50 protein-coding genes are annotated in these 42,249 nt (G+C 62.5%); 38 read left to right on the forward strand and 12 right to left on the reverse strand.

Annotated elements, in window-relative coordinates:
• The 29 genes from ACFOJE_RS05935 to rplQ form a co-directional block, all read left to right on the forward strand.
• Positions 1-235 (forward strand): EF-Tu C-terminal domain-related protein (locus tag ACFOJE_RS05935; protein WP_377813355.1); only part of this gene is annotated, 235 nt, incomplete at its 5' end.
• A 151-nt stretch (positions 236-386) separates the two neighbouring features.
• Positions 387-698 (forward strand): 30S ribosomal protein S10, encoded by a 312-nt coding sequence (rpsJ, locus tag ACFOJE_RS05940; RefSeq protein WP_003243886.1) that lies wholly within the window; start codon positions 387-389, stop codon positions 696-698.
• Positions 699-783: 85 nt separating this feature from the next.
• Positions 784-1,419, forward strand: coding sequence for a 50S ribosomal protein L3 (rplC, locus tag ACFOJE_RS05945; protein WP_377813366.1), 636 nt, complete (start codon positions 784-786; stop codon positions 1,417-1,419).
• Positions 1,420-1,434: 15 nt separating this feature from the next.
• Positions 1,435-2,037, forward strand: coding sequence for a 50S ribosomal protein L4 (gene rplD, locus ACFOJE_RS05950; protein ID WP_377813367.1), 603 nt, complete (start codon positions 1,435-1,437; stop codon positions 2,035-2,037).
• Entirely contained in the window at positions 2,034-2,333 is a 300-nt protein-coding gene (gene rplW / locus ACFOJE_RS05955) for a 50S ribosomal protein L23 (protein WP_377813369.1), read from the forward strand. Before rplD ends, rplW begins: the two co-directional genes overlap by 4 nt.
• Positions 2,334-2,344: 11 nt before the next feature.
• Positions 2,345-3,166 carry a 50S ribosomal protein L2 gene (rplB, locus tag ACFOJE_RS05960; protein WP_377813370.1) on the forward strand — a complete coding sequence of 274 codons (822 nt, stop codon included), beginning with the start codon at positions 2,345-2,347 and terminating at the stop codon, positions 3,164-3,166.
• A gap of 16 nt (positions 3,167-3,182) precedes the next feature.
• A complete protein-coding gene (gene rpsS, locus ACFOJE_RS05965; protein ID WP_377813371.1) occupies positions 3,183-3,458 on the forward strand; it encodes a 30S ribosomal protein S19 in 276 nt (91 codons plus the stop codon).
• Positions 3,459-3,471: 13 nt separating this feature from the next.
• Positions 3,472-3,804: a 50S ribosomal protein L22 gene (gene rplV, locus ACFOJE_RS05970; protein ID WP_003304070.1), complete on the forward strand. Its 333-nt coding sequence runs from the start codon at positions 3,472-3,474 to the stop codon at positions 3,802-3,804.
• Positions 3,805-3,817: 13 nt separating this feature from the next.
• Complete coding sequence (gene rpsC / locus ACFOJE_RS05975) at positions 3,818-4,504, forward strand: 30S ribosomal protein S3 (RefSeq protein ID WP_377813372.1); 687 nt, start codon at positions 3,818-3,820, stop codon at positions 4,502-4,504.
• 12 nt (positions 4,505-4,516) lie between these two features.
• A complete protein-coding gene (rplP, locus tag ACFOJE_RS05980) occupies positions 4,517-4,930 on the forward strand; it encodes a 50S ribosomal protein L16 (protein WP_377813374.1) in 414 nt (137 codons plus the stop codon).
• Complete coding sequence (rpmC, locus tag ACFOJE_RS05985; RefSeq protein ID WP_377813375.1) at positions 4,930-5,121, forward strand: 50S ribosomal protein L29; 192 nt, start codon at positions 4,930-4,932, stop codon at positions 5,119-5,121. Before rplP ends, rpmC begins: the two co-directional genes overlap by 1 nt.
• A 2-nt stretch (positions 5,122-5,123) precedes the next feature.
• The gene (rpsQ, locus tag ACFOJE_RS05990) at positions 5,124-5,390 is read left to right on the forward strand and encodes a 30S ribosomal protein S17 (protein WP_377813376.1); all 267 of its coding nucleotides are present in this window, start codon (positions 5,124-5,126) and stop codon (positions 5,388-5,390) included.
• A gap of 23 nt (positions 5,391-5,413) precedes the next feature.
• Positions 5,414-5,782, forward strand: coding sequence for a 50S ribosomal protein L14 (rplN, locus tag ACFOJE_RS05995; protein ID WP_003448734.1), 369 nt, complete (start codon positions 5,414-5,416; stop codon positions 5,780-5,782).
• A 12-nt stretch (positions 5,783-5,794) separates the two neighbouring features.
• On the forward strand, positions 5,795-6,109 hold the full coding sequence (rplX, locus tag ACFOJE_RS06000) for a 50S ribosomal protein L24 (RefSeq protein ID WP_377813377.1): 315 nt from the start codon (positions 5,795-5,797) through the stop codon (positions 6,107-6,109).
• 19 nt (positions 6,110-6,128) lie between these two features.
• Positions 6,129-6,668 carry a 50S ribosomal protein L5 gene (gene rplE / locus ACFOJE_RS06005; RefSeq protein ID WP_377813378.1) on the forward strand — a complete coding sequence of 180 codons (540 nt, stop codon included), beginning with the start codon at positions 6,129-6,131 and terminating at the stop codon, positions 6,666-6,668.
• 12 nt (positions 6,669-6,680) lie between these two features.
• Positions 6,681-6,986, forward strand: coding sequence for a 30S ribosomal protein S14 (gene rpsN, locus ACFOJE_RS06010; protein WP_377813379.1), 306 nt, complete (start codon positions 6,681-6,683; stop codon positions 6,984-6,986).
• 188 nt (positions 6,987-7,174) lie between these two features.
• Positions 7,175-7,567 carry a 30S ribosomal protein S8 gene (gene rpsH, locus ACFOJE_RS06015; protein ID WP_377813380.1) on the forward strand — a complete coding sequence of 131 codons (393 nt, stop codon included), beginning with the start codon at positions 7,175-7,177 and terminating at the stop codon, positions 7,565-7,567.
• A 13-nt stretch (positions 7,568-7,580) separates the two neighbouring features.
• Positions 7,581-8,114: a 50S ribosomal protein L6 gene (gene rplF / locus ACFOJE_RS06020; protein WP_377813381.1), complete on the forward strand. Its 534-nt coding sequence runs from the start codon at positions 7,581-7,583 to the stop codon at positions 8,112-8,114.
• Between the two features lie 10 nt (positions 8,115-8,124).
• Entirely contained in the window at positions 8,125-8,475 is a 351-nt protein-coding gene (rplR, locus tag ACFOJE_RS06025; RefSeq protein WP_377813382.1) for a 50S ribosomal protein L18, read from the forward strand.
• A gap of 3 nt (positions 8,476-8,478) precedes the next feature.
• Entirely contained in the window at positions 8,479-8,979 is a 501-nt protein-coding gene (gene rpsE / locus ACFOJE_RS06030) for a 30S ribosomal protein S5 (protein WP_377813383.1), read from the forward strand.
• Between the two features lie 2 nt (positions 8,980-8,981).
• Positions 8,982-9,158, forward strand: a complete 177-nt coding sequence (rpmD, locus tag ACFOJE_RS06035; RefSeq protein ID WP_377813384.1) for a 50S ribosomal protein L30 — start codon at positions 8,982-8,984, stop codon at positions 9,156-9,158.
• A 3-nt stretch (positions 9,159-9,161) separates the two neighbouring features.
• The gene (gene rplO / locus ACFOJE_RS06040) at positions 9,162-9,596 is read left to right on the forward strand and encodes a 50S ribosomal protein L15 (RefSeq protein ID WP_377813386.1); all 435 of its coding nucleotides are present in this window, start codon (positions 9,162-9,164) and stop codon (positions 9,594-9,596) included.
• The gene (gene secY / locus ACFOJE_RS06045) at positions 9,597-10,925 is read left to right on the forward strand and encodes a preprotein translocase subunit SecY (RefSeq protein WP_377813387.1); all 1,329 of its coding nucleotides are present in this window, start codon (positions 9,597-9,599) and stop codon (positions 10,923-10,925) included.
• Positions 10,926-10,955: 30 nt separating this feature from the next.
• Positions 10,956-11,072 (forward strand): 50S ribosomal protein L36, encoded by a 117-nt coding sequence (gene rpmJ / locus ACFOJE_RS06050; protein ID WP_003093693.1) that lies wholly within the window; start codon positions 10,956-10,958, stop codon positions 11,070-11,072.
• Positions 11,073-11,205: 133 nt separating this feature from the next.
• Positions 11,206-11,562, forward strand: a complete 357-nt coding sequence (rpsM, locus tag ACFOJE_RS06055; protein ID WP_377813388.1) for a 30S ribosomal protein S13 — start codon at positions 11,206-11,208, stop codon at positions 11,560-11,562.
• Between the two features lie 30 nt (positions 11,563-11,592).
• The gene (gene rpsK / locus ACFOJE_RS06060; protein WP_003093689.1) at positions 11,593-11,982 is read left to right on the forward strand and encodes a 30S ribosomal protein S11; all 390 of its coding nucleotides are present in this window, start codon (positions 11,593-11,595) and stop codon (positions 11,980-11,982) included.
• 16 nt (positions 11,983-11,998) lie between these two features.
• On the forward strand, positions 11,999-12,619 hold the full coding sequence (gene rpsD / locus ACFOJE_RS06065; protein WP_377813389.1) for a 30S ribosomal protein S4: 621 nt from the start codon (positions 11,999-12,001) through the stop codon (positions 12,617-12,619).
• A gap of 22 nt (positions 12,620-12,641) precedes the next feature.
• Positions 12,642-13,643 (forward strand): DNA-directed RNA polymerase subunit alpha, encoded by a 1,002-nt coding sequence (locus ACFOJE_RS06070; RefSeq protein ID WP_377813390.1) that lies wholly within the window; start codon positions 12,642-12,644, stop codon positions 13,641-13,643.
• Positions 13,644-13,687: 44 nt separating this feature from the next.
• A complete protein-coding gene (gene rplQ / locus ACFOJE_RS06075; RefSeq protein ID WP_377813391.1) occupies positions 13,688-14,077 on the forward strand; it encodes a 50S ribosomal protein L17 in 390 nt (129 codons plus the stop codon).
• 219 nt (positions 14,078-14,296) lie between these two features.
• On the opposite strand, the gene uvrA is transcribed toward rplQ, so the two are convergent.
• Entirely contained in the window at positions 14,297-17,134 is a 2,838-nt protein-coding gene (gene uvrA / locus ACFOJE_RS06080; RefSeq protein ID WP_377813392.1) for an excinuclease ABC subunit UvrA, read from the reverse strand.
• Positions 17,135-17,306: 172 nt separating this feature from the next.
• Between uvrA and ACFOJE_RS06085 the strand changes: the two genes are divergently transcribed.
• The 4 genes from ACFOJE_RS06085 (at position 17,307) to ACFOJE_RS06100 (ending at position 21,491) form a co-directional block, all read left to right on the forward strand.
• Positions 17,307-18,689, forward strand: a complete 1,383-nt coding sequence (locus ACFOJE_RS06085; RefSeq protein ID WP_377813393.1) for an MFS transporter — start codon at positions 17,307-17,309, stop codon at positions 18,687-18,689.
• A gap of 16 nt (positions 18,690-18,705) precedes the next feature.
• A complete protein-coding gene (locus ACFOJE_RS06090) occupies positions 18,706-19,203 on the forward strand; it encodes a single-stranded DNA-binding protein (RefSeq protein ID WP_377813394.1) in 498 nt (165 codons plus the stop codon).
• A 481-nt stretch (positions 19,204-19,684) separates the two neighbouring features.
• Complete coding sequence (locus ACFOJE_RS06095) at positions 19,685-20,569, forward strand: sugar nucleotide-binding protein (RefSeq protein WP_377813395.1); 885 nt, start codon at positions 19,685-19,687, stop codon at positions 20,567-20,569.
• On the forward strand, positions 20,562-21,491 hold the full coding sequence (locus tag ACFOJE_RS06100; RefSeq protein ID WP_377813396.1) for an NAD-dependent epimerase/dehydratase family protein: 930 nt from the start codon (positions 20,562-20,564) through the stop codon (positions 21,489-21,491). The genes ACFOJE_RS06095 and ACFOJE_RS06100 overlap by 8 nt, the downstream gene beginning before the upstream one ends.
• 58 nt (positions 21,492-21,549) lie before the next feature.
• Here the strand turns inward: ACFOJE_RS06100 and ACFOJE_RS06105 are convergent, their stop codons facing one another.
• The gene (locus ACFOJE_RS06105) at positions 21,550-22,218 is read right to left on the reverse strand and encodes an OmpW/AlkL family protein (protein ID WP_377813397.1); all 669 of its coding nucleotides are present in this window, start codon (positions 22,216-22,218) and stop codon (positions 21,550-21,552) included.
• Positions 22,219-23,023: 805 nt separating this feature from the next.
• Between ACFOJE_RS06105 and hemE the strand changes: the two genes are divergently transcribed.
• Positions 23,024-24,088 carry a uroporphyrinogen decarboxylase gene (gene hemE / locus ACFOJE_RS06110; RefSeq protein WP_377813398.1) on the forward strand — a complete coding sequence of 355 codons (1,065 nt, stop codon included), beginning with the start codon at positions 23,024-23,026 and terminating at the stop codon, positions 24,086-24,088.
• 65 nt (positions 24,089-24,153) lie between these two features.
• Here the strand turns inward: hemE and ACFOJE_RS06115 are convergent, their stop codons facing one another.
• A complete protein-coding gene (locus tag ACFOJE_RS06115) occupies positions 24,154-25,440 on the reverse strand; it encodes an MFS transporter (RefSeq protein WP_377813399.1) in 1,287 nt (428 codons plus the stop codon).
• Positions 25,441-25,626: 186 nt separating this feature from the next.
• Between ACFOJE_RS06115 and ACFOJE_RS06120 the strand changes: the two genes are divergently transcribed.
• Entirely contained in the window at positions 25,627-26,526 is a 900-nt protein-coding gene (locus tag ACFOJE_RS06120; RefSeq protein ID WP_377813400.1) for a LysR family transcriptional regulator, read from the forward strand.
• Positions 26,527-26,618: 92 nt separating this feature from the next.
• Positions 26,619-27,386, forward strand: coding sequence for a ParA family protein (locus ACFOJE_RS06125; RefSeq protein ID WP_377813401.1), 768 nt, complete (start codon positions 26,619-26,621; stop codon positions 27,384-27,386).
• 18 nt (positions 27,387-27,404) lie between these two features.
• Here ACFOJE_RS06125 and ACFOJE_RS06130 read toward each other — a convergent pair whose 3' ends face one another.
• The 4 genes from ACFOJE_RS06130 to ACFOJE_RS06145 all read right to left on the reverse strand — a co-directional run bounded on the left by ACFOJE_RS06130 (position 27,405) and on the right by ACFOJE_RS06145 (position 32,010).
• Complete coding sequence (locus ACFOJE_RS06130; RefSeq protein WP_377813402.1) at positions 27,405-28,217, reverse strand: universal stress protein; 813 nt, start codon at positions 28,215-28,217, stop codon at positions 27,405-27,407.
• A gap of 89 nt (positions 28,218-28,306) precedes the next feature.
• Complete coding sequence (trxC, locus tag ACFOJE_RS06135) at positions 28,307-28,741, reverse strand: thioredoxin TrxC (RefSeq protein WP_377813403.1); 435 nt, start codon at positions 28,739-28,741, stop codon at positions 28,307-28,309.
• Between the two features lie 112 nt (positions 28,742-28,853).
• Positions 28,854-30,131 carry a bifunctional O-acetylhomoserine aminocarboxypropyltransferase/cysteine synthase gene (locus ACFOJE_RS06140; RefSeq protein ID WP_377813404.1) on the reverse strand — a complete coding sequence of 426 codons (1,278 nt, stop codon included), beginning with the start codon at positions 30,129-30,131 and terminating at the stop codon, positions 28,854-28,856.
• Positions 30,132-30,219: 88 nt separating this feature from the next.
• Positions 30,220-32,010 (reverse strand): SLC13 family permease, encoded by a 1,791-nt coding sequence (locus ACFOJE_RS06145; protein ID WP_377813405.1) that lies wholly within the window; start codon positions 32,008-32,010, stop codon positions 30,220-30,222.
• A gap of 221 nt (positions 32,011-32,231) precedes the next feature.
• On the opposite strand from ACFOJE_RS06145, the gene ACFOJE_RS06150 reads away from it, so the two are divergent.
• Positions 32,232-32,558 carry a DnaJ family domain-containing protein gene (locus tag ACFOJE_RS06150; protein ID WP_377813407.1) on the forward strand — a complete coding sequence of 109 codons (327 nt, stop codon included), beginning with the start codon at positions 32,232-32,234 and terminating at the stop codon, positions 32,556-32,558.
• A gap of 56 nt (positions 32,559-32,614) precedes the next feature.
• On the opposite strand, the gene selO is transcribed toward ACFOJE_RS06150, so the two are convergent.
• From selO to ACFOJE_RS06165, 3 genes are all read right to left on the reverse strand, one after another.
• On the reverse strand, positions 32,615-34,078 hold the full coding sequence (gene selO, locus ACFOJE_RS06155) for a protein adenylyltransferase SelO (protein ID WP_377813408.1): 1,464 nt from the start codon (positions 34,076-34,078) through the stop codon (positions 32,615-32,617).
• A gap of 62 nt (positions 34,079-34,140) precedes the next feature.
• Entirely contained in the window at positions 34,141-37,503 is a 3,363-nt protein-coding gene (gene mscK, locus ACFOJE_RS06160) for a mechanosensitive channel MscK (protein ID WP_377813409.1), read from the reverse strand.
• A gap of 77 nt (positions 37,504-37,580) precedes the next feature.
• Positions 37,581-39,329, reverse strand: a complete 1,749-nt coding sequence (locus ACFOJE_RS06165; RefSeq protein ID WP_377813410.1) for a potassium/proton antiporter — start codon at positions 39,327-39,329, stop codon at positions 37,581-37,583.
• 250 nt (positions 39,330-39,579) lie between these two features.
• On the opposite strand from ACFOJE_RS06165, the gene ACFOJE_RS06170 reads away from it, so the two are divergent.
• Complete coding sequence (locus tag ACFOJE_RS06170; protein ID WP_377813411.1) at positions 39,580-40,416, forward strand: 23S rRNA (adenine(2030)-N(6))-methyltransferase RlmJ; 837 nt, start codon at positions 39,580-39,582, stop codon at positions 40,414-40,416.
• A 25-nt stretch (positions 40,417-40,441) separates the two neighbouring features.
• Here the strand turns inward: ACFOJE_RS06170 and msrA are convergent, their stop codons facing one another.
• Together msrA and ACFOJE_RS06180 are read right to left on the reverse strand one after the other, a co-directional pair.
• Positions 40,442-41,089, reverse strand: a complete 648-nt coding sequence (gene msrA, locus ACFOJE_RS06175; protein WP_377813412.1) for a peptide-methionine (S)-S-oxide reductase MsrA — start codon at positions 41,087-41,089, stop codon at positions 40,442-40,444.
• Between the two features lie 143 nt (positions 41,090-41,232).
• Positions 41,233-42,249: 2-oxo acid dehydrogenase subunit E2 (locus tag ACFOJE_RS06180; RefSeq protein WP_377813413.1), on the reverse strand; the 1,017-nt coding region annotated here is incomplete at its 5' end.

Consider the following 42,249-nt stretch of genomic DNA (forward strand, 5'->3'; position numbering starts at 1 on the left):
TGGGCGTCATACCCCGTTCTTCAAGGGCTACCGTCCGCAGTTCTACTTCCGTACCACCGACGTGACCGGCAACTGCGAGCTGCCGGAAGGCGTCGAAATGGTGATGCCGGGTGACAACATCAAGATGACCGTCACCCTGATCGCTCCGATCGCCATGGAAGACGGCCTGCGCTTCGCCATCCGCGAAGGCGGTCGCACCGTCGGTGCTGGTGTGGTTGCCAAAATTATCGAGTAATCGGTGAGTTGTAAGAAAAAGCCCCTTCGGGGGCTTTTTCTATTTATTGGTCATTTATTGACACCCTGGGGGGGCATCCGTACAATTGCGCCTCCTTTTATCGGGCGTATTTTCGCCTGGTAAGGACGGCAACTTCGAGTCTGAGGTCAAAATGCAAAACCAACAAATCCGTATTCGGTTGAAGGCTTTTGACCATCGCCTGATTGATCAATCTACCCAGGAAATCGTGGAAACCGCGAAACGTACTGGTGCTCAGGTGCGTGGTCCGATTCCTCTGCCTACCCGCAAAGAGCGGTACACCGTACTGATCTCTCCGCACGTCAACAAGGACGCGCGCGATCAGTATGAGATTCGTACCCATAAGCGCGTGCTGGACATTGTTCAGCCCACCGACAAGACCGTCGATGCGCTGATGAAGCTTGATCTGGCGGCTGGCGTGGAAGTGCAGATCAGCCTCGGCTAAGACCTGGTAGGTTTTGGTCGTGTAACGCTCTGAAATGGGCGGCCATAGCGGGTGAAAGCCCCGTACACTCATGAGGTTTAACAACATGACTATTGGTGTAGTCGGTCGTAAGTGCGGTATGACCCGCATTTTCACCGAAGAGGGTGTCTCCATTCCGGTTACGGTCATTGAGATCGAGCCGAATCGCGTGACCCAATTCAAAACCGAAGAGAGCGACGGTTATCGCGCTGTGCAGGTCACGGTCGGCGAGCGTCGTGCTTCTCGCGTGACCAAGGCGCAAGCTGGTCACTTTGCCAAGGCCAACGTCGCTGCAGGTCGTGGCGTCTACGAGTTCCGCCTCGAAGAGGGCGAATTCCAGGCTGGCGATCTGATCAAGGCGGAGATTTTCCAAGCGGGTCAGCTGGTGGATGTCACCGGTCAGTCCAAGGGTAAAGGCTATGCCGGTACCATCAAGCGCTGGAACTTCCGTGGCCAGGACAACAGTCACGGCAACTCCGTTTCTCACCGTGTTCCAGGTTCCATCGGCCAGTGCCAGACTCCTGGTCGTGTGTTCAAGGGCAAAAAGATGTCCGGTCACTTGGGCGCTGAGCGCGTGACTGTGCAGTCCCTGGAAGTTGTGCGTGTCGATGCTGAGCGTAATCTGCTGCTGGTTAAGGGTGCCGTTCCTGGTGCTACCGGTGGTGACGTGCTCGTGCGTCCGGCTGCCAAGGCTCGCGGTTAAGAGGGGAGTGCTGAGATGCAATTGAATGTGAATGGCGCTCAGGCGATCGAAGTCTCCGAGCGCACCTTTGGCGGCGAGTTCAACGAAACCCTCGTTCACCAGGCGGTTGTTGCTTACATGGCTGGCGCTCGTCAGGGTAGCAAGCAGCAGAAGAACCGTTCCGACGTCTCCGGTGGCGGCAAGCGCCCCTGGCGTCAGAAGGGCACCGGCCGCGCTCGCGCCGGTACCACTCGTGGCCCGATCTGGCGTGGCGGTGGTGTGACCTTCGCCGCTCGTCCGCAGAACCATGAGCAAAAGCTCAACAAGAAGATGTACCGTGCCGCCCTGCGCTCCATTCTGAGCGAACTGGTGCGTCAGGATCGTCTGATTGTCGTTGAGGACTTCGTTGTCGATGCGCCGAAGACCAAGGCCCTGGTGAGCAAGCTGGGTAGCCTGGGTCTGAATGACGTGCTGATCGTGTCCGATGCCGTCGATCAAAACCTGTATCTGGCTGCGCGCAACCTGCCGCACGTCGATGTGCGTGATGTCCAAGGTTCCGATCCGGTCAGCCTGATCGCATACGACAAGGTGCTGGTCACCGTGTCGGCTGTGAAGAAATTCGAGGAGCTGCTGGGATGAACCAGGAACGCGTATTCAAAGTGCTGCTTGGTCCGCACATCTCCGAGAAAGCCACTGGGCTGGCGGACAGCAAGAGCCAATTCGTTTTCAAGGTTGCCACTGATGCAACCAAGCTGGAAATCAAGAAGGCCGTCGAAAGCCTGTTCAACGTGAAGGTCGCTCGCGTCACCACCCTGAATGTACAGGGCAAGACCAAGCGTACTGCTCGCGGTCTGGGCAAGCGCAACGACTGGAAGAAGGCTTATGTAGCCCTTCAGCCGGGTCAAGATCTCGATTTCGCCAGCAGCGCTGAGTAAAGGGGTGCATCATGGCAATCGTTAAATGCAAACCGACTTCCGCTGGCCGCCGTTTCGTGGTCAAGGTGGTCAACCAGGAGCTGCACAAAGGCGCTCCTTACGCACCGCTGGTGGAGAAGAAGTCCAAGACCGGTGGTCGTAACAACAATGGCCGCATCACCACTCGTCATATCGGCGGTGGCCACAAGCAGCACTATCGTCTAGTCGATTTTCGTCGCAACAAGGATGGCATTCCTGCCACCGTCGAGCGCATCGAATACGATCCGAACCGTACCGCACACATCGCGTTGCTGAAGTACGCCGATGGCGAGCGTCGCTACATCATCGCGCCGAAGGGCGTGGCTGCGGGCGATCAGCTGGTTTCCGGCGTCAACGCTCCGATCAAGGCTGGTAACACCCTGCCGCTGCGTAACATTCCGGTCGGCTCCACCATCCATGGTGTCGAACTCAAGCCGGGCAAAGGCGCCCAAATCGCTCGCTCTGCAGGGGCTTCGGTCCAGCTGGTCGCACGCGAAGGCGCTTACGTGACTCTGCGTCTGCGCTCTGGCGAAATGCGCAAAGTGCTAGCTGAGTGCCGTGCGACTCTCGGCGAGGTGTCCAACTCCGAGCACAGCTTGCGCTCGCTTGGTAAGGCTGGTGCCAAACGCTGGAAGGGTATTCGTCCGACTGTTCGTGGCGTGGCGATGAACCCGGTCGATCACCCCCATGGTGGTGGTGAAGGTCGTACCTCCGGTGGTCGTCATCCGGTGTCGCCGTGGGGCTTCCCGACTAAGGGCGCGAAGACTCGCACTAACAAGCGCACCGATAACATGATCGTCCGTCGTCGCAAGTAACTAGAGGGATACGACAGTGCCGCGTTCTCTGAAAAAAGGTCCTTTTATCGATCTTCACCTACTGAAGAAGGTCGAAGCGGCGGTGGAAAAGAACGATCGCAAGCCGGTTAAGACCTGGTCGCGCCGTTCCATGATCCTGCCGCAGATGGTTGGTCTGACCATTGCTGTGCATAACGGTCGTCAGCATGTTCCGGTTCTCGTGAATGAGGACATGGTCGGCCACAAACTCGGCGAGTTCGCTGCTACCCGCACCTATCGTGGGCATGCTGCGGACAAGAAAGGCAAACGCTAAGGGGTAAGGAAAGATGGAAGTAGCCGCTAAGTTGTCGGGCGCTCGCATCTCCGCCCAGAAAGCCCGCCTGGTCGCCGACCAGATCCGTGGGAAGAAGGTGGGCGACGCGCTCAACCTCCTGGCTTTCAGCAGCAAGAAAGCCGCCGAGATCATGAAGAAAGTGCTGGAGTCGGCCGTTGCCAACGCTGAGCACAATGAAGGCGCCGACGTGGACGATCTGAAGGTCTCCACCGTCTTCGTCAACGAAGGCCGTTCGCTCAAGCGCATCATGCCGCGCGCCAAGGGTCGTGCTGATCGCATCGTCAAGCGGTCTTGCCATATCACTGTCAAGGTTGCGGACAAGTAACGGAGTCGATCAGATGGGTCAGAAAGTACATCCCGTTGGCATCCGCCTGGGAATCGTCAAGGAGCACACCTCCGTCTGGTATGCAGACAAGCGTCAGTACGCTGATTATCTGCTGGCAGACCTGAAGGTTCGTGAGTATCTCCAGGACAAACTAAAAAGCGCGTCCGTGAGTCGTATCGACATCGCTCGTCCGGCTCAGACCGCACGCATCACCATCCATACCGCTCGTCCCGGCATTGTGATCGGCAAGAAGGGTGAGGATGTTGAGAAGCTGCGTCAGGACCTGACCAAGCAAATGGGTGTGCCGGTGCACATCAACATCGAAGAGATCCGCAAGCCGGAGCTCGACGGTATGCTGGTTGCGCAGAGCGTAGCTCAGCAGCTTGAGCGTCGCGTTATGTTCCGTCGTGCCATGAAGCGCGCCGTGCAGAATGCCATGCGCATTGGTGCCAAGGGCATCAAGATTCAGGTGAGCGGTCGTCTGGGTGGTGCTGAAATCGCCCGTACCGAGTGGTATCGCGAAGGCCGTGTGCCTCTGCACACTCTGCGTGCCGATATCGACTATGCCACCTATGAAGCGCACACCACCTACGGTGTGATCGGCGTCAAGGTTTGGATCTTCAAAGGCGAGGTCATCGGTGGCCGCCAGGAAGAGCTCAAGCCTCAAGCGCCCGCTCCTCGTAAAGCTGCTAAGAAATAAGGGGTACGCCAAATGTTGCAACCAAAGCGTACGAAGTTCCGCAAGCAGATGACCGGCCACAACCGCGGCCTGGCTCAGCGCGGTAGCAAGGTCAGCTTCGGCGAGTTCGCTCTGAAGTCCGTGAGCCGTGGTCGTCTCACCGCACGTCAAATCGAAGCTGCACGTCGTGCACTCACTCGTCACGTTAAGCGTGGCGGCAAGATCTGGATCCGCGTTTTCCCCGACAAGCCCGTTACCAAGAAGCCCCTCGAAGTGCGTATGGGTAAAGGTAAGGGTGGCGTCGAGTACTGGGTAGCCCAGATTCAGCCGGGCAAGGTGCTCTACGAGATCGAGGGCGTTTCCGAAGAGCTGGCGCGTGAGGCATTCGCCTTGGCTGCTGCAAAGCTGCCGCTCGCCACCACTTTTGTTAAGCGGACGGTGATGTGATGAAAGCGAATGAACTTCGTGAAAAATCAGTGGAGCAGCTGAACGAGCAACTGCTCGGCCTGCTGCGTGACCAGTTCAATCTGCGTATGCAGAAGGCAACTGGCCAGTTGGGGCAGACTCACCTGCTCTCGCAAGTGAAGCGCGATATCGCTCGCGTTAAGACTGTGCTCAACCAGCAAGCAGGTAAGTGATCATGGCTGAAGCTCAGAAAAACGTTCGCACGCTGACCGGCCGTGTTGTCAGCGACAAAATGGACAAGACCGTCACCGTCCTGATCGAGCGCCGCGTTAAGCACCCGATCTACGGTAAATACGTTAAGCGTTCGACCAAGCTGCACGCTCACGACGAAACCAACCAGTGCCGCATGGGTGACCTCGTCACCATTCGCGAGACCCGTCCGCTGGCCAAGACCAAGTCCTGGATGCTGGTGGAAGTCGTCGAGCGCGCGGTGGAAGTCTAAGAGACTAAGGGTCGGAGAAAGTTATGATTCAGACTCAATCCATGCTCGATGTGGCCGACAACAGCGGTGCCCGTCGCGTCATGTGCATTAAGGTGCTCGGCGGTTCGCATCGTCGTTACGCTGGTATTGGTGACATCATCAAGGTGACCGTGAAGGAAGCAATTCCGCGCGGCAAGGTGAAAAAGGGCCAGGTGATGACCGCTGTCGTGGTTCGCACCAAGCACGGCGTACGCCGTCCCGATGGCTCCATCATCCGCTTCGATGGCAATGCCGCGGTTCTGCTGAACAACAAGCAGGAGCCGATCGGCACTCGTATCTTCGGGCCAGTGACTCGTGAGCTTCGTTCCGAGAAGTTCATGAAGATCGTTTCGCTCGCCCCCGAAGTGCTGTAAGGAGAAGCCGTCATGCAAAAGATTCGTCGTGACGACGAGATCATCGTCATCGCCGGCAAAGACAAGGGCAAGCGCGGCAAGGTGCTCAAGGTCCTCGCTGACGACCGTCTGGTCGTCGGTGGGATCAACCTGGTGAAGCGCCATACCAAGCCGAACCCGATGCTGGGCGTACAAGGCGGTATCGTCGAGAAAGAAGCGCCGTTGCACGTTTCGAACGTTGCAATCTTCAATTCTGAAACCAACAAGGCTGATCGCGTTGGCTTCAAAGTCGAAGAAGGCAAAAAAATTCGTGTCTTCAAGTCCACCCAGAAGCCGGTTGGCGCTTGAGAATCATAGGTAAAACACCATGGCACGACTGAAAGAGATTTACCGGAAGGAAATCGCGCCCAAGCTGAAGGAAGAACTGAAGCTTGCGAATGTGATGGAAATTCCGCGCATCACTAAAATCACCCTGAACATGGGTTTGGGCGAGGCGGTCGGTGACAAGAAAGTCATCGAGCACGCTGTTGCCGATCTGGAAAAGATCACCGGTCAGAAGCCGGTCGTGACCTACGCTCGCAACTCCATCGCTGGTTTCAAGATCCGCGAAGGCTGGCCGATCGGTGTCAAGGTGACTCTGCGTCATGATCGGATGTACGAATTCCTGGATCGTCTGCTCTCCATCTCCCTGCCGCGCGTGCGTGACTTCCGCGGCCTGAATGCCAAGTCCTTCGATGGACGTGGCAACTACAGCATGGGTGTCAAGGAGCAGATCATCTTCCCGGAGATCGATTACGACAAGATCGATGCGCTGCGTGGTCTGGATATCACTCTGACCACCACTGCCCGTACGGATGATGAAGGTCGTGCTCTGCTGCGCGCCTTCAACTTCCCGTTCCGCAACTGATTGGAGTAGGAAATGGCCAAACAGAGCATGAAAAACCGTGAGCTGAAGCGTCAGCAAACGGTCGCCAAGTACGCCAAGAAGCGTGCCGAGCTGAAGGCTATCATTGCCAACCCGAACTCCACTCCGGAGCAGCGTTGGGAAGCTCAGATCGCCCTGCAGAAGCAGCCGCGTGATGCCAGTGCCTCTCGCCTGCGCAATCGCTGCCGCTTGACCGGTCGTCCGCATGGCGTGTACCGCAAGTTCGGTCTGTCCCGTAACATGCTGCGTCAAGCAGCCATGCGTGGCGACGTACCGGGCCTGGTCAAGGCCAGCTGGTAAGCCTATCGATCGCGCTAGCGGGAGAGTCTTCTCTCGATTCCGTAGATCATCAATCAAGCCCCTTTTGGGGCTTGATTCGTTTTTGAGCAGTCTCTAGAATGACCGGCTCTCCTGAGCCTGGGCTTCTTGCTCGGTGTTCGGGAACATAGGCCGTAAGGCTTCCTTTTAGTATCAGGAGCAATTAGCCCATGAGTATGCAGGACCCGTTAGCGGACATGCTAACTCGTATCCGTAATGCCCAGATGGCTGAGAAGACAGTGGTAAGCATGCCGTCTTCCAAGCTGAAGGTGGCAGTAGCCAGCGTTCTCAAAAACGAAGGCTACATTTCGGATTACCAGGTCAGCGGCGATGCCAAGCCGCAGCTGTCCATCGAGCTGAAGTATTTCGAAGGCCGCCCGGTCATCGAAGAGCTGAAGCGCGTCAGTCGTCCTGGCCTGCGCCAGTACAAGTCCGTCGATCAGCTGCCGAAAGTGCGTGGTGGCCTGGGCGTTTCGATTGTCTCCACCAACAAAGGTGTGATGACTGATCGTGCTGCTCGCGCTGCTGGCGTTGGTGGCGAAGTGCTCTGCACTGTGTTCTAAGGGGGGGATAAGCATGTCTCGCGTTGCTAAGAACCCCGTCAAGCTGCCAGCTGGCGTTGAGGTCAAACTGGCCGGTCAGCAGCTTTCCGTGAAGGGTGCTAAAGGGGCTCTCGAGCTCAAAGTGCATTCGTCCGTTGAGGTCATCCATGATGCTGGTGAGCTGCGTTTCGCCGCACGTAATGGGGACCAGCAGAACAAGGCCATGGCCGGTACCACCCGCGCACTGGTGAACAACATGGTGATCGGCGTCAGTCAAGGCTTCGAACGTAAGCTCCAGCTGGTCGGCGTTGGTTACAAGGCGCAAGCCAAAGGTCAAGTGCTGTCCCTGGCTCTCGGCTTCTCGCACCCGGTCGATTACGAGTTGCCGCAAGGCATTACCGCTGAGACTCCTAGCCAGACCGATATCCTGATCAAGGGTATCGACAAGCAGCTGGTCGGTCAGGTGGCGGCTGAAATTCGCGACTTCCGTCCGCCGGAGCCTTACAAAGGTAAGGGCGTGCGTTACGCCGACGAAGTCGTTCTTCGTAAAGAAGCTAAGAAGAAGTAGGGCATAGCAAATGAGCGTAAAGAAAGAAACTCGTCTGCGTCGCGCTCGCAAGGCACGCCTGAAAATGCGCGAGCTGGAAGCTGTACGCCTCTGCGTGTATCGCTCTTCCCAGCACATTTACGCCCAGGTCATTTCGGCCGACGGCGGCAAGGTTCTGGCTTCTGCCTCGACCTTGGACAAAGAACTGCGTGATGGTGCCACCGGCAACGTCGACGCGGCCAAGAAGGTCGGTCAGCTAGTGGCTGAGCGTGCGAAAGCGGCTGGTGTCACTCAGGTGGCATTCGATCGTTCTGGCTTCAAGTACCACGGTCGTGTCAAGGCACTGGCCGATGCTGCTCGTGAAGGCGGGCTGGAGTTCTAAGTTATGGCAAATAACGAGCAAAAGCGCGACGAAGGCTACATCGAGAAGCTGGTTCAGGTTAACCGCGTTGCCAAGACCGTAAAGGGCGGCCGTATCTTCACCTTCACCGCGCTGACCGTGGTCGGTGATGGTAAGGGGCGCGTCGGCTTCGGTCGTGGCAAGTCCCGCGAAGTCCCGGCGGCCATTCAGAAGGCCATGGAAGCCGCACGTCGCAACATGATTCAGGTGGATCTGAATGGATCCACTCTGCAATACCCGATCAAGTCCGCCCATGGTGCCTCCAAGGTGTTCATGCAGCCTGCTTCCGAAGGTACCGGCATCATCGCTGGTGGTGCCATGCGCGCCGTCCTTGAGGTTGCTGGTGTGCAGAACGTTCTGGCCAAGTGCTACGGCTCTACCAATCCGGTGAACGTGGTTTATGCCACCTTCAAAGGGCTGAAGAGCATGCAGTCTCCTGACTCCGTAGCAGCCAAGCGTGGTAAGAGCGTCGAGGAGATTCTCTGATCATGGCAACTGTTAAAGTCACTCTGGTCAAGAGCCTGAATGGCCGTTTGGCCAACCACAAGGCCTGTGTCAAGGGGCTCGGCCTGCGCCGTATCGGTCATACCGTCGAGGTTCAGGATACTCCTGAAAATCGTGGCATGATCAACAAGGCCAACTACCTTCTGCGTGTGGAGGGTTAATTCATGAAACTGAACGATCTGCGTTCCGCGCCGGGTTCCCGTCGCGAAAAGCTCCGTCCCGGTCGTGGTATCGGTAGCGGCCTGGGCAAGACCGGTGGCCGCGGCCACAAGGGTCAGACTTCCCGCTCCGGCGGCAAGATCGCTCCCGGGTTCGAGGGCGGCCAGCAGCCGCTGCACCGTCGCCTCCCGAAGTTTGGCTTCACCTCCCTGAAGGCTCTGGATCGCGCTGAAGTGCGCACCTCCGAGCTGGCGAAGGTAGAAGGCGACGTCGTGACCCTGCAAGCGCTTAAAGATGCCAATCTGATCAATCAGAACGTACAGCGCGTGAAGGTCATGCTGTCCGGTGAGGTTGGGCGGGCTGTCACTCTGAAAGGAATCGCCGCCACCAAGGGTGCGCGTGCGGCCATCGAAGCAGCTGGCGGTAAAATCGAGGACTAAATGGCTAAGCAAGGTGCTCTCTCCGCACTCAGCAATGGCGGATTGTCCGAGCTCTGGGCTCGATTGCGTTTCCTATTCCTAGCAATCATCGTCTATCGGATAGGGGCTCATATCCCAGTGCCCGGAATCAATCCCGACCGGCTGGCGGAACTGTTCCAGCAGAATGAGGGGACCATTCTTAGTCTGTTCAACATGTTCTCCGGCGGGGCGCTGGAGCGGATGAGTATCTTCGCGCTTGGGATCATGCCGTATATCTCGGCCTCGATCATCATGCAGTTGATGACTGCAGTTAGTCCGCAGCTGGAGCAGTTGAAGAAGGAGGGGGAGGCTGGCCGTCGAAAGATCAGCCAGTACACCCGCTACGGCACTCTGGCGCTCGCTGTCGTTCAAGCTATCGGTATGTCCGTTGGCCTGGCGAGCCAGGGTGTGGCCTTCTCCACTGACTTCGGTTTCTACTTCGTGGCTGTGGCTACATTCGTGGCCGGGGCTATGTTCATGATGTGGCTGGGTGAGCAGATCACCGAGCGTGGCATAGGTAATGGTATTTCCATGCTTATCTTCTCTGGCATCGTGGCTGGTCTTCCGGCGGCGATAGGGCAGTCTTTCGAGTCTGCCCGCCAGGGAGACATCAATATCATTGCTCTGCTTGCTGTGGCTCTGCTCGCTGTAGCTATCATCGGTTTCGTGGTTTTTGTCGAGCGTGGTCAGCGCCGTATCGCGGTGCACTACGCTAAGCGTCAGCAGGGCCGAAAGGTCTTCGCTGCTCAGACCAGCCACCTGCCGTTGAAAGTGAATATGGCTGGTGTCATTCCGGCTATTTTCGCCAGCAGCATCTTGCTGTTTCCCGCCTCGCTAGGTTCTTGGTTCGGTCAGTCGCAGGGCATGGGCTGGTTGCAAGATCTCGCTCAAGCCATTGCTCCCGGTCAGCCGTTGAACATTCTTCTGTTCAGTGCGGGAATCATTTTCTTCTGCTTCTTCTATACGGCATTGATGTTCAATCCGAAGGACGTTGCAGAGAATCTGAAGAAGTCTGGTGCCTTTATTCCGGGTATCCGTCCTGGTGAACAATCGGCTCGCTATATCGATGGTGTGCTGACTCGTCTGACCATGTTCGGTGCTCTTTACATGACGGCCGTATGCCTGTTTCCCCAGTTCCTGGTGGTTGCAGCCAACGTACCGTTCTACCTTGGCGGGACCTCGTTGCTGATCGTGGTTGTGGTTGTTATGGACTTCATGTCGCAAGTACAATCGCACCTCGTTTCGCACCAGTACGAATCCCTGATGAAGAAAGCCAATCTGAAGGGTTACGGCAGCGGCATGCTCCGCTGAAGTGCGCCCATAAGGTTCGAGGAGTTGGTGATGAAAGTTCGTGCATCGGTGAAGAAGCTGTGCCGTAACTGCAAGATCATCCGTCGCGACGGTATCGTTCGCGTGATCTGCAGCGCGGAGCCGCGTCACAAGCAGCGCCAAGGCTGAGTGTGATTCGCGCGTAATGAACCCGGCAGCTAGTGCGCTGCCGGGTTGATTCTTTATTACTACAGCGCTATTATCCCGCGCCCTGTTTCTTGGCTTCCAGGGTGTGGGTAGCTGTCAATTGGAGTTCCACTGAATGGCCCGTATTGCAGGCGTCAACATTCCAGATAACAAGCATACTGTTATCTCGCTGACCTACATCTACGGTGTTGGTCGCACCCGTGCACAGGCTATCTGTGCCGCTGCCGGCGTCAACCCGGCAGTCAAAATCAAGGATCTTTCCGACGAGCAGGTCGAGCAACTGCGTAGCGAAGTCGCCAAGTTCACCACTGAGGGTGACCTGCGCCGCGAAATCAACATGAAGATCAAGCGCTTGATGGATCTGGGCTGCTACCGCGGTCTGCGTCACCGTCGTGGCCTGCCGGTTCGCGGCCAGCGTACCAAAACCAACGCGCGTACCCGCAAGGGCCCGCGTAAGCCGATCCGCAAGTAATCGCATTCGCGAATCGACAGGAATCTGATCATGGCAAAACCTGCTGCTCGTCCTCGTAAAAAAGTCAAAAAGACAGTGGTTGATGGGATCGCCCATATTCACGCGTCTTTTAACAACACCATCGTGACCATCACTGACCGTCAGGGCAATGCTCTGTCGTGGGCTACCTCTGGTGGCTCCGGCTTCCGTGGCTCGCGCAAAAGCACCCCGTTCGCTGCTCAGGTTGCAGCTGAGCGCGCTGGCCAAGCTGCTCTGGAATACGGACTGAAGAACCTCGACGTAAACGTCAAGGGGCCCGGCCCGGGTCGCGAGTCCGCCGTGCGTGCTTTGAACGCCTGTGGCTATAAAATCGCCAGCATCACTGACGTGACGCCCATCCCGCACAACGGGTGCCGTCCGCCGAAGAAGCGTCGCGTGTAATAGGAGACAGTAAGAAATGGCTCGTTACATTGGTCCCAAATGCAAACTGTCTCGTCGTGAAGGTACCGATCTCTTCCTGAAGAGTGGTGCTCGCGCGCTCGAATCCAAGTGCAACGTCGAAAGTGCTCCTGGCCAGCATGGCCAGCGTCGCGGTCGTCTTTCCGACTACGGCACCCAGCTGCGTGAAAAGCAGAAAGTCCGTCGTATCTATGGCGTCCTCGAGCGTCAGTTCAGCGGCTACTACAAGGAAGCTGCCAGCCGCAAAGGCGCTACCGGCGAAAACCTGCTTCAGCTGCTGGAATGCCGTCTGGACAACGTTGTCTACCGCATGGGCTTCGGCTCCACCCGTGCAGAGTCCCGTCAGCTCGTTTCTCACAAAGCGATCACCGTTAACGGTCAAACTGTCAATGTCCCGTCCTATCAGCTGAAGGCTGGTGATGTGGTTGCCGTCCGCGAGAAAGCCAAGAACCAGCTGCGTATTGCCCAGGCTCTGGATCTGTGTGCGCAGCGAGGCCGCGTCGAGTGGGTTGAAGTGGACGCAGAGAAGAAGAGCGGCGTGTTCAAGAGCGTGCCTGCTCGTAGCGACCTGTCTGCCGACATCAACGAAAACCTGATTGTCGAGCTCTACTCCAAGTAAGGGCTAGAAAATAGGTGTATCCATGCAGAGTTCGGTAAATGAGTTTCTGACCCCCCGCCACATCGATGTGCAGGCGGTCAGTCCGACCCGCGCCAAGATCACGCTCGAGCCTCTCGAGCGTGGCTTTGGCCATACCTTGGGCAACGCGCTGCGTCGCATCCTGTTGTCCTCCATGCCTGGCTGTGCAGTGGTCGAGGCCGAAATCGATGGTGTGCTTCATGAGTACAGTGCCATCGAAGGTGTTCAGGAAGATGTGATTGAAATCCTGCTCAACCTGAAAGGCCTGGCTATCAAGCTGCACGGCCGTGACGAAGTAACGCTGAACCTGAGCAAGAGTGGTTCGGGCGTGGTCACCGCTGCCGATATTCAGCTGGATCATGATGTCGAAATCGTCAATGGCGACCACGTGATTGCCAATCTGGCGGACAACGGCACGCTGAACATGAAGCTCAAGGTGGCTCGTGGTCGTGGCTATGAGCCCGCCGACGCGCGCCAGAGTGATGAGGACGAGAGTCGCAGCATCGGTCGTCTGCAGCTGGACGCCTCCTTCAGCCCGGTCCGTCGTGTTGCTTACGTGGTGGAAAACGCCCGTGTCGAGCAGCGCACCAACCTGGACAAGCTGGTCATTGATCTGGAAACCAACGGTACCTTGGATCCTGAAGAGGCCATCCGTCGTGCCGCGACCATTCTGCAGCAGCAGTTGGCCGCGTTCGTCGACCTCAAGGGTGATACCGCACCGGTGGTGGTCGAGCAGGAGGACGAGATCGATCCCATCCTGCTGCGCCCTGTCGATGATTTGGAATTGACCGTTCGTTCGGCCAACTGCCTCAAGGCGGAGAACATCTACTACATCGGTGACCTAATTCAGCGCACCGAGGTTGAGCTGTTGAAAACTCCTAACTTGGGCAAGAAGTCCCTGACCGAAATCAAGGACGTTTTGGCTTCCCGTGGTCTGTCCCTCGGTATGCGCCTCGACAACTGGCCGCCGGCAAGTCTGAAGAAAGACGATAAGGCCACGGCCTGATCGTCATCATCACCGAACGAATAAGTTTGGTAAGGAATTGAACCATGCGTCATCGTAAAAGTGGCCGTCACCTGAGCCGCACTAGCGCACACCGCAAGGCCATGTTCCAGAACATGGCAGTGTCGCTGTTCGAGCACGAACTGATCAAAACCACCCTGCCGAAGGCCAAGGAGCTGCGTCGCGTTGCTGAGCCGCTGATCACCCTGGCCAAGGAAGACAGCGTCGCCAATCGCCGTTTGGCTTTTGATCGTACTCGCTCGAAAGCCGCTGTGGGCAAGCTGTTCAACGATCTCGGTAAGCGTTATGCCAATCGTCAAGGCGGCTATCTGCGCATCCTGAAGTGCGGTTTCCGCGCCGGCGACAACGCCCCTATGGCTTACGTCGAGCTGGTTGACCGTCCGGTTGCCGGTCAGGTCGAAGCGGCTGCAGAGTAAGATCTGCAGGTGAAAAAGACCGAGCCCTCAGGCTCGGTTTTTTTATGCCATAAAGATTTGGTTTCTTTTATCCCCCCGCAGACTCTTTGCCCCTCAGTGTTGTGCCTTGAGCGTACTACTGCTTCTCTACCTAGGAATGTATCAGCCCCAGGGTATTGAATTTCGCCAGGCCCGCATTCCGGTCGGGCCTGTTCGACAGGTGATCTCTCTTGCAGGCCGTTACAGCCTCCCGTCTTTTTCCAGCAATGGTTTGAGAAACTGACCGGTATAGGAATGGGGTATCGCGGCCACTTCTTCCGGCGTGCCGTTGGCTATGATTTGTCCACCACGAGATCCTCCCTCCGGCCCCAGATCGACCAGCCAATCGGCAGTCTTGATCACGTCCAGATTGTGCTCGATCACGACCACGGTGTTGCCGTGGTTGCGCAGGCGATGAAGTACGTCCAAGAGTTGCTGGATATCGGAGAAGTGCAAACCTGTGGTCGGTTCATCGAGAATGTACAGGGTCTTGCCCGTGTCGCGCTTGGATAGTTCTCGCGATAGCTTGACCCGCTGGGCCTCTCCCCCCGACAGAGTCGTAGCGCTTTGGCCGAGCTTGATATAGGCGAGGCCTACATCGATCAGCGTTTGCAGTTTGCGGGCGATGGCGGGGATTGGATCGAACAGCTCGCGGGCTTCCTCGATGGTCATTTCCAAGACTTCGTGGATGTTTTTCCCCTTGTACTTCACTTCCAGCGTTTCCCGGTTGTAGCGTTTGCCCTTGCATACGTCGCAGGGCACGTAGATATCCGGGAGGAAATGCATCTCCACCTTGATCACGCCATCGCCCTGGCAGGCCTCACAGCGTCCGCCTTTGACGTTGAAGGAGAACCGTCCCGGACCATAACCACGCGAGCGCGATTCGGGCACTCCGGCGAACAGCTCCCGAATCGGTGTGAATAGACCGGTATAGGTTGCTGGGTTGGAGCGCGGCGTGCGACCTATGGGGCTCTGGTCGATATCCACTACTTTGTCCAGGTGCCGCAGGCCGTCACAGGTATCATGGGGAGCCACCTCCATGGAGGAAGCTTTGTTCAACGCATTGGCAGCCAGTGGAAAGAGGGTGTTGTTGATGAGTGTCGATTTGCCGGAGCCGGATACACCGGTAATACAGGTCAGGAGGCCCAGCGGTATTTCCAGATTGACGTTCTGCAGGTTGTTGCCGCGGGCTCCCTTGAGCTTGAGCAGCTTCTTCGGGTCGCGTCGCGTCCGCTCCGCGGGATAGCGGATCTTCTCCCGGCCGGAGAGATACTGGCCAGTGAGAGACACAGGATGCGCCATTATCTCGCCGGGAGTCCCTTCGGCGACGACCTGGCCGCCATGTACGCCAGCGCCAGGCCCGATGTCCACCACGTAGTCGGCCAGGCGAATGGCGTCCTCGTCGTGCTCCACCACGATGACCGTATTGCCGAGATCACGCAGGCGGGTGAGGGTGCTGAGCAGGCGTTCGTTGTCGCGCTGGTGAAGGCCGATAGAGGGTTCGTCGAGGATATACATGACGCCGACCAGGCCTGCTCCGATCTGGCTGGCCAGGCGTATCCGCTGCGCCTCGCCCCCGGACAGCGTGTCGGCGCTACGGTCCAGGGTCAGGTAATCCAGACCGACGTTGACCAAGAACTGCAGGCGCTCGCGGATCTCCTTGAGGATCTTCGCGGCGATCTCGCCACGGCGTCCGCTCAGCGCGAGATTTTCGAAGTAACCGCAGGCATCGCCTACCGGCATGGCGGTGACCCCGGGCAAGGTCTTGTCGCCTACCCAGACATGCCGGGCCTCGCGCCGTAGTCGCGTACCGCGGCAGTCGGGACAGGGCTGGGTGCTGAGCAGCTTGGCCAAGTCCTCACGTACGCTGTTCGATTCGGTCTCTCGGTAGCGCCGTTCCAGATTGGGAATGATGCCCTCGAAGGGATGCGGCCGGGTAACGACATCTCCGCGGTCGTTGAGATAGCGGAAATCGATGTTCTCCCGGCCACTGCCGTAGAGAAGGGCTTTCTGATGCTCTGGCGAGAGTTGTCCGAATGGGACATTCAGATCGAAGCCATAGTGCGCCGACAACGAGCCGAGCATCTGGAAGTAGTAGACGTTGCGTCGGTCCCACCCGCGGATCGCGCCCTCGGCCAGGGTCAGCTCGCCGTTCACCAGGCGCTTGGCGTCGAAGAACTGCTTGACCCCGAGGCCGTCGCAGGTGGGGCAGGCGCCGGCCGGGTTGTTGAAGGAGAACAGCTTGGGTTCAAGCTCGCTGATGGAGTGGCCGCAGACCGGGCAGGCGAAGCGTGCCGAGAAGATCAGCTCCTCCGCTTCCTCGTCGTCCATGGGAGCGACCAGGGCGATATCGTCAGCCAGTTTCAGTGCCGTCTCGAATGACTCGGCGAGGCGCTGCTGTAGATCTCCACGGACCTTGAAGCGGTCGATGACCACCTCGATGCTGTGCTTCTTCTGCTTGTCCAGCTTAGGTAGCTCATCGAGCTCGTAGAGCTTGCCGTCGACCCGGGCGCGGACGAAACCTTGGGCGCGCAATTCCTCGAACACGGCGAGGTGCTCGCCTTTGCGCTCGCGGATCACGGGTGCCAACAACATGCGTTTGCTGCCTTCGGGGAGCGCCAGGACTTGGTCGACCATTTGGCTCACGGTCTGAGCTTCCAGCGGAATGTCGTGCTCGGGACAGCGCGGGATGCCGACCCGGGCGTAGAGAAGACGCAGATAGTCGTAAATCTCGGTGATGGTGCCGACGGTCGAGCGTGGGTTGTGCGAGGTGGATTTCTGTTCGATCGAGATCGCTGGAGACAGGCCCTCGATGGTGTCCACGTCCGGCTTTTCCATCATCGACAGGAACTGCCGGGCATAGGCCGAGAGCGACTCGACGTAGCGGCGCTGACCCTCAGCATAGAGCGTGTCGAAGGCCAGCGAAGACTTACCGGAGCCGGACAGGCCCGTGATCACGATCAGCTTGTCGCGTGGCAGGGTGAGGTCGATATTCTTCAGGTTGTGGGTGCGCGCCCCACGGATCAGGATCTTGTCCAAAACGGTCTCGCATGGCGGGCGGAAACAGCTCAGTATAAGTCGCTCGGAACTGCACCGGCAAAGTGCCTGGTCAGGTCTGCGATATCTTTATCGGCAGTTGGCCTGCATGTTTGCATGGGCTGTCGGCGGGACCGCTGGTAGAATCCCGGCGCATTTTTCATGAGGGCGGACCATGCATGACACTGAACGCATGAATAGCGGAGAAATCCGAGCGGGGATCGGACTGGCGCTGGTCTTCGCCTTTCGCATGCTCGGCATGTTCATGGTGCTGCCGGTGCTGGCCACCTACGGCATGGATCTGGCCGATGCCACGCCGGCGTTGATCGGCCTGGCCATCGGTGCCTATGGCCTCACTCAGGCGGTGCTGCAGATTCCCTTCGGCATGCTTTCCGACCGGATCGGTCGGCGGCCGGTCATCTATGCCGGCCTCTTGGTCTTTGCCGCCGGTAGTGCGCTGGCGGCTGGGGCCGATTCGATCTGGGGCGTCATCGCCGGCCGCGTGTTGCAGGGGGCTGGCGCCATCTCCGCTGCGGTGATGGCGCTGCTTTCCGATCTCACCCGTGAGCAGCACCGGACCAAGGCCATGGCCATGATCGGCATGAGCATCGGCCTATCGTTCGCCGTGGCCATGGTGGTCGGCCCGCTGCTGACGAGGGCCTTCGGGCTGTCCGGGCTGTTCTGGGTGACCGCCGGGATGGCTCTTCTGGGGATCGTGTTGGTCGTCGCGCTGGTGCCCAAGGGGACTGGCGCATTGCAGCACCGGGAGTCCGTAGTGGCCGGTCAGGCCATCCGCTCGACTCTGCGCAATGGCGACCTGCTGCGCCTGGACTTCGGCATCCTTGCCCTGCATGCCATCCTCATGGCCAGCTTCGTCGCCTTGCCCCTGGCCTTGGTGGAGAGGGGCGGGCTGCCCCGGGAAGAGCACTGGTGGGTTTACCTGACCGCCCTGCTCGTAGGCTTCTTCGGCATGGTGCCGTTCATTATTTATGCCGAAAAGAAACGCCGTATGAAGCGCGTGTTGGGAGCAGCCGTAGCGGTGTTGCTGTTCTGCGAGCTGTTCTTCTGGCAGTTCGGAAACAGTCTGACCATGCTGGTGATCGGCGCGGTGATCTTTTTCACGGCATTCAACCTGCTGGAGGCATCCCTGCCTTCGCTGGTCAGCAAGGTCGCCCCGGCCGGTGGCAAGGGGACGGCAATGGGCGTGTATGCCACCACCCAGTTCCTGGGGGCGGCTTTGGGCGGAATTCTTGGCGGTTGGCTATACCAACAGGGAGGGCTTGGCGGCGTGTTCGTCGGTTGCGCATTGCTCTGCGCTCTGTGGCTCGTCATAGCTGTTACCATGCGCGAACCTCCGTATGTCACGAGCCTGCGGCTGCCGCTTTCGCCGACTGCATTGCGCGATGCCGGCCTGATCCAGCGCCTGCTGGCGGCTCCGGGTGTGGCGGATGCCATGGTGGTGGCCGAGGAGGCCGCCCTTTACATCAAAGTGGATACTCAAAAACTGGATCGTACATCCTTGGAGCGCCTGATCGAGTCGGCGCCTGCGATGTGCTGAAGCCTAGGAGAACGTTATGGCCCGTGGGGTTAACAAAGTCATATTGATCGGCAATGTCGGTGGCGATCCGGAAACCCGCTACCTGCCCAACGGCAATGCGGTCACCAACATCACCCTGGCTACGACCGACAGCTGGAAGGACAAGCAGACCGGTCAGCAGCAGGAGCGTACCGAATGGCACCGGGTGGTGTTCTTCGGCAAACTGGCCGAGATCGCCGGCGAGTATCTGCGCAAGGGCTCGCAGTGCTACGTCGAAGGACGGCTGCAAACTCGCAAGTGGCAAGGGCAGGACGGTCAAGACCGCTATACCACCGAGATCGTCGTTGACATGAACGGCACGCTGCAGTTGCTCGGCGGTCGCGGTGGAAATGCCGATGATGCTCCGCGCGCGCCGCGTCCGGCGCGCGAGATGCAGCCCGCGCCGGCCCCGCAGTCTCGCCCGGCCCCGCAACCCGCGACCAGGCAGGAGCCGGCCCCGGATTACGACAGCTTCGACGACGATATCCCGTTCTAAAGGCGGCGATTCACGTAATTGAAACAAGACCCCGCTTGGCGGGGTCTTGTCTTAAACGGAAAAGTTTCCCGTCGCGCAATTTCTATCCAGAAAGCGCGCCCGAGAGATTCGCTCCTCGGATGAATCCACCTCCCTTCTGCTTGTTAGCTCAAACAACTGTCGTAAAAGGACTTATGACGACGCCTTTGAATCGACGGCCTGTATTGCCTTGCAGCCATGCTTAGCGGTTACTCGGCTGATAGTGATCTTCTCCGCCCCCGTCTGCTTCTGCGTTCTGTAAGCCCTGCACAGCCCTGTGCTGTAGGTAAAAAGGCAACTTCTGGCTCCTCTATTCTCATTTGCCGGCTTTGTTCATCCCATTGGGTGTGGCGGCATTGAGTGCTCAGCTACCGTGCGGTTCTGCCAGTAGTGACGTGGCCGGCGCAAATCCGCAAAATGCCGATGCATATTCATTCTTCCGCCAACTGAGAGCGATAACTCAATGCACATGCGCCTGATGCTGTTGGGGGGCGGGAGCGCCCTAGGGCAGGCCGCTATCCGACTGGGCGCCGAGGCCGATATCAATTTTCTCGCGCCCCGCCCGCCGGAGAGCGGCTGGGATTCTGCCAGTCTGACCCGATTGCTCGATGAGACGCGCCCCGACGCGCTGGTCAATCTCGCCTACTACCATGACTGGTTCCAGGCCGAGAGGCCCGATCCCGAACGCTTCGCAGCGCAGGAGCGAGCCGTAGAGCGTCTGGCCGAGCTCTGCCTGCACCACCACATCATCCTGCTACAGCCCTCCAGCTACCGCGTCTTCGATGGGGCGCGCGCCACCGCCTACAGCGAGAAGGACGAGCCCGAGCCCCTGGGGCTCCGCGGGCAGGCGTTGTGGCGCATCGAGCAGAGCGTGCGAGCCATCTGCCCCTGGCATGTGCTGTTGCGTTTCGGCTGGCTGTTCGACGACAGCCAGGACGGTATCCTGAGCCGTTTCCTCAAGCGCGCCGAGCGAGAGACCGAGCTGACCCTGGCCGATGATCGGCGCGGCAACCCGACGCCGGTGGACGATGCCGCGCGGGTGATGCTGGCCGTGCTGAAGCAGCTCGATTGCCGGGCGCCGCTCTGGGGCACCTATCATTACGGCGGACATGAGGCGGCCTCCGCTCTGGCGTTCGGTCAGGCGGTTCTGGGCGAGGCCCGCAGCCATTGCCGGCTCGCCGTGACCGATGTCCTGGCCCAGCCCCATGCCGCCCGCCCGGATGCGGCCGAAGAGCCGCAGCATGCGGTGCTATCCTGTAAGAAGATCCTCAACACCTTCGGCATCAAGCCGCGGGCTTGGCGTACCGGCCTGCCGAACCTACTGGACCGGTACTATCGCCATGTCTGATCTTCCCATTCTCGTCACCGGCGGAGCCGGATTCATCGGCTCCCATCTGGTCGACGCATTGCTCGCCAGTGGCTTCTGCGTTCGAGTGCTGGACAACCTCTCGACCGGCAAGGCCGACAATCTTCCGCTTGGCCATCCACGTCTCGAACTGATCGTGGGAGACGTCGCCGATGCCGACCGGGTGCTCCAGGCCATGACCGGCTGTCGGGCGGTCGCCCATCTGGCGGCGGTCGCTTCGGTGCAGGCCTCCGTGGAGGAGCCGGTGGTTACCCATCGCAGCAACTTCGTCGGTACCCTGAGCGTCTGCGAGGCCATGCGCGAGCTGCATGTCCAGCGGATCGTGTTCGCTTCCAGCGCTGCCGTGTACGGCAACAACGGCGAGGGACGGGCGATCGACGAGGATACGCCGAAGGCGCCGCTCACCCCCTATGCGGCGGACAAGCTGGCGAGCGAGCATTATCTGGATTTCTATCGCCGCCAGCATGGGCTGGTCCCGGCGATCTTTCGCTTCTTCAATATCTACGGGCCGCGCCAGGATCCTTCCTCGCCGTATTCCGGAGTGATTAGCATCTTCACCGAGCGTGCTCTGCAGGGCCAGCCGATCACGGTGTTCGGCGATGGCGAGCAGACCCGGGATTTCGTCTACGTGGGCGATCTGGTCAAGGTGCTGGTGCAGGCTCTGGATGCGCCGGAGGTTTTCCCGGGCGCGGTGAATGTCGGGCTGAACCGCTCCATCACACTGAATCGGCTGCTAAGTGAGATATCGAACCTGCTCGGCAGCCTGCCGCCGGTGATCCATGGGGAGTCGCGTGCAGGCGACATCCGCCATTCCCTGGCGGACAATCGGCGTCTGCTCAGCCGTTATCAGCTCCCCACGCCGACGCCGATGAACGTTGGCTTGGCGCGCCTGTTGGGGCGTTAGCCGCGCAAATGAAAACAGGCGCCGAGGCGCCTGTTTTACACGTTCCATGAGGACCGGCTTAGAATTTGTAGCCGAGACCGACCATGTAGACCCACGGGTCGATATTCACGTCGGCCTTGACCTCATTCGCCCCTAGATGAACCCTGGCCTGGGTGCTGATATCGATATAGCGAACCTGGGCGTTGACCATGATGCTGTCGGTCAGCATGTAATCGGCACCGAATTGCGCAGCCCAACCCCACGAGTTGGACATGTGCATGTTGCTGAAGCCTTGTGCGTGGCGCTCGCCGGTCAGGTTGTTGCCGAGGAACATGGTGTAGTTCACACCGAAGCCGACATAAGGTTGGAAGGCGTAGCTGCTCTTCAGCGGGTAGTAGACCAAGCTCAGGGTCGGGGGCAGCTGTTTGACGTCCGCCAACTTGCCATCAAGTGCTCCAAGTCCTCTGACACCCACGGTATGCGTAAAGGGAGTCGCCGCCAGCAGCTCGACCGCGAAGTGGTCGGTCAGCATGTAGGCGAAGTTCAAACCCAGTTGGGTGTCGCTACCCACCGTGGCTTTGGTGCCAGAAACGGACCCGTCATTGATCTTGAGGCGCTGGCTATCCTCGTCGGGGACAACCCAGATAGAGCCCGCCCGGACGATGATGTCGCCCGCCTCGTGGGCGTGCACCGCAGGGGCAGCTACCCCCAAGGCCAGCAAGGACGGGATGATCAGGGACTTGCGCATGTTGTGCTCCAGTAAGCCATTTAATTCTTTATTTAGTGGTGTTGATGTTAGTTCTCTGGGGCCGCTCCGTTTTGACGTAACTCAATAAAAGATCACCGGCTCGATTTGTTTGAATGACTGAACTTGGCGTCGTTGACGCTATGCCGTAGTGCTTTTTACGCAGGCGCTTTTTGATTTGCGTCAAGGTCTCGGGTTTTGGCTCTTTCCCGTGCTTATCTCTTTGATGTGCATCATCTTTGCCAGACGTGTGGGCCGGCATTAGCCGGGCACAGGTATGTGCTTCAGTGATTAAAGGTAGTCGAACTATCTGGGGGATGAAGTCTTATTAGTCACTTTATATTGTTGTTAATTGATGTGGGCAGTGGAGAAAACTAGCTATGTGTTGGCCATTCGATTCGTTAGGTTTTGCCGTGCGGGGCAGGGTGATTTAATGCGGCGGTTTTGTTGGCTATTGCATGAGCGCTTGCGGGGCAGGCCAAGGGAATAAGCCTGATGAGGAAAATGAAGTCCTGCGTTTTCCGGTCTTAGACTTGTTCTTGCCCTTTGATATGCGAAAGAGCCTGTCAAACCGATGTGCCGGTTAACGTTATTATCCTGGGCTGAGCGTATATCGCATGGATATCCACGCCTGTTGCATTTTCAGCGGAGTAGTGGATCGGGCTATATATGGCGGACCATATAGAGATGGTTGGGCTGCCCGCCTGGCTGACCTGCATCAAGACCCAGGACAAAAGGCACAGCGCTCGCCGTGCCTTTTGTGTCGGGCTTTGCGAAAATGTCGGCACTTTTTTGCTGGGACTTTGCCATGACTGCTTTGAAGAACGATCGCTTCCTGCGTGCCCTGCTCAAGCAACCCGTCGACGTCACGCCCGTGTGGATGATGCGTCAGGCTGGCCGCTATCTGCCGGAATACCGCGCGACCAGAGCCAAGGCAGGCGACTTCATGAGCCTGTGCATGAACCCCGAGCTGGCCTGCGAAGTGACCCTGCAGCCGTTGGAGCGTTATCCACTGGACGCGGCGATCCTGTTCTCCGACATCCTCACCATTCCCGATGCCATGGGGCTCGGCCTGTACTTCGAAAGCGGCGAGGGGCCGCGCTTCAAGAAGCGCATCGAGGGCGCCGCCGACATCAATGCCCTGCCGATCCCCGATCCGGAGAAGGACCTCGGCTACGTGATGGACGCGGTGCGCACCATCCGTCGTGAGCTGAATGGCCGAGTGCCGCTGATCGGCTTCTCCGGCAGCCCCTGGACCCTGGCCACCTATATGGTCGAGGGCGGCTCCTCCAAGGACTTCCGTAAGTGCAAGGCGATGCTCTACGACAACCCGCAAGCCATGCACGCCTTGCTCGACAAGCTGGCCCAGGCGGTGACCGTCTACCTCAACGGTCAGATCCGCGCCGGAGCCCAGGCCGTACAGATCTTCGATACCTGGGGCGGCAGCCTGTCGGATGCGGCCTATCGGGAGTTCTCCCTGTTCTACATGGAGCGTATCGTCCACGGCCTGATCCGCGAGCACGAAGGGCGCCGGGTGCCGGTGATTCTCTTCACCAAGAACGGCGGCCTGTGGCTGGAGGCCATGGCCGAGACCGGCGCCGAGGCCTTGGGGCTGGACTGGACTTGCGACATCGGCGAGGCGCGCCGCCGGGTCGGTGACAAGGTGGCTTTGCAGGGCAACATGGACCCGACCGTGCTCTATGCCAACCCGGCCGCGATCCGCGCCGAGGTCGGACGTATCCTGGCCCGTTACGGACGGGGCCCCGGGCACGTCTTCAACCTCGGCCACGGCATCACGCCGGAGGTCGACCCGGCCCATGCCGGCGTGTTCATCGAGGCGGTGCACGAGCTGTCTGCGCAGTACCACCAGTAAGTCGGGTCGCTCCCGCCGCCAAAAAGAACGCCCCGCATTGCGGGGCGTTTTGCTGTCCGGTGCGCTCAGTGCGCGTGACGCAGCTGATTGCCGGGCAGGGCGGGCACCCGGGTCAGATGCAGGGCCACCAGCAGCGAGATCGAGAGCATCGAGCCGAGGAACAGGCCGATGCCATCCCAGCCGGCGATGCGCCAGAACACTCCGCCCAGGGTGCCGGCGATGCTGGAGCCGAGGTAGTAGCTGAACAGGTAGAGCGACGAGGCCTGGCCCTTGGCTTGCGTGGCACGGCGGCCGACCCAACTGCTGGCCACCGAGTGGGCGCCGAAGAAGCCGAAGGTGTACAGCAGCATGCCGATCAGCACGGCCGGCAGGCGATCGAACAGGGTCAGCGCAAGGCCGGCCAGCATCAGCAGGATCACCGCCCAGAACACCTTGCGTCGGCCCAGCTTGTCGGCCAGGGCGCCGACCTGCGCGGAGCTGTAGATCCCCGACAGGTACACCACCGCGAGCACGCCGATGAGGGTCTGGCTCATGTTGAAGGGCGCGGCCAGCAGGCGATAGCCGATGTAGTTGTAGAGGGTGACGAAACTGCCCATCAGCAGGAAACCCTGGAGGAACAGCCAGGGCAGCCCAGCATCCTGGAAATGCATGCTGAAGCCCTGGAGCAGGCTGCGCGGTCGCAATGGGCGCGGACGGAAGTTGCGCGAATCCGGCAACAGACGCCAGAACAGCAGGCCGGCGAGCAGGGCTGTGCCGCCCAGCAGGGCGAGGATGGCGTGCCAGTCGACGTAGTCCGCCAGCACGCCACTGACCAGGCGCGCGCTCATGCCGCCGATGGCATTGCCGCCGATGTACAGCCCCATGGACAGGCCGAGATGCTGGGGGTGGATCTCCTCGGCAAGGTAGGTCATGGCCACCGCGGCCAGACCGCTGAGCGACAGGCCGACCAGCACGCGCATCAGCAGCACGCCGTGCCAGTTGGGCATCAGGGCGCCGCCGAGGGTGAACAGGGCGGCGGCGAGCAGGGAGATCACCATCACCGACTTGCGTCCGACGGCATCGGAGATCGGGCCGGTGATCAGCAGGCCGATGGCCATGGCGATGGTCGAGACGGAGAGCACCAGACTGCTCTGGGCGGCGCTGAGGCCGAAGGCCCTGGAAAACAGCGGCATCATCGGCTGCACGCAGTAGAGCAGGGCGAAGGTGGCGAAGCCGCCGGAGAACAGCGCCAGGGAGGTGCGAAGGAATTGCCGGGTGCCCTTCTCGGTGAAGGTCTCCACGGGCAGGCTGGGGGCAGGCTCCTCGTCGTCTTGGAGTAGCTCGCGGCGCGAGGGCGAAACGTTCTGGTCCATTCGGGCATCCTTGATTCTGTCGGTTTTTTTCGGGCAAAAGCTGCCCGTCACGCGCGCCGTTCGGGTTCGAAACAGGGCGTGGATGTCTGATTCATTGGCTTTATAGCGACAGAATAGGGGGCTTGATTTAATCTTTCCAATATATTATTCGACATATTTGATATGTTTTGCGAATGATTGGAAGGCATGGAACTACGTCATCTGCGTTACTTCGTCGCCGTCGCCGAGGAACTGCATTTCGGCCGCGCGGCCGAAGCCTTGGGCATTTCCCAGCCACCGCTGAGCCAGCAGATCCAGGCGCTCGAGCAGGAACTCGGTGTGCGCCTGTTCGAGCGCACCAACCGCCGTGTGGCGCTGACCGAGGCCGGACGGCTCTTTCTCGAAGAGACCCGGCGCACGCTGGCCCAGGTCGACAAGGCGGTGGATGTGGCTCGGCGGGCGCAGCTGGGCGAACTGGGCGAGCTGAAGATCGGCTTCACCTCCTCGGCGCCCTTCACCTCGACCATCCCGCGGGCGATCCTGGCCTTCCGCCAGGCCTATCCCGAAGTGCACCTGGATCTGCACGAGATGAGCAGTCGGGAGGTGACCGAGGCGCTCGAGGACGAATCCCTGCAGGTCGGCTTGATCCGGCCGCTGACCCTGCCGCAGGGGCTGAAGGCGGTGGAGCTGTTCAACGAGCCGCTGGTGGCGCTGCTGCACGCCGGCCACCCGCTGGCCGGCGCGCCCAGCGACGGGCTCGAGCTGGCGGCGCTGGCCGATGAGCCTTTCGTCTACTTTTCCCGGAACCATGGCACGGGGTTGCATGACCAGCTGATCAGCCTGGCGCGTCAGGCCGGCTTCAGCCCGCGGATCGCCCAGGAGGCCAACGAGTCGCTGACCATCATCGGCCTGGTGGCTGCCGGTCTCGGGGTTTCGGTGCTGCCGGCCTCGTTCCGGCGCATGCGAATCGACGGCGTGGTCTATCGCACCCTGCTCGATCCGGGGGCGACCACCGCCGTCTGGCTGGTGCGGCGCAGCGGGGAGCATTCGCCGCTGGCGCAGGCTTTCGTCGACCTGGTCACGCGGGAAGCCGGGACGCGTGCCTGAGTCGGCGGCTGAATCCCATAAAATCAGTGGGTTGGGTGCTGCAACGGGTATAGAGTGTGGTTTCGTCGAAGGCGGCACGGGAGGGAATCGGCATGCGGCGCGTGGTGTTCAATCAGAAGGGCGGGGTGGGCAAGTCCAGCATCGCCTGCAATCTGGCGGCGGTGAGTGCAGCCCAGGGATATCGCACCCTGCTGATCGATCTCGATGCCCAGGGAAACTCGACCCACTATCTCACCGGCCTGACCGGGGACACCGTGCCGCTCGGCATCGCCGATTTCTTCAAGCAGGTGCTGTCGCCCGGGGCGGCCGGCAAGAAGAACAGGGTGGCGATCCAGGAGACTCCTTACCGAAACCTCCACCTGATCACTGCCACGGCGGAGCTGGCCGAGTTGCAGCCCAAGCTCGAGGCCAAGCACAAGATCAACAAGCTGCGCCGGCTGCTCGAGGATCTGGACGACGAGTACGAGCACATCTACGTGGATACGCCGCCCGCGCTGAATTTCTACACCGTATCGGCGCTGATCGCTTCGGACCGCTGCCTGATTCCCTTCGATTGCGACAGTTTCTCCCGCCAGGCCCTGAACGGCCTGCTCGCCGAGATCGACGAGCTGCGCGAGGACCACAACGAGGACCTGGCGGTCGAGGGCATAGTGGTCAACCAGTTCCAGCCGCGCGCGAGCCTGCCCCAGCAGATGATCGAAGAGATGCTCGCCGAGGGCCTGCCGGTGCTGCCGGTGCAACTGATGAGCTCGATCAGGATGCGCGAGTCCCATCAGGCCTGCATGCCGCTGATCCATTTCGACCCACGGCACAAGCTCACCCGGCAGTTCGTCCAGCTGCACGATCACCTGCAGGCGTGAGGCGCGCAGCCGCGGATCTCAGCGCACGACCAGCAGATCGCAGGGAGGCTGCTCGAGATAGCTGTGGGTCAGGCTGCCGAGCAGCTTCTCGCTCAGTGCATCGCGGCTATGCCCGCCGAGCGCCAGCAGTTGCGGGCGCTCGCTGTCCAAGGTTTCGTCCAGGCACCGGTAGCGCTCGCCGACGCGGAAACCGTGGCTGAGCTGGACGGCGCGCGGCGGTAGGGCAGCACTTTCGTCGGCGATGTACTGTTCGAACAGGGCCTGCTGCATGGCGGTGTCCTCCGTCTCTTCCCGGGCATGGATTTCGGCCATCTCGTGTACGTGCAGGACGTGCATCCGGGCGCCGGGCGGGAGCAGCTGCCAGGTCTGGCGCAAGGCGCGGGTGGCGCAGGGGGAGAAATCCACCGCGACCAGCGCGCGGAGGTAGGGGGCGCCGCTCGCGTCGATCGCCAGCAACACCGGAATCAGGCTGGCTTGCAGGATACGCTCCTGGGTGGTCCCCGCGAAGCCCTGGGCGGCGCGCCGGTGATGGCTGCCGAGGACCAGCAGGTCGCAGTTGCCGAGGCTGATGTACTGCAGGATAAGCTCCGCCGGATGGCCCACTTCCAGGCGCAGCTGCGCATCCGGCACCGGATATTCGCGCAGGTGCTTGGCCAGGGTCTCTTCGCAGGCGCTACGCAGTTTGGCCAGAGAGGCGGGAGATGGCTGGCTGGCCGCCACGTGCAGCAGGGTCAGGCGCGCCTGTTGCTGGCTGGCCAGTTGTACGGCGCGACGCAGGGCGATATCGGCTTCCAGGCTGAGATCGTGAGCGATCAGGATGTGCTTGACCATGGCATGTCTCCCTTGTGTGGCCTTCAGTCTGGTGGCAAGTCCGCGACGCAGCCTTGACCTGCGGCAAAGGGACTCGTGCGATCGCCGGCTCAGATCCCCTGCTGGCGCAGCCAGGCGAGCAGTTGCGGCAGCGGCAGGGCGCCGCTCTGGCGGGCGACTTCCCGGCCGTTCCTGAACAGGATCAGGCTGGGGATGGAGCGGATGCCGAGCTGGCCGGCCAGTTGCTGGTCGGCCTCGCTGTCCAGCTTGGCCAGGCGCACCCGTCCGGACAGCTCGCCGGCCGCCTGGTCGAATACCGGGGCGAAGGCCTTGCACGGGCCGCACCAGTCGGCCCAGACATCCAGCAGCAGCGGCAGGTCGCCCTTGAGCTGGGCGGCGAAGCCGGCGCCGTCGACGGCGAAGGGTTTGCCGGGCAGCACGGCGCCCTTGCAGCGCCCGCAGCGTGGCGCATCGCCCAGGCGGTCGGCGGGAATGCGGTTGAGACTGTGGCAGTGCGGGCAGGGGATGAGCAGGGTGTCGGTCATGGGCGGGCTCCACGGGATTGTTTCCCTAGTGTGGGGCCGGCGGCGGGGATATCAAGGTGGGGCGGCATGCCCACGCGGGAGCGTGGGCACGCGCGGCTCAGGTGCGCGGCGCTCAGCCCTTGGCGGCTTCCAGCGCCTGGATCAGGTCGGCGAGGATGTCGTCGATGTGCTCGATGCCGATCGACAGGCGGATCATGTCCTGCGGCACGCCGGCCTTTTCCAGCTCTTCGGCGTTGAGCTGGCGGTGGGTGGTGGAGGCCGGGTGGCAGGCCAGCGACTTGGCGTCGCCGATGTTGACCAGGCGCACCACCAGTTTCAGCGCGTCGATGAAGCGCGCCCCGGCCGCCAGGCCGCCGCGGATGCCGAAGGAGAGGATCGACGCCGGCCGCCCGCCCATGTAGCGCTGGGCCAAGGCATGTTCCGGGTGATCGGACAGGCCGGCGTATTTCACCCAGGCTACCTGTTCGTGGCCCTTCAGGAACTCGGCGACCTTCAGGGCGTTCTCGCAGTGCCGTTCCATGCGCAGCGCCAGAGTTTCCAGTCCCTGCAGGATGAGGAAGGCGTTGAACGGCGACAGCGCCGCGCCCATGTTGCGCAGCGGTACCACCCGGCAGCGACCGATGAAGGCGGCGGCCCCGAAGGCTTCGGTGTAGGTCACCCCGTGGTAGGACGGGTCCGGGGTGTTGAGCAGGGGGAAGCGGTCCTTGTGCTGGGCCCAGGGGAACTTGCCGGAGTCCACCACGATGCCGCCGATGCTGGTGCCGTGGCCGCCCATGTACTTGGTCAGCGAATGCACGACGATATCGGCGCCATGCTCGAACGGTCGGCACAGCACCGGGCTGGCCACGGTATTGTCGACGATCAACGGCACGCCGTGGCGGTGTGCGGCGTCGGCCAGGGCGGAGAGGTCGATGATGTTGCCCGCCGGGTTGCCGATGGATTCGCAGAATACCGCCTTGGTCCGGTCGTCGATCAGCGCTTCCAGGGCGGCGATGTCGTCATGGGGCGCGAAGCGCACCTCGATGCCCTGGCGCGGCAGGGTGTGGGCGAACAGGTTGTAGGTGCCGCCGTAGAGCTTGGCCACCGAGACGATGTTGTCGCCGACCTCGACCAGGGTCTGGATGGCATAGGCGATCGCCGCCATGCCCGAGGCCACCGCCAGGGCGCCGACACCGCCCTCCAGCGCCGCGACGCGCTTTTCCAGCACGTCGTTGGTGGGGTTCATGATTCGCGTGTAGATGTTGCCTGGCACCTTGAGATCGAACAGATCCGCGCCGTGCTGGGTGTCGTCGAAGGCGTAGGACGTGGTCTGGTAGATCGGCACGGCCACCGCTTTGGTGGTCGGATCGGGGCTGTAGCCGGCGTGGATGGCCAGGGTTTCCAGTTTCATGGGGCTTTCCTGCAAGGCAGTTCGGGAAAACCGAAAGCATGGAAAAGCGGATCGATCCGGTCAATGACTTATGGCATGGCCGGGTGGATCAGGCCGCGTGCAGCGGCCAGACCATAGGGAGCACCAGCATGGCGACGATCATCATCAGGATGTTCAGTGGAATGCCGATGCGCAGAAAGTCGCTGAAGCGGTAACCGCCGGCGTTGTAGACGAAGGTGTTGGTCTGGTAGCCGATCGGCGTGGCGAAGCTGACGCTGGCGGCGAACATCACCGCGACCACGAAGGGCCGCGGGTCGAGGCCGAGGTTCTGGGCGATGCCGATCGCCAGCGGCGTCACCAGCACCGCCACGGCGTTGTTGGAGAGGATCTCGGTGAGGATGGTGGTCAGCAGGTAGACGAAGCCGAGCATTAGCAGCGGACTGGCATCGGGCAGGGCGGCCATGGTGTGGTTCACCACCAGGTCGACCAGGCCGACCTTTTCCATGGCGATGCTGATCGCCAGCATACCGAAGATCAGACTGAGCACCTTCCAGTCCACCGCCTTGTAGGCGTCCTCCACGTCCAGGCAGCGGGTGCCCAGCACCACCGCGCCGGCGATGATCGCCAGGCCCTCGATGGGCATGAAGCTGAAGGCGGACAGGATCACCACGGCCAGGGTGGCGAGGATGGCGATGGGCGCCTTGTCGCGGCGATAGGCGCGCTCCTGCACCGCGTTCAGGCTGATCAGATCGCCGTTCTCGGCGAAGCGGCGGATCTGCGCCGGAGTGCCTTCCACCAGCATGACGTCGCCGAACTGCAGCTGGAAATCGTCCAGGTTGCTCTGCACGTTCTCGTCCTGGCGATGCACGGCGAGCACGTTGATGCCGTAGCGCGGGGTGAGGTCGAGATCGCGCATCGGCCGGTGGCTGTAGCGCGAATTGCGTCCGACGATGGCCTCGGCGAGGATCACGTCGTGGTCGACCACGGTTTCGAAGTCCTCGCCGCGGTTGAAGGCGAGGTGGCCGTTCTGGCGCAGGTCCACCACATCCTTGACGTGCCCGTGCAGCAGCAGCAGGTCGCCGGCGGCGAGGACGGTGGCATGACCGGGCTCGCTGAGCTGCTCGTCGCCGCGGAAGATCTTCAGCACCTGCAAGCCGCTGCCGCCGTTCAGGTGGGCCTCGCTCAGGGTCTTGCCGATCACCGGCGAGTCGTGGGGCACCAGGAGTTCGCTCATGAAGGTGCGCTCGACGTTCGGTCGTAGCTGACGCGACAGGGTCTCGCGGTCCGGCAGCAGGCGGCGGCTGAACAGCATCAGGTAGACGAAGCCGACCCCGCAGAAAGCCAGTGCCGCCGGGGTGATCTCGAACATGCCGAAGGGCTCGAGGCCGGCCTTGCGCGCCACGCCGTCGACTAGGATGTTGGTGGACGTGCCGATCATGCTCAGCATGCCGCCGAGCACGGTGGCGTAGGACAGCGGGATCAGCAGCTTCGACGGCGAACTGTGGGCGCGCTTGGCCAGGGCGATGGCCACCGGAGTGAGGATGGCCACCACCGGGGTGTTGTTGAGGAAGGCGGAAACCGCCAGGGCAGTGAGCATCAGGCCGGCGAGCACGCGGGTCGGACTGTCGCCGACCAGATCGCCCAGCCAGTTGCCGAGGGCGTCGATGCAGCCGGTGCGCTCCAGCGCGGCGGAGAGCACGAACATGCAGGCGATGGTCACCGGCGCGGAGTTGGACAGCACGCTGAGGACTTCGTGGGGCGTCAGCAGCTCGGTCACCAGCAGCGCGGCGACGGCGATGGCCACGACTATGTCGGGACTCCACTTCTCGCGAACGAAGGCATACAAAACCCAGAGCAACAGGGCGGCGACGAACCAGAGCGAAAGCGAGTCCGAAAGCATGGGCAACCTGATCAGTGCGAATCTCGTGTGAGGTATCGGCCCGGCGTCGGCGCGCAGGCGAAGGGGCTTACGATAGAATGCCTGTCTTAGATGGTCAAAGAATGATTTATAAGATTTATATTCTTTTTTGCTCTAGAAGGTGCCGGCCGCCTGAGCGGACAACGTCCGAGTCCGTTCGTGGGTAGTATGGCGTTCGTGGCTATAGCGGGGTGGAGGAGACGATGCGCAACCTGGAGGACGAAATCGGCCGCAAGCTGGCCGAGGCGGAGGTCGCGGGCCAACTTGCGGCCGGCCGCGGGAAGCCGTTGGAAGTCGATACCGCCTGGCTGCAGACCCCTCCGGGCCTGCGTATGGCCTTCCAGATCCTGAAGAGCGCCGGCGTGCCGCCGGCCGAGGTCGAGTTGTTCCAGCAACGCGCGCAACTGCGCGAGGCGCTGGCCGTCGCCGCCGACGAGCCCACCCGGCTGCGCCTGCAGCGCCAACTGGCCGAACTGGAGCAGAACATCGCCTTCCGCCTGGAGGCGCTGCGCCGGTTGGGGCAGGGCTGAGCTTTCCTCGGGGCCTGCGCCTTGCGGCAGGCGTGCGGCGGATCGGCCGCGGACCCTCAGGAGGAGCAGCTGATTTCCAGGTGCTTGCCCCATTCCGGCGGGCGCTCGGCGTAGCTTTCCTTGCCCGGCTGCTCGTCGAACGGGCGGCTGAGCACCGCGTGCAGTTCGCGAACCGGGCCGTAGTCGCCCTGTTCGGCGGCCTGGATGGCTTCCTGGGCCAGGTAGTTGCGCAGGATGTATTTGGGGTTGACCGTGTGCATGCGCGTACGGCGATCCTCTTCGCTCTCGGGCTCCTCGAGGGCGAGGCGGGCGAGGAAGTCGCCGCTCCAGCCGTCGAAGCCGGCCAGATCGACGAATTCTTCGCGCAGGCGGCGCAGGGCCGCGGCCGCCGGCTCGTCGCCGAGGCGGCGGAAGAACAGGCTGTAGTCGACGCCGCCGCGCTGCATCGATCCGAGCAGGCGCTTGAGCAGCTCGTCGTCGCCTTCCTCGGCGCGGCGCAGACCCAGACGCCGGCGCATGTGCTCGAGGTATTGGCGACGCTGCGACGGCAGGAAGTGGCGGAAGCCCTCGCGCAGCTCCTTCTCGCCGACCATGGGCGTCAGCGCTTGGGCCAGTGCGGTCAGGTTCCAGTGGGCGATGTCCACTTGGTTCTCGTAGGAGTAGCGGCCGTCGTAGTCGGAGTGGTTGCAGATGAAATGGGCGTCGTAATCGTCGAGGAAGGCGAAGGGACCGAAGTCCAGGGTGGCGCCGAGGATCGACATGTTGTCGGTGTTCATCACCCCGTGGCAGAAGCCGTAGGCCTGCCACCAGGCGATCAGCGAGGCGGTGCGTTCGACCACCTCGCGGAAGAAGGCCGCGAACGGCTCGGGCTGCTCCCGGCAGTGCGGGTAGTGGGTGTCGATGACGTACTCGGCGAGCTGTTTCAGCGGCTCCGGCTGGCGCGTGTAGTAGAAATATTCGAAGTGGCCGAAGCGTACGTGGCTGCGCGCCAGACGCAGCAGCATGGCGGCGCTCTCCTGGGTTTCGCGCCAGACCGGGGTGTTCGAGCCGATCACGCAGAGCGCGCGGGTGGTGGGGATGCCGAGGGCGTGCAGATGCTCGCTGGCGAGGAATTCGCGGATCGAGCTGCGCAGTACGGCGCGACCGTCGCCCATCCGCGAGTAGGGCGTGTGCCCGGCGCCCTTCAGGTGCAGATCCCAGTGCTCGCCGGCGTCGTTGACCACCTCGCCGAGCAGCAGCCCGCGGCCGTCGCCCAGGCGCGGCACGTAGACGCCGAATTGATGGCCGGAGTAGACCATGGCCCGCGGTTCGGCGCTGGACCACAGCTTGTGTCCGGAGAACAGCTCGGCGAACAGCGGGTCCTGGGTCTCGGCCGGATCGAGGTCGAGCAGGGCCAACGCCGCTTCGCTCGCCACCACCAGCCGCGGCGCGCCGATTGGATCGGGCAGCACGGTCGTGGAGAAGGTGTCGCCCAGGCGGGCGAAGCGGTTGTCGAAGGTCAGTTCGTTGAGGCGTTTCACAGTGATCTTCCGCTACTGACGGCGTCGGAAGATCACCATAACACGCCCCGGACGACGGCGGATCAGGCTTTGCCCTGGACGGACTGTCCCGGCAGGGCGTTCTTCGACTCGGCCGCCGCGGCCCCGGCTGCGCCGAGGACCGCGGCGCCGCGCTCGATCTGCGCTTCCTGGCCTTCCAGGTTCTTGACGAACACGTCCACCTGGCGGAAGGCGATGTCGATGTCGTTCTGGCGGAACAGCTCGTCGATGCGCCGGTTGATCTCGTCGGTGGCGCGGCTGCGATCGCCCAGCTCGCGCACGTGGATGACCAGGTCGTGGTCCAGGGTACTTTCGCCGAAGCTCTGGAACAGCACCAGCGGCTCCGGATCGTGCATGACCCGCGGGTTCTCGTTGGCGGCCTGGTACAGCAGCTTGCGCACCAGCTCCAGGTTCGAGCCGTAGCCGACGCCGACCTTCAGCACCAGTCGGGTCACGGTGTCGCCCAGGGTCCAGTTGGTCAGCTGGCTGGTGATGAAGGTCTTGTTCGGCACCACCACCACCTTGCGGTCGGCGTCGAGGATGTGGGTAGCGCGGATGCGAATCTTGTTCACCGAGCCGCTGACGCCGCTCACCGTCACCATGTCGCCGATCCGCACCGGGCGCTCGAAGAGGATGATCAGGCCGGAGATGAAGTTGGCGATGATCTCCTGCATGCCGAAGCCGATGCCCACCGAGAGCGCGGCGACCAGCCATTGCAGCTTGTCCCAGCTGACCCCGAGGATCGACAGCGAGGTCACCAGGCCGAAGCCGTAGATGACGTAGGAGAGCAGGGTCGTGGCGGCGTAGGCGCTGCCCTGGGCCAGCTTCAGCCGCGACAGGACCAGCACCTCCAGCAGACCCGGCAGGTTGCGCGCCAGGACCACGGTGATGGCGCCGACCAGTAGCGAGGCGAGCAGGTCGCGCAGGCTGATCGCCACCTGGGTGGCGGTGGCGCCGGAGCCGCTGCTGAACTGGTAGAGCTTGATGGTTTCCAGGTAGTCGACCACGGTGATCAGGTCGGCCCAGACCCAGTACAGGGAGCCCAGCAGCAGGCCGAACAGGGTCAGGCGGATCAGGCGCAGGGACTGCTGATTGACCTGCTCGATGTCCAGCACCGGCGCTTCCGGGGTCTCGCCGTCGCTGCCGCCGTCGGCCTGGGCGGTCTGGCGCTTGGTCAGGGCACGCTGATAGGCCAGCCGGCGGGCCGCCACCGAGAGGCCGCGGACCAGGGTCGCCTCGATCACCACCCAGAACAGCAGGACGTACAGGGTCTCGACCAGCCGGCCGCTGAGCTTGAGCGTGGTGTAGTAGTAGCCGAGGCCCAGGGCGACGACCATGCCGAGCGGCAGCAGGGTGAACAGCAGGCCGATCAGCAGGCTGAGCGGCGAGGCGTTGCCGCTGGCCGGTCCGCGCAGCAGGACCTTGGCCAGCAGCCAGCACATCATCAGGTAGCCGGTCAGCAGCACCAGGTTACCGAACACGTCGTTTTCCGGAATGATCGGCTGGTTCTCGGTGAAGCCGGCCACGCCGACCAGCGCCAGCACCACCAGGCCGAGGTGGCGCATCTGCTTGCGCAGGAAGGCGACCTGCGGACGCGCCCAGCCGAAGTGCAGCTCGGCGACGCCGCCCGGTGAGAGCACCCGGTAGGTGGTGTAGAGCACCAGCCAGGCGGCGGCCATGTCGATCAGCGCGGCGCCCAGATAGGCGTTCTGGCCGCGCGCGTCGCTCTGCAGGGCGTAGCCGCAGAGCGCCAGGAACAGGGTGCCGGGCAGGGCCAGCAGCAGGTTGAAGAGCAGCGCCAGTGGCGTGTTCAGCTGGTTGTCGCGCTGGTAGTGGCCGACGTCCCGGTGCAGCTTGGCCAGCCGCTGGGTGATCTCGCGGCGGCGCCAGAGCAGGACGCCCATCATCAGCAGCAGGGGCAGGAAGATCAGCGGGCGCTTGAGCAGGCCGGCGCCCAGCTCCTTCAGGACGGACGTCCAGGGCACGTGGCCGACCTGCTGTTCGATCTGCCGCGGCGCGGCCTTCAGCCAGTCCAGGTCCATCGGCTTGTTGCTGGGAATCCAGAACAGCTGCTCCTCCAGGGTGGTGCGCAGGTGCTTGGCGGTATCGAACAACTGCTGCTGGTTCATCTGCAGGGTGATGGCTTCGTTCAGCAGCACGTTGAGTTCCCGGTTCAGCTGCTCGATCAGGTCGCTGCGGGTCCGGACCAGCTGGAGGAGGTCGTCGCGCTGCTGCGGGCTGATCTGGCTGTCCGTTGCCGGCTGGCTGGCCAGCAACTGGTCGACGTAGGCGGCCGGGTCCTTCAGCTGCTCGCGCTGCTGGGCCAGTTCGAACTGATAGAGGCGGATGTCGGCGACATTGTCGGCCAGGGTCGCGTCGGTCTCGACCACCGGCAGCGCCATCTTCTGGCGGAACAGGATCTTGGCCAGCAGCAGGCTGCCGCGCAGGACCTCGATCTGCTCGTGCAGGGCCTCCTCGTTCTGGTTGAGGGTGTCCAGCTTCTGCTTGGTCTCCAGGTTCCGCTGGGTCAGCTCGTTGAGGCGGTCGGTGGTGCGCAGCAGGTCGTTGGAGAGCTTGAGGTTGGCCTCCCCTTCCTTGGCCAGCAAGCCGCCATGGTTGATGTTGGCGTTGCGCGACAGCTCGGCGTAGGTCGCTTCGGACTGGGCCAGGCGCTTCTGGTTGATCAGCGACTGCAGAGCCTGGACGTCTTTCTCCATGCGTCCGATGCGCTCGTCGAGCAGGTCGCGCTGGCTGCTGCCGAGGTCCTGCAGCAGGTTGTTGTTAGCCAGCTCCTGGCGGCGCAGCTCGTTCACCGCCTGCAGTGCGGCGAGTTCGGCGTTGAGCTGATCGCGCCGCTCAGGACTCAGGGGCGTGCCGTCGGTCTTGTCGGCCTTGAGGGTGTCGTTGATCTGCTGGATGCGCGCCTGGTTCTGGCCGATCTCCAGCGGCGCCCGCTCGGGACGGGTCAGGGCGGCGATGGCGCGGCTGTTGGCGGCGCCCCTGGCTTCCTGCCAGGCGGACAGCTGGTTGCCGCGGCTGCTCAGTTGCTCCTCGAGCTGGGGAACCTCGGTATTGGCGTAGCGGACGGCGATGTCCTCGACCGGGGTCTCCCTGAGGCGGGCCAGGTCGCGCCGGGCGGCGGCGATCTGGCCGGGCGCATCGGCCAGCAGGCGCTTGAGATCGACCAGACGCTGCTGGGTAGCCTGCAACTGGTCGAGCTGGCCTAGGGTCTGCTCGAGCAACTGCTGGATGGCAGCCTCTTCGACTTCCGGCAGCTTGCGGTCGGCCAGGTTCGCCAGGCTGTTCTGCACGGCGTCGCGGGACGGCGGCTCGGCCGCTTGCAGCGTGGGGAGGTTCAGGCAGAGGGCGAGCAGGAGGATGCTTATCAGGGTGTGCAGGGCAGGCATGGCTACTGTCGTACGGCTGAAAAGCGCTACAGTGTAACAGGCAAGGCGAAAGTCGCACCCCCTTCCGATAAACGCGGTCACAACTGCAGGCCGACAGACGGGCGGCTGCCGTCCTCGGGGAACTTCAGGCCGACCTTGCGCACCCGATCGCCCTCCATGGCCGCGACCGTCCAGGTCATGCTGTTCCATTCCACCTGATCGCCGACCACCGGATGGCCGCCGATCTGCCGGGCGATGAACTGGCCGATCGACTGGCCGGCGTCCTGCCCGTCGAGGCGGAAGCCGTAGAGTGCGGCGAGCGCCGCCAGTTCGGCCTCGCCCTCGAGGACGAAATCGCCGAAGAAGCGCAGGTCCGGCCCGCGCTTGGGCGCCTGGCTGAACAGCTTGCCGAGGGCGGGCAGGTCGTGCTCGTGGCCGACCACGCAGAGCACGTCGTCGACCTCCAGGCGGGTGCTGCCGGACGGGTGCAGCAACTGCTTGCCGCGGAACAGCGCGGCGATGCGCGTGCCTTCGGGCATCTTCAGCTCGCGCAGGGCGGCGCTCACGCACCAGTTGCTCGCGCTCAGGCGGTAGACGAACAGCTCCCACTGGCTGGTGGGGTGGATCTGCAGGCCGGTGCGCGAGATCGGCGTGGGCGCCGGCGGCACCTCCACCTTGGCCTTTTTCGCCGCCCAGGCCAGGCTGGTGCCCTGCAGCAGCAGGGAGACCAGCACGATGAAGAAGGCGACGTTGAAGTACAGCTGCGCCTGCGGCAGGCCGGCCATTAGCGGGAACACCGCGAGGATCACCGGCACCGCGCCGCGCAGGCCGACCCAGGCGATGAACAGCCGCTCTCGCAGATGGAAGGCGTGAAACGGCAGCAGGCCGGCGAACACCGACAGCGGCCGGGCGACGAGGATCATCCACAGCGACAGGGCCAGCGCCGGCAGGGCGATCGGCAGCAGCTCGCTGGGCGTGAGCAGCAGGCCGAGCACCAGGAACATGCCGATCTGGCTGAGCCAGGCCAGCCCGTCGAACATGTGCAGGATGCCATGGCGGTTGCGGATCGGCCGGTTGCCCATCAGCAGGCCGCAGACGTACACGGCGAGGATGCCGCTGCCCTCAATCAGCCCGGCGATGGCGTAGATCATGATGCCGCCGCTGACCGCCAGGAGCGGATAGAGGCCGTCGGCCACCGACAGGCGGTTGATCGTCTGCAGCAGCAGCCAGCCGCCGCCCAGGCCCAGGGCGATGCCGATGCCGAACTGCTGCACCAGGCTGCCCAGGAATTCCCAGCCGAAGCCGGTCTCGCCGCGGGCCAGCATGTCGATCAGGGTCACGGTGAGGAACATCGCCATGGGATCGTTGCTGCCCGACTCGATCTCCAGGGTGGCGCTGACCCGCTCGTTGAGGCCCTTGCCGTTGAGCAGATTGAACACCACGGCCGCATCGGTGGAGCCGACGATGGCGCCGATCAGAAGGCCCTGCAGCAGGTTGAGGTCGAACAGCCAGGCGGCGGCCAGGCCGGTCAGACCGGCGGTGACGGCCACGCCCAGAGTGGCCAGGGACATGGCCGGCCAGAGGGCGACCCGAAAGGTCTTGGCTCGGGTGCGCATGCCGCCGTCGAGGAGGATCACCGCCAGGGCCAGGTTGCTGATCAGGAAGGCCAGGGAGTAGTCGTTGAAGACGATCCCGCCGATGCCGTCGACCCCGGCGAGCATGCCCACCGCGAGGAAGATCACCAGGATCGGGATGCCGAGGCGCGAGGACAGGGAGCTGACCAGGATGCTGGTGCCTACCAGCAGCGCGCCGACGAGAAACAGGTTGTTGACGGTCGCGGCATCCAAGGTCGAAATCTCCTACTGCTAACTGGCATTTCCATGGCTTATGCATATGCCGCGCCAAGCATTTAGCACATTGTCGGGACGGGCTGTCAAAAGAATACCTCGCAGACCCTGAGGATTATGCTAGACCCTTTCTATTTCAATGGATTGCGGCTTGTCCACGGGTCTGTCCGACCAGTGCTGCGCGTGCCTGCCGGCCACGCCAGGGCGGGGGCGAACTGCTAGAATCCGTCGCCCCGCGAGGAGCCTTTCGATGAATTACCGCCATGCCTTCCACGCCGGCAACCACGCCGACGTCCTCAAGCACCTGACCCTGGCCCGGATGATCGCCCTGCTCGAGCGCAAGGAGGCGCCCTTCGCCTACCTGGACAGCCACGCCGGCGTCGGCCTCTACGATCTTTCCGGCGATGCCGCCAGCCGCACCGGCGAGTGGCGCGAGGGCATCGGCCGGCTGTGGCAGGCCGGCGACCGTCCGGCGCTGCTGGAGGACTACCTGGGCGTGGTGCGGGCGCTCAATGCGGACGGCGAGCTGCGCTACTACCCGGGCTCGCCCGAGCTGGCGCGGCGGCTGAGCCGGCCGCAGGACCGCCTGCAGCTCAACGAGAAGCATCCCGAGGACAGTGCGCTGCTCAAGGAGAACATGGCCGGCGACCGCCGGGTGGCGGTGCATCGCGGCGAGGGCTGGCACGTGCCGCGGGCGCTGCTGCCGACCGCGGAGAAGCGCGTGTTGCTGCTGATCGATCCGCCCTTCGAACAGGCGGACGAGCTGGATCGCTGCGTGCAGGCGCTGAAAGAGGCGATCGGGCGCATGCGCCAAGCAATGGTGGCTATCTGGTATCCGATCAAGGATCGGCGCCAGCTCAAGCGTTTCTACCAGGGACTGGAGAAGAGCGGCGCGCCCAAGCTGCTGCGCGCCGAACTCTACGTGCATCCGGCCGACGATGCGCAGCGGCTGAACGGCTCCGGTCTGGCGATCAGCAATCCGCCGTGGGGGCTGGAGGACGAGCTCAGGCAGCTCCTGCCCTGGCTGGCCGAGCGCCTGGCGCAGAGCCAGGGCGGCTGGCAGCTGGATTGGCTGATCGAGGAGTAGGTCCGATCCCTTCGCCCCCGCCGCTTCAGTCCGGCAGGCACACCCCGGTGCCGCCCAAGCCGCAATAACCGCCGGGGTTCTTCGCCAGGTACTGCTGGTGATAGGCCTCGGCGTAGTAGAACGGCGGGGCGTCGGCGATTTCCGTGGTGACGGCGCCGAAGCCGGCCCTGGCCAGTTCCCGGGCGAACCGCTCGCGGCTGACCTCGGCGGCGGCGCGCTGGGCGGCATCGAAGCAGTAGATCACCGAGCGGTACTGGGTGCCGATGTCGTTGCCCTGGCGCATGCCCTGGGTCGGGTTGTGGACTTCCCAGAACACCTTCAGCAGCGCTTCGTAATCGGTCACCTGGGGATCGAACACCACCAGCACCACCTCGGTATGTCCGGTCAGGCCGGAGCAGACTTCCTCGTAGGTCGGATTCGGCGTGAAGCCGCCGGCATAGCCGACCGCCGTGGTCCAGACTCCCGGCTGCTGCCAGAAGCGCCGCTCGGCGCCCCAGAAGCAGCCGAGGCCGAACAGCGCCTGCTGCAGGCCGGCGGGAAAGGGCGGGGTCAGGGAGTGGCCGTTGACGTAATGCGCCTCCGGCACCGGCATCGCCGTGGCGCGTCCCGGCAGCGACTGTTCGGCGGTAGGCAGCTCCAGTTTGTGGGCGAGGATTTGCGAGCGCAGCACCATGGGACTTCTCCTTGCGCGAATGTCGGGCGTTGGGCCCACCATCCTACCGCGTCCCGGCCGCCATGCCTCCCTGGGAAGCCGGCAAAAAAAAGCCCTGCCGGCGAGGCAGGGCGCAAATGCAAGAGCGTGGCGCGCTCTATCCGTTACAGGAGCATGGTGCGGATGTCCGTCAGCAGCTCGCCGAGACGCCTGGTGAAGCGCGCCGCGGCGGCGCCGTTGATCACCCGGTGATCGTAGGACAGCGACAGCGGCAGCGTCAGGCGCGGCTGGAAGGCCTTGCCGTCCCACACCGGCTGCATGGAGGCCTTGGACACGCCGAGGATCGCCACTTCCGGCGCGTTGACGATCGGCGTGAAGGCGGTGCCGCCGATGTGGCCGAGGCTGGAGATGGTGAAGCAGGCGCCCTGCATGTCGTTGGACGGGAGCTTCTTGGTGCGCGCCTTCTCCGCCAATTCGGCGGCCTCGGCAGCCAGCTGCAGCAGGCTCTTCTGGTCGACGTTGCGGATCACCGGCACCAGCAGGCCGTCCGGGGTGTCCACGGCGAAGCCGATGTGCACGTACTTCTTGCGGATCAGGGCGGTGCCCGACGGAGCCAGGGAGCTGTTGAAGTCCGGCAGCTCGCGCAGCAGATAGGCGCAGGCCTTGAGCAGCAGGGGCAGCAGGGTCAGCTTGACCCCGGCCTTCTCCGCGGCGGCCTTCTGCGAGACGCGGAAGGCTTCCAGCTCGGTGATGTCGGCCGTGTCGAACTGGGTCACGTGCGGCACGTTCAGCCAGCTGCGATGCAGGTTGGCGGCGCCGAGCTGCATCAGGCGGCTCATCGGCACTTCTTCCACTTCGCCGTATTTGCTGAAGTCCACGGCCGGAATCGGCGGGATACCGGCGCCGCCGGTCGCGGCCGCGGCCGGGGCTTCCTTGGCCTTCTGCATCATCGTCTTGACGTGCGCCTGCACGTCTTCCTTGAGGATGCGGCCGCGCGGACCGGTGCCGGGAACGGCCGCCAGGTCGACGCCGAACTCGCGGGCCAACTGGCGTACGGCCGGGCCGGCATGCACCTTGACGCCGTCGCGGGTCGGCGCGCCGACCGGGCCCGGCACGCGGGCCGGGGCCGGTGCAGCGGCGGGCGCGGCGGCGCTCGGCTGGGCAGGGGCGGGCGTCGGGGT

It is taken from the genome of Azotobacter bryophylli, assembly GCF_042643485.1.
Classification (GTDB): Bacteria; Pseudomonadota; Gammaproteobacteria; order Pseudomonadales; family Pseudomonadaceae; genus Azotobacter; species Azotobacter bryophylli.

Coding starts and splice junctions, on each gene's coding strand:
- rpsJ (WP_003243886.1), top strand. CDS start 387: ATGCAAAACCAACAAATCCGTATTCGGTTGAAGGCTTTTGACCATCGC.
- rplC (WP_377813366.1), top strand. CDS start 784: ATGACTATTGGTGTAGTCGGTCGTAAGTGCGGTATGACCCGCATTTTC.
- rplD (WP_377813367.1), top strand. CDS start 1,435: ATGCAATTGAATGTGAATGGCGCTCAGGCGATCGAAGTCTCCGAGCGC.
- rplW (WP_377813369.1), top strand. CDS start 2,034: ATGAACCAGGAACGCGTATTCAAAGTGCTGCTTGGTCCGCACATCTCC.
- rplB (WP_377813370.1), top strand. CDS start 2,345: ATGGCAATCGTTAAATGCAAACCGACTTCCGCTGGCCGCCGTTTCGTG.
- rplV (WP_003304070.1), top strand. CDS start 3,472: ATGGAAGTAGCCGCTAAGTTGTCGGGCGCTCGCATCTCCGCCCAGAAA.
- rpsC (WP_377813372.1), top strand. CDS start 3,818: ATGGGTCAGAAAGTACATCCCGTTGGCATCCGCCTGGGAATCGTCAAG.
- rplP (WP_377813374.1), top strand. CDS start 4,517: ATGTTGCAACCAAAGCGTACGAAGTTCCGCAAGCAGATGACCGGCCAC.
- rpmC (WP_377813375.1), top strand. CDS start 4,930: ATGAAAGCGAATGAACTTCGTGAAAAATCAGTGGAGCAGCTGAACGAG.
- rpsQ (WP_377813376.1), top strand. CDS start 5,124: ATGGCTGAAGCTCAGAAAAACGTTCGCACGCTGACCGGCCGTGTTGTC.
- rplN (WP_003448734.1), top strand. CDS start 5,414: ATGATTCAGACTCAATCCATGCTCGATGTGGCCGACAACAGCGGTGCC.
- rplX (WP_377813377.1), top strand. CDS start 5,795: ATGCAAAAGATTCGTCGTGACGACGAGATCATCGTCATCGCCGGCAAA.
- rplE (WP_377813378.1), top strand. CDS start 6,129: ATGGCACGACTGAAAGAGATTTACCGGAAGGAAATCGCGCCCAAGCTG.
- rpsN (WP_377813379.1), top strand. CDS start 6,681: ATGGCCAAACAGAGCATGAAAAACCGTGAGCTGAAGCGTCAGCAAACG.
- rpsH (WP_377813380.1), top strand. CDS start 7,175: ATGAGTATGCAGGACCCGTTAGCGGACATGCTAACTCGTATCCGTAAT.
- rplF (WP_377813381.1), top strand. CDS start 7,581: ATGTCTCGCGTTGCTAAGAACCCCGTCAAGCTGCCAGCTGGCGTTGAG.
- rplR (WP_377813382.1), top strand. CDS start 8,125: ATGAGCGTAAAGAAAGAAACTCGTCTGCGTCGCGCTCGCAAGGCACGC.
- rpsE (WP_377813383.1), top strand. CDS start 8,479: ATGGCAAATAACGAGCAAAAGCGCGACGAAGGCTACATCGAGAAGCTG.
- rpmD (WP_377813384.1), top strand. CDS start 8,982: ATGGCAACTGTTAAAGTCACTCTGGTCAAGAGCCTGAATGGCCGTTTG.
- rplO (WP_377813386.1), top strand. CDS start 9,162: ATGAAACTGAACGATCTGCGTTCCGCGCCGGGTTCCCGTCGCGAAAAG.
- secY (WP_377813387.1), top strand. CDS start 9,597: ATGGCTAAGCAAGGTGCTCTCTCCGCACTCAGCAATGGCGGATTGTCC.
- rpmJ (WP_003093693.1), top strand. CDS start 10,956: ATGAAAGTTCGTGCATCGGTGAAGAAGCTGTGCCGTAACTGCAAGATC.
- rpsM (WP_377813388.1), top strand. CDS start 11,206: ATGGCCCGTATTGCAGGCGTCAACATTCCAGATAACAAGCATACTGTT.
- rpsK (WP_003093689.1), top strand. CDS start 11,593: ATGGCAAAACCTGCTGCTCGTCCTCGTAAAAAAGTCAAAAAGACAGTG.
- rpsD (WP_377813389.1), top strand. CDS start 11,999: ATGGCTCGTTACATTGGTCCCAAATGCAAACTGTCTCGTCGTGAAGGT.
- ACFOJE_RS06070 (WP_377813390.1), top strand. CDS start 12,642: ATGCAGAGTTCGGTAAATGAGTTTCTGACCCCCCGCCACATCGATGTG.
- rplQ (WP_377813391.1), top strand. CDS start 13,688: ATGCGTCATCGTAAAAGTGGCCGTCACCTGAGCCGCACTAGCGCACAC.
- ACFOJE_RS06085 (WP_377813393.1), top strand. CDS start 17,307: ATGCATGACACTGAACGCATGAATAGCGGAGAAATCCGAGCGGGGATC.
- ACFOJE_RS06090 (WP_377813394.1), top strand. CDS start 18,706: ATGGCCCGTGGGGTTAACAAAGTCATATTGATCGGCAATGTCGGTGGC.
- ACFOJE_RS06095 (WP_377813395.1), top strand. CDS start 19,685: ATGCACATGCGCCTGATGCTGTTGGGGGGCGGGAGCGCCCTAGGGCAG.
- ACFOJE_RS06100 (WP_377813396.1), top strand. CDS start 20,562: ATGTCTGATCTTCCCATTCTCGTCACCGGCGGAGCCGGATTCATCGGC.
- ACFOJE_RS06105 (WP_377813397.1), bottom strand. CDS start 22,218: ATGCGCAAGTCCCTGATCATCCCGTCCTTGCTGGCCTTGGGGGTAGCT.
- hemE (WP_377813398.1), top strand. CDS start 23,024: ATGACTGCTTTGAAGAACGATCGCTTCCTGCGTGCCCTGCTCAAGCAA.
- ACFOJE_RS06115 (WP_377813399.1), bottom strand. CDS start 25,440: ATGGACCAGAACGTTTCGCCCTCGCGCCGCGAGCTACTCCAAGACGAC.
- ACFOJE_RS06120 (WP_377813400.1), top strand. CDS start 25,627: ATGGAACTACGTCATCTGCGTTACTTCGTCGCCGTCGCCGAGGAACTG.
- ACFOJE_RS06125 (WP_377813401.1), top strand. CDS start 26,619: ATGCGGCGCGTGGTGTTCAATCAGAAGGGCGGGGTGGGCAAGTCCAGC.
- ACFOJE_RS06130 (WP_377813402.1), bottom strand. CDS start 28,217: ATGGTCAAGCACATCCTGATCGCTCACGATCTCAGCCTGGAAGCCGAT.
- trxC (WP_377813403.1), bottom strand. CDS start 28,741: ATGACCGACACCCTGCTCATCCCCTGCCCGCACTGCCACAGTCTCAAC.
- ACFOJE_RS06140 (WP_377813404.1), bottom strand. CDS start 30,131: ATGAAACTGGAAACCCTGGCCATCCACGCCGGCTACAGCCCCGATCCG.
- ACFOJE_RS06145 (WP_377813405.1), bottom strand. CDS start 32,010: ATGCTTTCGGACTCGCTTTCGCTCTGGTTCGTCGCCGCCCTGTTGCTC.
- ACFOJE_RS06150 (WP_377813407.1), top strand. CDS start 32,232: ATGCGCAACCTGGAGGACGAAATCGGCCGCAAGCTGGCCGAGGCGGAG.
- mscK (WP_377813409.1), bottom strand. CDS start 37,503: ATGCCTGCCCTGCACACCCTGATAAGCATCCTCCTGCTCGCCCTCTGC.
- ACFOJE_RS06170 (WP_377813411.1), top strand. CDS start 39,580: ATGAATTACCGCCATGCCTTCCACGCCGGCAACCACGCCGACGTCCTC.
- msrA (WP_377813412.1), bottom strand. CDS start 41,089: ATGGTGCTGCGCTCGCAAATCCTCGCCCACAAACTGGAGCTGCCTACC.